This window comes from Brevundimonas sp. Root608 (assembly GCF_001427825.1).
GTDB lineage: Bacteria > Pseudomonadota > Alphaproteobacteria > Caulobacterales > Caulobacteraceae > Brevundimonas.
The window spans coordinates 1,096,500-1,152,406 of record NZ_LMGT01000001.1 but is presented as its reverse complement, the minus strand read 5'-3'; the positions used below and the strand labels follow the sequence as shown (position 1 = coordinate 1,152,406).

The following is a 55,907-nucleotide window of genomic DNA, read 5'->3' as shown; positions in this document are numbered from 1 at the left end:
GGACCGGCGCCGAGATGAGATAGGGCACCTGATGCTGCATCTGGTTGATGGTCCCGCGGACGCCATAGGACCAGCCCTTGGTTTCGCGCAGGTCGGCGTTGATGCGCGACAGGAAGTCCGTGCCCAGAATGGAGTTGGCGGTGTTCAGCGCCAGCAGGTCGTCCGTGCCCGACAGCGGGAGAACGACGCCGCCGTAGATCAGCGACTGCGGCGATTGCGGCCGGTCGATCAGGACGATGCGGCTGGTCCCGGCGGTCGCGGCCGGGCCGAAGGTCTTTGAGCCGCGCGGGACAGCGGGAGCGCTCCAGTTACCGAACGCCGCCTCCAGCTCAGGCGTGACCTGGTCCAGAGGCAGGTCCGACACAACGAAGATGGTGGCGTTGTCGGGCCGCACCCATGTCTGATGTTCCGAGACGATGTCGGCGCGGGCGAGCGCCGCGATGCTTATCTCGTCGCCGGTGCCGGTGAAAGGACGGCCGTACGGACTCTCCTCCCCGTAGAGCAACGGCGGCAGGGCGCGGATGGCCAAGGCGTTGGGATTGGTCCGCTCGCTGGCGATCGACGAGAGGCGCTGGTTACGCAGGCGCTCCACCTCGCCCGGGGCGAAGGCCGGGTTGCGGACCACATCCGCCAGCAGGGCCAGAGACGGGCGCAGATTGGTCGTCACGGCCGTCAGGTTGGCGGCCGAACGGTCCATCGAGGCGCCGACATTGATCGAGGCGCCGAGGCGTTCCTCTTCCTGGGCCAGTTGGGTCGAGCTGCGGGTCGTCGTCCCGTCATCCATCAGGTCCAGCATCAGGCTGTGGGCGCCCAGCCGGTCGGCGCGGTCCGCGGCATAGCCCGCGTCGAACTCGACGGCCACGCGCGTCACCGGCACGGTGGCGCTGCGGGCGTAGACGACCGGGACGCCATTGGACAACCGGGTGCGCTCGATGGCGGGGAAGGACAGGTCCGACACGGCTCCGATCACAGGCATCGGATCGCGGGCGATCCGTTCAATCGCCGCCGCCGCCACGGGCGCCGCGCCCGAGGGCGAGGCGGCGGCCTCGGCATAGGCCTCGCGCTCGCCCGGCTCGATGGTCAGGCTGTAGACCGGCCGTGACAGCCACTTCCGCAGTGCGGCCTGAACCTGGGCCGGGGTGACCGACGCATAGGCTTCGAGCTGATGCTTGTAGTGGTCGGGATCGCCCGCATAGAGCTGGCCCTCGGCGAGAACCGAGGCCTTGCCGTTGACCTGTTCGAGGCTCTGGATCTGACGCGAGGCATAGCTGGTGGCGACGCGGGCGACTTCCTCGTCCGTGGGGCCGTTGGCGATCAGGTCCGCCAGAATGGCGTCGAGCCGGGCGTTGACGGCCGCGGGGTCCTGTCCCGGCTTCACGTCCACCGAGATGTCGAAGATGCCGAGGCGGTGGAAGTCCGACACGGAGGCGCTGGCCGACACCGCCGACTGGTCCCCGCGCACCAGTTCATTGTCCAGCCGCGAACTCGCCAGGCCGCCCAGTACGGAGGCCCCGACAGACAGCGGGATGGTGTCCTCGTCCAGCAGGCCGGCCACGGCCCAGCTGCGGGTCAGGCGGACGTTGGCGACGCGGTCGCGCATCACGGCGCTGACCGGCGCGGCCAGGGTCGGGATGGCGGCCTCGGCCGGCGTGTTCACCGGGCCGCGGGGGATGGCGCCGAAATATTTCTCCACCAGGGTGCGAGCCGTCGGCTCGTCGATGTCGCCGGACAGGACCAGCACCGCGTTGTTGGGACCGTAATTCTCGCGGAACCAGCCGCGCACCGTTTCGAGGCTGGCGGCGTCCAGGTCTGCCATCGAACCGATGGTGGAGTGCCGGTACGGGTGACCCTCGGGGAAGAGCGCTTCCAGCTGGGCGTATTCGAACAGGCCATAGGGCTGGTTGTCGCCCTGGCGCTTTTCGTTCTGGACCACGCCGCGCTGCAGATCGAGCACCTCCTGGCCGACCTGGCCGAGCAGATAGCCCATGCGGTCGCTTTCCAGGAACAGCGTCTGCTCCAGCGCCGGCGTGGGGACGGTCTCGAAATAGTTGGTCCGGTCGAACCAGGTCGTGCCGTTCAGGCTGGTGGCGCCGGCGCCGCGCATCGCCTGCAGGTGGCTGTTCGGCGAATTCTCAGACCCGCCGAACATCAGATGTTCGAACAGGTGGGCGAAGCCGGTCGAACCGGCCGGCTCGTCCTTGGATCCGACATTGTACCAGATGGACACCGCGACGACGGGGGCCTTGCGGTCGGTGTGGACGATGACGGTCAGGCCGTTGTCCAGGGTGAAGCGCGACCAGGGGATGTTGACCCGGGACACCAGGTCCGCGACCGGCGCCGCCGGCAATTCAGGCGCCTGGGCGCCTTCGGCGGTCACGGGAGTCTGGGCGGCGGCGACCCCGGCGAGGGTCAGCGGCGGTGCGACGACCGCGAGAAGGGCCGCAAGGGAGACAAGACGAGCGCGCATGGACGACTTTCGATGATTGAGGCCGAGGACGGGAGCGGCATAGGGCATGGCCCTGCGGCCTTCGTCAAACGCGGATGATGGCTTCCACCCCCTCGTTTCACCGCCAGCCGGGACGCTTCGTCGCTGCGAGCGACCGGAGCCCTTTGATAAAGGCGGCGTGGATTTCAGAATCCTCGCCCGCAGCCACCGCATGGGTTTCCGCCTCGCCGATCAGGCCCTCCACCTCGTCTGTCATGCCGTCGCCAAGGCGAACGAGAGCCTCGGCCCGCGCACGGACAAGCAGCAGGGCGGCGTCCGGATAGCGGCCGGCGAGCCGCGCGGCCCACAGGGGCAGATCGTCGAACGATCCCCGGATCTCCTCGCGCCGGGCCAGGATCATAGCGGCCGCCTCGCGATGCGCGGGCCAGGTCATGAGGAACGCCAGCCCCTTCATCGGGTCGACGTGGGCGCCGGCGAGGGCGAAGGCCCGGTCCAGCGCGATGACGTCCTCGAAGTCCGGCAGCCCCGCCAGCAGGGTCCTCAGCGTGTCGTCCGAAAGGGTCCGCCCGAACAGCGTCCACCGGGCTTCCTCCGCCCGGGCGGTCTTTCCCTCCGCTTCCAGGACCGCGATCTCGGCCGCGTGCCAGCTTTCCGGCAGGGGCGCCGGCTCCACGGCCCTGGCCCGGCCCCATCGGCTGGCCGGCGGACTTTCCGTCCGCGACGCTTCGAGCGCCGCGCGCGCCTCTTCCGCGCGGCCGGCCTCGGCAAGACGTCTGGCGATCCCTGCGGCGACATCGGGCTTTCGTCGGTCATCATCCGGGATGGCCAGGACCCAGGCGTCGATGTCGCCCGCCCGATCCGCCAATTTGCGCACGACCAAGGCAAGCCGGCCCGTCGGGCGCGGCCGTCCGCGCGTCAGGTCGGCCAACAGCCTCTTGGCCACAGCCGGGCTCAGGGCGGCTGCGCCGCGCCCGACCCACGAAGCCCATTCCGACAGCCTTGCGGACAGGGCCTCCGTCAACACGGGCGCGGCGACATCCGGGCCGACCGCCGAAGCCAGCGACGCCAGATCCGCCGTCGCGCCGTCAAAGACGAGGGTGAGTTCGCCCTTGGGGTCCTTCACCCGTGCGGTCAGCGATGGATAGAGGTCAAACCAGGCCGCCAGACGGTCGAACGCCAGCTTCGCATCCATGGGGGCGAGCCGCCCGACGATCATCCGCCGCAGCATCTGGAGGTCCGCGATCAGTTCCGGCCGCTTGCGCCAGGACACGCGGGCCCGGCTGGCGGCCAGGGTGGTCAGCCGCTTGTCCAGTTCCAGCGCCAGGTCGGGCGCTCCGACCTCCGCGGCCAGCTCCATTCGCAGCCGCCGTTTCAGGTCCCCGTTCGCAACCTCGATCAGCAGGGCGGCGAGACGATCCCCACCGAGGGCGGCCAGATTGGCCTCGGACAGGGTCTTCCTTGCTGTGGAGGGGCGTCTGGCCATGCGTGCAGCCAAGAGGCCCGAAAGCGCGGCCGGTGCAAGCGCTGCCGTTGCGGCGAAATGCGCCAGGCGGCTAGCCTGCGTTTCGCTTTATGGCCCCGGGCGGATGCGTATCCGCGGGCGTCGTGACCGGCGGATCGGTCCGGGCGCCGGCCGGAGTTGAACCGAACACATGGAAGCCACGCTGCGCCAAGGCTTCGGCGATACGCAGGATCTCCAGCTCACGCTCGATCCTCGTCAAACTGGCGCCCGAGCCACGCATCCTGCCGCCTCCGCGCCTACGGTCCATCCGTATCGCGGCAGAGGCAAATCAAGGGTCGGTGAACAGGCGACCCGCTGACCGTCCGCAGTGGGCGGACCCCGCCACCCACCCCGGATCGCTTCAGGCCCGGCCCGCTCCAAATCCCAGCACCGTGCCGGTCGTCTGCGCAAGACGCCCATTCCCGGCCGCACCATTGCGGAGCAGTGAGACGACCCGCTCGAGCGCGCGCAGATCGAGACCATCGCTGCGACCGTCGCCACGCTGCTCCATCACCACCTCCAGCATGCTGGCCGCCTCGGCGAGTGAACCGGGTCTATGGGCGAGGATCACGCGCTCGGCGTTTTCCAGTGTAGCGAAATCATCGTCGCTGGCTGTCTGGCGCGTGGCTTCCCACAGCGCGATCGCCTGTCCAAAGGCGCGCTTGGTCGTCATGATAGTGCTCCTGGCCAGACCCCGGGTCCGGCTGGTGATGAAGGTTGGGCATAAGGAGCCGCGCGGGCCTCCCACACCCCGAACAGGGCGAGCAGCATCAGCTGCACCCAGATCACGATGCGAACCGTGACCGCGCCCCAGATTTGCAGGTCGCCGAATATTGTTGCTGTCCAAAGGCCGATCGACAGCAACTGCACTCCGGCTGCGGCGATCAGCCACCAGCGGTCCGTCCGCAACGCCAGCACGATGAGCGTCACAAACAGGGCCACACCCAGAATCGCCACCCCGTAACGAACTTCGCCGATATGCAGATGGTCCACGAACGTCGTTCCGACCATCGCCACGAGGAAGGCGGCTCCTGCAATCCGTTCGGCGAGCCGTCCGGCCACAAACAGGAGACCGATCGTCAAATAGCTCAGAAGCCAGATCGCATGTTGAGCCAGGCTGTACCCGTCACCCAGCATGTCAGCCGTTTGCGGCGATCGTCATGGGCGCCAGCGGATTCTTGTCCTCCCCCGGCCCCTCCATGCGCCACGACACGCCGAGTGTCTCGGCCATCTGGGCGAGCCCGCCGTGACTGCGGACCACCAGGCCTCGCGCCCCGTTCAGTTGCGCCAGACTTGCCACCACGTCGCTGATCTCGGCATGACCGACGTCGGCTCCCACCGCCGCGTCCCGCCGACCGTCGAGCATCGTCTGCAACAACTCGCTTGCGGCCACCATGGCTCTGTCGACGGCGTGCTCCGTCGTGTGGATTTGCCGGGCGATCCTCACCCCTACCTGTGCTCTCTTCACGTCCGCGCTCCGTGGCTGGTCTATGGTTCCGACAAGGTCCGGATCGCGCCGGGAGGCGCCTGTTCGGCGGCGGTGCGTGTAGTCGCCGCCATCACAGACACGATTCCGATCGACACGATCGCGGCTCCCATCGCGAACGCGAGGACCAGAGACAGCCGAACCAGGATGCGCCGGTCAGGACGCGGGAGGAACCAGCTGGACGGGCCCGGGCGATCACCTGGGACGCCGGATTGCTCGTCCGGCGCCGAACCAGGGAACGTCGGGGATGGACCGCTGGGAAGGGGACCGGGAGAAAACGGGGAGGAAAGCGGGTAGTCCCGGGAGACAATACGCACGGCTTCGTAGCGATCAGACGTCCCGAGCCGTTTGTAGGCGTTCGAAAGATGGTTGTTGACGGTGCTCGGCGAGATCGTCGCGCCCAGCCGCCGGGCGATCTCCTTGTTGGAAAGCCCCTCTCCAGCCAGTCGAACACACTGCAGCTGCCGCCGCGATAGCCGGTCGCCCATGCTCCACCCCTACAGACGGTCAGGACCTAAGCCGCTGACTCGAAAGAGAAGGGTTAAACCAAATTCACCGGATTGCACGCGCGAGGCGTATCAGACCTCAGTGGCGGACGCGGACATATGATCCGGGAGCCGCCTCTCCGGCCTTCAACTTGCCGGCCCCGACCTTGCGCGCCTTGACCTTTTCGTCGGCGGCGGCGGCGTCCAGCCAGCCCTGCCATTCAGGCCACCACGAACCTGTCTTCTGTTCGGCGCCCGCCAGCCAGGCGTCAGCCTCGTCCGGCGCCGCGTCATTGATCCAGTAGCCGTGCTTGTTCGCCGCCGGCGGATTGATCATTCCGGCGTTGTGGCCCGAACCGCCGAGCAGGAAGCGTGTCGGTCCGCCGAAGAAGTTCCGACCGGCGTAGGTGTTCTTCCAGGCCGCGACGTGATCGTCCTTCAGGGCCACGATCATGACCGGGGTTTCGATCGCGCCGAGATCCAGCGGGACGCCGTCGATGGACACCCCCCCCTTCTCCCTGAGCCGGTTCCCGCGCAGCACCTGGGCGCCGTATTCCTTCAGCATCCGGGCCGGGATGCGCGAGCCGTCGTCGAACCACCACAGCAGGTCCGAGGCCCGCGCCTCGTCGCCCAGCAGATAATGGTTCACCACCGACGACCAGATCAGATCGTTGGCCCGCACGGTCGAGAACAGCTTGGTCAGGTCGTGCGCCTCGACATAGCCGCGCTCGTCCAGATAACGGTTGAACGCCTTCAGATCCTTGTCCCCGGTGAACACAGACCATTCGCCCATGTCGCCGAAGTCGACGAGCGTGGCGATCAGCGTCGCCGAGGCCACGCGGTCGGCCGCGCCCGTCGCGGCCAGATAGGCGAGGGTCATCGCCGACAGCGTGCCGCCCAGGCAGTAGGAGACCAGATCGACGTCCGGCTCGGCCGTCGCCGCCTCAACGGCGTCCAGGGCGGCGATCACGCCGTCCTTCACATAGGCGTCCAGCCCGTTGTCGGCGTGGCTTTCGTCCGGGTTGGCCCAGGAGATGACGAAGACGGTGTGGCCCTGGTCGACCAGCCACTTCAGGTAGCTGGCCTTGGGGGTGAGGTCGAAGAGATAGTATTTGTTGACCAGCGGCGGGACGAACAGCAGCGGCCGGCGATAGACCTTGTCCGTCGTCGGTGCGTACTGGATCAGCTCCATGAGGGCGTTGCTGAACACCACCGCTCCCGGGGTGGCGGCGACATTGACGCCCAGTTCGAAATCGTTCGGCGCCCGGCGGCTGACCAGGCCCTGCCCCTTGCCGATGTCTTCCAGCAGGTTCGATACGCCGGTCATCAGGCTGAGACCGCCGCTCTCGACCATCCGACGGGCGACCTGCGGATTGGTCTGGGCGAAATTGGTCGGGGCCAGGGCGTTCATCATCTGGCGGCTGGCGAAATCGACCTGGGCGCGGGTCTCCTCATCGACCGGGGCCGTAGCGACAAATTCCTGTAGCTGGCGCGCGGCCAGCAGATAGGCCTGCTTCAGCCAGTCGTAGACCGGCTCCTCGCTCCAGGCCGGGTCGGAGAACCGGCGGTCGCCCCTGGCGGGAGCCGCGACCGGCGCGGTCTCCCGCCCCATCGCCCGCTCGCCCATGGTCCGCCACAGGGCGGTCCAGTCGTTCCAGTTCTTCGCCTGGGCTTCGAACAGCGTCGCCGGACGCATCATCACCGAGGTGTTGAAGTCGATCATCGCCCGGGCCAGCGTCGTCGGATCGTAAGGCAGGACCTGGGGCGTCGTCGCCTGCACCATCGTCGTGCGCACGGCGGCGACGGCATTCTGCATCAGAGTAGTCAGGGTTTCGGCCACGACCATCGGATCGGGCGCGGAGGGGATCGGCGGCGAGACTGGCATGGTGTGGCTTTCGCTTACAGCGAGACGAGGACGTCGACGGCGGCGCAGGCGCGCGGGGCGACAAACAGCAACGCAAGGGCGCGGTCGGGGTTCTCGGCGGCCCAGACCGGACACGGTTCCACCGCGGCCTCGATGAGGGCCGCGACCGGCGAGGGCGCGACGGGCATGTAGGCGGCGGAGTCGAAAGCCATGACGAAGGTCCCCTGAACGAAGTCGCGTTCGATAGCGGCGGTATCTCATGGCTTTTCTGTTCTGACGATGCCAGTACTTGCGCAACGGTTGTGCATTTTTGCACAAGGAGGCCCATGGCGGACTTCAACTGGAATGACTTGCGGGCCTTCCTGGCGGTGGCCCGCACCGGGCGACTGACCACCGCGGCGGTCCGCGTCGGCATGGATCATACGACGGTGGCGCGGCGCATCGCGGCGCTGGAGACGGGTCTGGGCGCCCAGCTGTTCGATCGCAGCCCCCACGGCTACGCCCTGACTCCGCATGGCGAGCGGTTGATGCCGACGGCCGAGAAGATCGAGAGCCTGACCCTGCGCGCCGCCCATGAGCTCGGCGAGGCGGACCAGGCGCTGAGCGGCACGGTCCGCATCGGCGCGCCGGAGGGGTTCGGAAGCTATGTCCTGGCTCCGTTGATGGCGCGGCTGGCCGATCGTCATCCCGGCCTTGATATCCAGCTGGTGGCGATCTCCGGCGTGCTCAGCCTGTCCAAGCGCGAAGCCGACATCGCCGTGACGCTCAGCGCGCCGCGTGAAGGCCGGTTGGTGTCGCGAAAGCTGACCGACTACGGCCTGAGCCTGTACGCCGCCCCCTCGTATCTGGACGCGCGTCCGCCGATCCTGACGCGGGCCGACATGGCCGGTCAGCGCTTCATCGGCTATATTGGCGACCTGCTCTACGCGCCCGAGCTGGACTACATGCAGGCCCCGGACGTGGACATTCACGTGGCCCTGCAGAGTTCAAACCTGATCGCCCAGTTGCAGGCCGCCCTGGCCGGCGCCGGCCTGTGCGTGCTGCCGGACTTCATCGCGGCGCGTGAAGCCGGACTGCGGCGGGTCCTGCCGGACGCCGTGCACCTGGACCGCAGCCTGTGGCTGGTGACTCATGCGGACCTGAAGCCGCTGGCCCGGATCCGGGCGGTTACGGCCATGATCCTCGAAGCTGTCAGGGCTGACCGGACCATGTTCACGGGGACCTGAAACCGGCGTTTACTGTTCAGAGCTTGCACCGCAACGACGAATGTAACATGGTTACTTGGCGAAACACACGAGGGGAAGCGGCTGTGTTCGAGTCACTGAAATGCGCCCGCAAGGGTCATATGTACGTTGACAGCAAAAGCCAGCCGGGCACTCAAGTGTGCGTCCGCTGCCGCCACCGTCGACCGTTCGAAGGGATTGTCGCCCCCGTCAAACCAGCCGACTCTGCACCACCGCCGCTTCAATAAAGCCGGCGAACAAGGGGTGCGGCGCGAATGGCCGACTCTTCAGTTCGGGGTGATACTGGACACCGATGAACCAGGGATGGTCCTCGCGCTCGACGGTCTCGGGCAGGACGCCGTCGGGAGACAGGCCGGAGAAGGTCAGGCCGCCCGTCTGTTCGATCGCCTCGCGATAGTTGATGTTGACCTCATAGCGGTGGCGGTGCCGCTCGCTGATGGTGGTCGAACCGTACATCTGCGCGATCTTCGAGCCGGGCCGCAGCGTCGAGTCATAGGCGCCCAGACGCATGGTGCCGCCCATGTCGCCGCCCTGCTGGCGCAGGACGCGCTGGTTGCCCTGGGTCCATTCGGTCATCAGGCCGACCACAGGCTCGGTCGTCGGGCCGAATTCGGTCGATGAGGCTTTCGGATAGCCCGCCAGGTTCCGGGCTGCCTCGATGACCGCCATCTGCATGCCGAAACAGATGCCGAAATAGGGAATCTTGCGTTCGCGGGCGAAGCGCGCCGCCTCGATCTTGCCTTCCGAACCACGCTCGCCGAAGCCGCCGGGCACCAGGATGGCGTGGGCCGCCTGCAGACGGGCGTCGCAGGCCTCGCGGTCGCCCTCGAAGGTCTCGGCCTCGACCCAGTCGATGTTGACCTTGACGTTGTTGGCGACCCCGCCGTGCTGCAAGGCCTCGATCAGGGATTTGTAGGCGTCCTTCAGCACCGTGTATTTGCCGACCACGGCCACGGTGACCTCGCCGTCGGGGTGCAGGCGCCGCCGGGCGATCTCTTCCCACATCGACAGGTCCGGGGCTGGCGCGTCCGTCATGCCGAAATGGGCGAGGACCTCGGCGTCCAGCCCTTCCCGGTGATAGTCCAGCGGAACGGCGTAGATATCGGCCGAATCCATCGCCTGGATGACGCTGCTTTCGCGCACGTTGCAGAACAGGCCGATCTTGCGCTTCTCCTCGGGCGGGATCGGGAATTCGCAGCGGCACAGCAGGATGTCGGGCTGGATGCCGATCGAACGCAGCTCCTTGACCGAATGCTGCGTCGGCTTGGTCTTCATCTCACCGGCGGTCTTGATGAAGGGCAGCAGCGTCAGGTGCACGAAGCACGACTGGCCACGCGGTAGGTCCTGGCCCAGCTGGCGGATGGCCTCGAAGAACGGCAGGCCCTCGATGTCGCCGACGGTGCCGCCGATCTCGACCAGCACGAAGTCCACGCCTTCCCCGTCGTCAGTCAGGGCGGGCGTCAGGCAGAATTGTTTGATCTGGTCGGTGACGTGCGGGATCACCTGGACCGTGGCGCCGAGATAGTCCCCGCGCCGCTCCTTCTCGAGGATCGTCGAATAGATCCGGCCCGTGGTGATGTTGTCCGACCTGGCCGCCGAGACGCCGGTGAAGCGCTCGTAGTGGCCCAGGTCCAGATCTGTCTCGGCCCCGTCGTCGGTGACGAAGACCTCGCCATGCTGATACGGGCTCATCGTGCCCGGATCGACGTTCAGATAGGGGTCGAGCTTACGAAGGCGAACCTTGTAGCCGCGCGCTTGCAGAAGCGCGCCGAGAGCGGCGGAGGCGAGGCCTTTTCCCAATGAGGAAACCACGCCGCCGGTGATGAACACGTAACGGGCCATGGGAGATCACTCTACCGCTGATTCGAGCGGCGTACTGCGGAGACTTTGAGGGCGGGAGCGGAAGGCGGGGATAAGGTCCCCGCTCATCCTTACTGCGCCGGGGCGGGCTGGGCGGGAGCCGGCGCCGGAGCGGTTCCAGACAGGCTGGATTCCAGATCCTGCAGCGAGGGCGCGGCCGGTTGGGCCGCGGTGGCCGGAGCCTGCGTCGGCGCGGTCTGCGGCGTCGTCGGGGCGACCAGCTCGCCGATCGCGTCCGCGTCGACGATCGAACGGTTCGAGCGCTCGACGTTGCCCAGGATGGTCAGCCCGATGGCGCACAGGAAGAACAGGATCGACAGGACCCAGGTCGTCTTGGTCAGCAGATTGCCCGCGCCGCGCGCCGTCATGAAGCCCGACGGGCCTCCGCCCATGCCCAGGGCGCCGCCTTCGGAGCGCTGAATCAGGATCACGCCGGCGAGCGCGACCGAAATGAGGATCATGGCGACGAGGAGAATGGTCTGGAGCATGGCAGCCGATATGTGTGGCGCGCACCCGCGCCGATCAAGCGGCGGCGTCTAACATTGATGCGGGACGGGAGCAAACGCGCTTTCCCCCCCGGTCGTGGTTGTCGGCCCAGGGGGGCCGAAACGGCCCGGGATCACGCGCCGCGGACGATGCCCAGGAAGTCCGCAGCCTTCAGCGACGCCCCGCCCACCAATGCGCCGCCGACTTCCGCGACGGCCAGAATCTCCATCGCGTTGTCCGGCTTGACCGAGCCGCCGTACAGGATCGGCGTCGCCGCGATCCCCAGCCCCAGCCGTTCGATCATGGCGGCCCGGACGGCGCGGTGCACCTCCTCGATCTGCTCCAGCGTCGGCGTCAGGCCCGTGCCGATCGCCCAGACCGGTTCATAGGCCACGGCGAAGTCGCGGCCCGTCAACGCCGGCGGCAGGGACGCCATGACCTGCGAACGCACCACCTCGACCGCCCGCCCCGCCTCGCGCTGTTCCAGCGTTTCGCCCACACAGATGATCGGCGCCAGTCCGGCGGACAGCGCCGCCTCGGCCTTGGCCGACACCAGAAGATCGGTCTCGCCATATCCCTGACGGCGCTCCGAGTGGCCCAGGATCACGAGACCCGCGCCGGCGTCTTTCAGCATCGCCGCGGAGACGTCGCCGGTGAAGGCGCCGTGGGTCTCGGCCCTGCAGTCCTGACCTCCGATCTCTATAGGGCCCCCGGCCGCAGCCCGCGCCATCCGCTCGATGAGGGTTGCCGGCGGACACAGGGCCACACGACAGGCTGCGGGCTCGCGCTCCAGTGCGGCGCGCAGGGCCTCGACCTCGGTCAGGCTCGCACCCAGACCGTTCATTTTCCAATTGCCGGCGACCAGCTTCACGGATTGTTTCATGTGCGCCTTCTATGCGGCGAGATCGTCCAAGCCAAGCCACGCGGCCCGACAAGAATGGCCATCGTCTTGCCGTGCGGGTCGCTCACCCCCTATAGGCCAAGCGACACTCGCTGCCGTTCCGCCAGGACAGACCATGCTCACCGCATTCCGCACCTTCGCCAAATCCAGATGGGCCATCGGCCTGCTTGTCGTTCTGGCGCTTGCGCTGCTCGTCACCGGGGGCACCCAGCTGGACGTGCTGGGCAACCTGGGACCGAAGCACGTGATCACGGCGGGCGACCGCAGTGTCGGCCAGGCCGAATTCCGCGGCGAGATGGACCGTATTCTCCAGCAGTCCCAGGAACAGGCCGGACGCGCCCTGACCTTCGAGGAGCTGATCGGCGAGGGCGGACTGACCCAGTACCTGCAGCAGCGGGCGCAGCAGCTCGGCTTCCTGAACTGGGCCTGGCAGACGGGCATCCGCCCCGGCAAGGAACTGGTCCTGCGCCAGATCCGCCAGGCGCCGGGCTTCTTCGATTCGGTCACCGGCAAGTTCGACGAGAACCAGTACCGGTCCAAATTGGCGGAAAACAACGCCACGCCCGAGATGTTCGAGGCGCAGCTGCGCGACCAGTACATCACCCAGCACTATGGCTCCGCCCTCGGCGCCGGCATGCGCCTGCCGCGCATCTATGGCGCGGTCCTGGCCAGCCAGGCGCTGGAGACCCGGGACGGCCGCTGGTTCACAGTCACCCAGGCCATGGCCGGCACGGCCCCGGCCCCGACGGACGCCCAGCTGACCGCCTTCATGAACCAGAACGCGGCCGAGCTGCGCCTGCCCGAATCGCGCACCGCCTCCGTCGTCCTGTTCGACGACCGCGCGGCGCCCGCCGCGATCAGCGAGGCCCGGATCGAGGAGCGGTTCAACTTCCGCCGCGACGCCCTGTCCCTGCCCGAGAAGCGCACCTTCGTGACCCTGACGGCGCCGAACCGCGCCGCCGCTGACCGCATCGCCGCCGCCCTGCGGGCCGGCCAGGCGCCGGCCGCCGTCGCCAGCGCCAACAATATCCAGCCGGCTGACTACGCCGACACGCCGCGCAGCGCCCTTGGCGACCCCGCCATCGCCGCCGCCGTCTTCGGCCTCGCCGCCAACGAGGTGTCCGCTCCGGTCCAGGCCAGCGTCGGCTTCGTCGTCGCCAAGGTCACCGCCATCACCCCGGGGCGCCCCGCCACCCTCGCCGACGTGCGCGAACAGGTCGTCCAGGAACTTCGCACCGAGGATGCCCGCGCCGCCGTCTATCGCCGCGTCGAGGCCTATGAGAAGGCCCGTCAGGCCGGCAAGACGCTGGACGCCGCGGTGGCCGAGATCGGCGCCCGGATCATCCAGGTTCCCGCCATCCGCCAGGACGGCAAGCTGCGCAACGGTCAGGACATCAACCCGCCGCTGCCGCCCCAACTGGTCCAGACCATGTGGACGCTGGGCAAGGGCGCCGAGAGCGAAGTCATCGACATGGGCCAGGGCCAGTATTTCGTCGTCCGCGTGGACGAGGTCACCCCCGCCGCCCTGCCGCCCCTGGACGCGATCCGCGCCCCGCTGGCCCAGCAATGGGTGCTGCGCGAAAACGTCCGTCTGCTGACGACCCGCGCCAACGCCCTCGCCGCCCGCGCGCGCCGCGGCGAGGATCTCGCCGCCCTGGCCGCCTCGGCCGGCGCGACCATCCGGACCGGAAACGGTCTGACCCGTCAGTCGGCCCAGGAGCACGGCCAGGGCGTCATTGCCGGCGTGTTCGGCAGCGCCCGCGGCGAGGTGTTCTCGCAGCAGAACACCAGCGACAGCTTCGTCATCGGCCGCACCGAGCGGATCACGCCGGCCTCGGCGGTTCTGGCCGCGCCCGTGGCCGAGCAGTTCCGCCAGCGCATGGCCGGCGACAATGTGAACGCTGTCGGCGAGCTGGCGCTCAAGGCGGCCTCGGCGCGCTCGAAGGCCCGTTACGACGAAGCCCTCGCCCGCATGGCCCTCGGCCTCCCCGCCGAGGCGCCCGCGGCGGCCGCGGGCGCTGCGGCGCCCCGGCGTCCGGCTCCTGCCCCGGGGCAATGAGCCGGAACGCCGACGCGGCCGACTTCGCCGGCTTCCAGCGCGGCTGGGCCGCCGGCCTTCCCCGCATCGTCGTCCGCCGGCTGGTCGACGACCTGGAAACCCCCGTCTCGGCCTTCCTGAAGGTCGGGCACGGCCGGACCCACGCCTTCCTGCTGGAGTCCGTCGAGGGCGGGGCCGTAAACGGCCGCTATTCTATCATCACGCGCGAACCCGACGCCGTCTGGCGCTGCCGGGACGGTCGGGCTGAACTGGCGCGCGGCCCCGCGATCGCCGAAGCCCGGTTCACGCCGGAGAGCGGCGACGCCCTGGCCTCGCTGCGGACGCTGATGGCCGCCTCGCGCTTCGACCTGCCCGGCGATCTGCCGCCCATGGCCGCCGGCCTGTTCGGCGTCTTCGGCTATGACATGGTGCGGCTGCTCGAGCCGCTGGGCGCGGCGAACCCGGATCCGCTGGATCTGCCGGACGCTGTCCTGACCCGTCCCACCCTGGTGGCCATCTTCGATTCCGTCAGGCACGAGATCGTGCTCGTTTCGGCGGCCTACCCTGACGGCGGCGGAACCGCTGAAGCCGCCTTCGCCGCCGCCATCGACCGGCTGGACGCGTTCGAGACCGAACTGCGCGCGCCCCTGCCCGCCCTCCCCCTCGCGGTCGAGGCCTCCGCGCCCGACTTCGCTTCACCGGTCGACGCCGCGGACTTCGGCGAACTGGTGGCGCGGGCCAAGGACTACATCGCCGCCGGCGACATCTTCCAGGTGGTCCTCAGCCACCGCTTCGCCGCGCCCTGGAGCGCCGATCCGTTCGCCTTTTACCGCTCCCTGCGACGCTCGAACCCGTCGCCCTATCTGTTCTTCCTCGACTTCGGCGACTTCCAGCTGGCGGGATCGAGCCCCGAGATCCTCGTCCGTCTGAAGGACGGCCGGGTCACCATCCGCCCCCTCGCCGGCACGCGCCCGCGCGGCGACACGCCCGAGGCCGACCGCGCCCTGGAGGCCGAGTTGCTGGCTGACCCCAAGGAGCGGGCCGAGCATCTGATGCTGCTGGACCTCGGCCGCAACGACGTCGGCCGCGTCGCCGCGCCCGGGACCGTCGAGGTCGTCGAGAGCTTCCGCATCGAACGCTACAGCTCGGTCATGCACATCGTCTCCGAGGTCCAGGGCGACGCGCGCGCCGACCTCGACGCCGTGGACGCCCTTCTGGCCGCCCTCCCCGCCGGCACCCTGTCGGGCGCGCCCAAGGTGCGGGCGATGGAGATCATCGACGAGCTGGAGACGACCAAGCGCGGCGTCGGCTACGGGGGCGGCGTGGGTTACATCTCCGCTGGCGGCGAGGCCGACATCTGCATCGTCCTGCGAACCGCCCTGTTCGCGGCCGGGAGGATCCATGTCCAGGCCGGCGCGGGCGTCGTGGCCGACAGCGATCCGGCCGCGGAATACGCCGAGACCCAGGCCAAGGCGCGGGCCCCCATGCGGGCGGCCGAAGACGCCTGGCGCTATCCGTTCGGCAACCGCTAGGGCCGGGCCGAGACTGCGGTTTCGTCGAACCGCACGCCCGGTCCGAGGACCAGCACCCCGGCCATCAACACCGCCGCCGTCGCCGCCAGCGCCGCCGCGCCCAGCGTCGCATAGGGGTTCGCCGGGGCCGGCGCCGGGGTCAGCAGGACGCGCGCCCTGGCGATGGTCTTGTCGGTCATGGCCGGTCTCCGTTCCACAATCCCAATTCGGGACGGTTCGGTTAACGAAGACTTACGGCGGGATGCGCTTGGCGCGTCGCTCCGCACCCCCTAGAAGCCAGACCATGATCCTGGTCGTCGACAACTACGACAGCTTTACCTGGAACCTCGTCCACTACCTCGCGGAGCTGGGCGCGGAGACGCGCGTGGTGCGCAACGACGACCTGACCGCAGCCGAGGCCTGGGCCCTGAAGCCCGAAGCCGTCCTGCTGTCGCCAGGTCCCTGCACGCCGAATGAAGCGGGCGTCTGCCTGTCCATTCTCGACACCGCGCCGCTGGCCATGCCCATCTTCGGGGTCTGCCTCGGCCATCAGGCCATGGGGCAGGCGTTCGGGGGCGAGGTGATCCGCGCCAAGTCCCTGATGCACGGCAAGACCTCGCCGATCGAACACGCGGGCCGGAGCGTGTTCAGGGGCCTGCCCTCGCCGTTCACCGCCACCCGCTATCACAGCCTCGCGGTGCGCCGCGAAACCCTGCCCGAGGTGCTTGAGGTCACCGCCTGGACAGCCGACGGCGAGATCATGGGGCTGGCGCACAAGACGCGGCCCATCCACGGGGTCCAGTTCCACCCCGAATCCATCGCCACCGAACATGGCCACGACCTGCTGGCCAATTTCCTCGACCTCGCCAACATCAAACGCCGGGCGATGGTCTAGATGGCCGACGGTTTCAAACCCCTGCTGGCCAAGCTTGTCGACGGCCGCATCCTGACCCCGGATGAGGCCCAAGCCTTCTTCGCCGCCTGCCTGCGCGGCGAGCCGACCCCGGCCCAGGTCGCCGCCGCCGTCACCGCCCTGCGGATCCGCGGCGAGACGGTGGAGGAGATCGCCGCCTTCGCCACGGCGATGCGCGACGCGGCTCTGAGACTGGACCATCCGTACGACGTCATCGACACCTGCGGCACCGGCGGCGACGGCCAGCACACCTTCAACATCTCCACGGCCGCCGCGCTGGTTCTGGCCGGCGCCGGTCTGAAGGTCGCCAAGCACGGCAACCGGGCCCTGAGCTCGAAGTCCGGCTCGTCCGACGTGCTCGCGGCCCTCGGCGTCAACCTGGCCGCCAGCCCGGCCCAGCAGCGCCGCTCGCTGGATGACGCCGGCATCGCCTTCCTGTTCGCCCCCGCCTACCACGGGGCCATGCGCCACGTCGGGCCGGTGCGTGCCGAGATCGGTTTCCGCACGGTTTTCAACCTTCTGGGACCACTTTCGAATCCCGCGTCTGCGAAGCGTCAGGTGATGGGCGTCTATGATCCCCGCCTGCTGGAGCCGCTCGCCGAGGTGCTGGGCCGGCTGGGCGCCGATCGGGCCTGGGTGGTGCATGGGCAGGGCCTGGACGAGCTCACCACCACGGGGCCTACCGGGGTCGCCGAATGGCGGGACGGCGCCGTCCGCCGCTTCACCGTCACGCCCGAGGACGCCGGCCTGCCCCGGGCCTCGATCGAGGATCTGCGCGGCGGCGACGCCGAGGAGAACGCCTTTGCCCTGCGCAATCTGCTGGCAGGCGAACGGGGCGCCTATCGCGACATCGTCCTGCTCAACGCCGCCGCCGCCCTGGTCGTCGCCGACCGCGCCGCCGATCTGAAGGAGGGCGCCGCCATCGCCGCCGCGGTCATCGACGACGGTCGAGCCGCAAAGGCCCTGAACGATCTGGTAGTCGCCACCAACGCCCCCGAACCGGAAGAGCCGGCGTGAGCGACGTCCTCGCCGGCATCGCCGCCTACAAGCGGGACGAGGTGGCCGCCCGCAAGGCCGCGACCTCGCAGGCCGCCGTCGAGGCGCTGGCGCGTCACGCCTCGCCCCCCCGCGGCTTTCGCGCCGCCCTCGAGCGCCACGTCGAGGGAACCGGCCGCCCCGCCCTGATCGCCGAGATCAAGAAGGCCAGCCCGTCCAAGGGCCTGATCCGCGCCGACTTCGACCCACCGGCGCTCGCCCGCGCCTACGAGCGCGGCGGCGCGACCTGTCTGTCGATCCTGACCGACGGCCCCAGCTTCCAGGGCGATGACGCCTTCCTGACCGCCGCTCGCGACGCCGTCGCCCTGCCCTGCCTGCGCAAGGACTTCCTCGTCGACCCCTGGCAGGTGGCCGAAAGCCGCGCCCTGGGCGCCGACTGCATCCTGATCATCCTCGACATGGTCGACGACGCCCTCGCCGCCGAGCTGCTGGCCGAGGCCGGACGGTTCGGCATGGACGCCCTGATCGAAACTCACGACGAGACCGAGATGGCCCGCGCCTGCAAGCTGGGCGGCGATCTGGTGGGGATCAACAATCGGTCCCTGCGCACCTTCGAGGTCGATCTGGCGGTCACCGAACGACTGGCCATGCTGAGCCCTGTCCACGCCCTGCTGGTCGCCGAGAGCGGCATCTTCACGCGGGACGATGTGACCCGGGTGTCGGACGCCCACGCCCAGGCGATTCTGGTCGGCGAAAGCCTGATGCGTCAGGCCGACGTCGAGGCGGCGACGCGGGCACTGCTGGTCTGAGGGGCCGAGAGTCCGCTCGAAAAGTGCGGACATTACGGACTCACCGGACTCTGGCCCGGCCAGGTCGGAATGATCAAACAACTGACATTCATAAGCTTTCACCCTGCTTCTCCGATCTGACCCCATCAACTCCATTCACGCACCGGACTTCAGGAGGCTCGCGGCGCTTCGACGACGGTCACAGTAAGCGATGCATGCGTCAGAAACGGTCGTAGGCGCCCACCCGCCGTTAAGTTGACATTAGGCAAGAACACTTACAGAACATCGGCAACGGTTCACGCCTTGTTCTGGACGATTCGACGCCATGCTCACGCGCAAACAGCACGAACTCCTGATGTTCATCCATGAGCGCATCAAGGAAACGGGTGTCTCGCCCTCCTTCGACGAAATGAAGGAGGCGCTGGATCTGGCGTCCAAATCGGGCATCCACCGGTTGATCACGGCGCTGGAGGAACGCGGCTTCATCCGCCGCCTGGCCCACCGGGCGCGGGCGCTGGAAGTGACCAAACTCCCGGAACAGGCCACCACCTCCCAGCCGCGCGGGCGTCAGCCCTTCCGTCCCGACGTCATCCAGGGCGGCGGACGCCCCATGGCCGCCGAGCCCGCCAACGACACCCGCGAACTGTCGCTGATGGGCAAGATCGCCGCCGGCACGCCCATCGCCGCCATCGAGCACGAGACCGCCCGCTACCCGGTGCCCGAGGCCATGCTGGGCGCGGGCGAGCACTACATGCTCGAGATCGAGGGCGACTCCATGATCGAGGCCGGCATCCTCAACGGCGATCTGGTGATCATCAAATCGACCGACACCGCCACCTCGGGCGAGATCGTCGTGGCCCTGGTCGAGGGCGAGGAAGCCACGCTCAAGCGTCTGCGCAAGAAGGGCGGCTCGATCGCGCTGGAGCCCGCCAACCGCAACTACGAGACCCGCATCTTCGGCCCGGATCAGGTCGAGGTTCAGGGCAAGCTGGTCGGACTCATCCGCCGCTATCACTGACGTCGGGATCGCCGAACCGGCTCCACGGTCGGTCGCCGCGCATGGCCGCCGCCCACACCGCGCGCCAGCGACCGGCCGACGGCGGCCCATCGCGCCACAGCTCCACCGCCCCGCCCCGGGCGTAGTCGACGCCGTCCAGCACCAGACGGCCGTCGCATGACGGCGGCAGGGCCGTCAGGGCGGCGCGCGCGCTGACCACGGGCGCCGCGCGGCACAGGGCGTCGATCTGTTCGGGGGACGGCGCCTTCTTTCCCCACCACAGAGCCAGGGGCCCGGCTGCCGGAGCCTCTGGCGCGCAGGCGAACCGGGTGCAGGTCCAGCCTTCCGACGGACGCTCCTGCGGCAGGAGCCCGCGCCGCCGCGACCAGACGTCGACCGCGAACTGCCGCACGCCCGGCCGCATGACCATCGTCTGTCCTGCCTGAACCCAGGCGGCGTTGGTCCCGCCGTCGCCGATCCAGACATCCGGCGTCGGCGCGCGCGGCCACAGCATGACCGCCGCCGCGAACGGCAGGCCCAGCCACCGCAACGGCCCGCGCCACAGGCAGCAGAACAGCACGCCGAGGAAGGAGATCGGCAGGACGAGGTCCGGCGCGCTCGCCACGGTCCGGACCGCGCCGGGCAGGCCCGCCGTCCAGGCGCCGATGGCCAGCATCAGGCCGATCCCCTGCCCCGCCAGCCACAGGAAGGGCCCGCCCAGGCCCAGGGGCTCCAGCAAGGCGCCCAGCGCCAGCATCGGCATGATCAGAAAGTCCGACACCGGCGCCGTCGCCAGATTGGACGCGAGGCCGTACATGGCCGTGCGATTGAAATGCTGCATGGCGAACGGTCCGGTCGCGGCGCCCGCGACCAGACTGGCCAGCACCGCCGCCGCCAGCCATGCGCCCGCCCGCTGGACGATCAGGATCGGGAGGGGCGCGGAGATTTCCTTCGGCCGGCGCGGCCAGGCCTCGACCAGGGCGACCAGGGCCGCCGTCGCCGCGAACGACATCTGGAAGCCGGGCGTCACGATCGCCTCGGGCTGCAGCAGCAGGACCACGAAGGCCGCGACCGCCAGGGCGTGCATGGTGATCGCCTGCCGGTCCAGCAGGATGGCGAGGAAGGCGATAGAGGCGGTGATCGCCGCCCGCTCGGCGGGCGGCGGGGCGCCGGACACCACCAGATAGGTCCCCACGGCCAGCAGCCCTCCGATCGCCGCGACCTTCTTGCCCGGGACGCGCAGCGCCAGCCACGGCCAGGCGGCGACCAGCAGCCGCACCAGAAAGAAGGCGAAGCCGCCGACCACCGCCATATGCAGGCCCGAGATCGACAGGATGTGGGCCAGCCCGGAATCGCGCATCACATCGACGTCGTCCGGGTTCAGCCACGCCTCCTGCCCGGTGGTCATGGCCGCGGCGATTCCGCCCGTCCGGTCGCCCAGGCGCGCGACAATGCGGCGGGCCAGCGCGAACCGCATGCCGTTGACCGCCATCGCCGCCCGCACCCGCCACGGCGGGGGCGTCAGATACGCCGGCCGTGTCTCCCCGAGCGAGAAGGCCACCCCGCCCAGGCTCTGGAAGAAGGCGTTGCGTCCGAAATCATAGGCGCCCGGACTGGCCGGGGCCGGCGGCGGGTTGAGGATCGCGAACAGCCGCACCGCCTGACCCGGGGCCGGCGTCTCGCCCCGGACCGTGGCGCGCAGGCGGACCGGCGTCTGCTCCGGCGTCAGGCCCCGGATCCGCACCGGTGCGATCACAACGCGCGGCCCCGCCGATCCCGGACTGTCGACATCGACCACCCAACCCTCGACCACCGTAGGCTCGGCCATGGCCGGAGCGATGGGCGCGGCGACCGCGTCGGTCCGCAGCTTGGCCACGGCGAAGCCGAGGGCGAAACAGGCGAGCATCAGCAGCGGCAGGGTCCAGACGCGCCCAAGAGCCAGACGCCGCGCGCCCAGCCAGAGTGCGGCGGCGATCAGGGCGGCGAGCAGCAACGGCCAGGCCGGCGGTTCGCTCTTCAACGCGAAATAGACCGCGCAGCCGCCGCCGAACGCCACCGGCGCCCACATCCGCCACCGCAGGGTCTGTGCGCGGAACTGATCCGACAGTAAGGTCCGGCCGCGCGCGGCGAGGCTGGGCTTTGCCGGCGTCGGCGCTATAACGCCCGCCATGACCTCCCCGTCCGCTCCCACGCCAGCCGTCGTCACCCGCTTCGCCCCTTCGCCGACCGGTTCCCTGCACATAGGAGGCGCCCGAACGGCGCTTTTCAACTATTTGTACGCCAAGGGACGCAACGGGAAGTTCCTGGTCCGAGTCGAGGACACCGACCGGGAACGGTCGACCGACGAAGCCGTCAAGGCCATTTTCGACGGCCTGAGCTGGCTGGAGCTGTTCGCCGACGAGGAGCCGGTCTTCCAGTTCAGCCGCGCCGACCGCCATCGCGAGGTGGTCAACGACCTGCTGGAGCGGGGCGCCGCCTATCGAGACTTCACCTCTGCCGAAGAGACCGGTCGCCTGCGGGACCTCGCCAAGGCCGAACGGCGCACGTTCGAATCGCCGTGGCGGGACCGCGAACCTTCCGTCGACGATCTGACGCAGCCTCACGTCGTCCGCTTCCGCCGCCCCCTGCCCGGCCAGGTGACGGTCGAGGATCAGGTGCAAGGTACGGTCAGCTGGGCCAATGACGATCTCGACGATCTGGTCCTGCTGCGCTCCGACGGCGCGCCGACGTACAATCTCGCCGTGGTGGTGGACGACCACGACATGGGCGTGACCCACGTCATCCGCGGCGACGACCATCTCAACAACGCCGCGCGCCAGAGCCTGATCTATGACGCGCTCGACTGGGCCCGCCCGAGCTTCGCCCACATCCCCCTGATCCACGGCCCCGACGGGGCCAAGCTGTCAAAGCGCCACGGGGCCCAGGCCGTGCATGAATACGCCGAAATGGGCTATCTGCCGGAGGCCATGCGCAACTACCTGGCCCGGCTGGGCTGGGCCCATGGCGACGACGAGCTGTTCAACGACGCCCAGGCGCTGGAATGGTTCGACCTGACCGGCGTCGGCAAGGCGCCGGCCCGGCTGGACTTCGACAAGCTGGCCCACGTCAACGCCCACTGGATTCGGCTGGCCGACGACGACCGGCTCGCCAAGATGACGCTCGACGTGCATCTGGCCCGCGGCCACGCCCTGGGCCCGGACGACGAGGCGCGCCTGCTCGCGGCGATGCCGTTCGTGAAAGACCGGGCCAGGACGGTGCTGGAACTGGCCGACCAGACCGCCTTCGTCCTGCGTCCGCGCCCTCTGAAGATCTACGAAAAAGGCCTGCCGATGCTGGCGGGCGAATCGGGCGAACGCATCGCCCGCCTGCGCGATCGGCTGAAACTGTTCGCCAGCTGGGACGTGTTCGCGCTCGAGGCCGAGCTCAAGGTCTTCGCCGAGGAGGAGGCCGTCGGCTTCGGCAAGATCGGCCCCGCCGTGCGCGCGGCCTTGACGGGCGACGGCGTCTCGCCCGACATCGCCAAAACCCTCGCCGCCCTGGGACGCGAAGAAAGCCTCGGGCGCTTGGATGATGCGCTGCAACAGACTATCTGACAATTCATCAGACCGTGGATTGCGCCTCTCCGCGCCGGTCTCCGCCAAACCCCCAGGGGCTTCAATGACTGAACAAGCCAAACCCGCCGGCTCGGCGACCCTCACCTTCCGCGACAAGAGCGTCGAACTGCCGGTCCTGTCAGGATCCACCGGGCCGGACGTGATCGACATCCGCAAGCTGTATGGCGCGACCGAGGCCTTCACCTACGATCCCGGCTTCACCTCGACCGCCTCGTGCGAAAGCGCCCTGACCTTCATTGACGGCGATATCGGCACCCTGCTGCACCGCGGCTATCCGATCGACCAGCTGGCGTCGCAGTCCAACTTCGTCGAGGTCTGCCACCTGCTGCTGCACGGCGAGTTGCCGACCGCCGCCCAGTATGAGGCGTTCGAGCGCAGCGTCACCATGCACACCATGCTGCATTCGCAGTTCGACCGCTTCTTCGAGGGCTTCCGCCGCGACGCCCATCCCATGGCGATCATGGTCGGCACCGTCGGGGCCCTGTCGGCCTTCTATCACGACAGCCTGGACATCCACGATCCGGTCCAGCGCAACATCTCGGCCATCCGCCTGATCGCCAAGATGCCGACGATCGCGGCCCGGGCGTACAAATATCATATCGGCCAGCCCTTCATCTCGCCGCGCAACGACCTGACCTACGCCGAGAATTTCCTGCGCATGTGCTTCGCCGTCCCGGCCGAGGACTATGTCGTCAATCCGGTGCTGGCCCGGGCCATGGACCGGATCTTCATCCTGCACGCCGACCACGAGCAGAACGCCTCGACCTCGACCGTCCGCCTGGCCGGCTCGTCGGGCGCCAACCCCTTCGCCTGTATCGCCGCTGGCATCGCCTGTCTGTGGGGTCCGTCGCACGGGGGCGCCAATGAAGAGGCGCTGAACATGCTCAAGGAGATCGGCACCCCGGACAGGATCCCGGAGTTCATCGAGGGCGTGAAGGCCAAGAAATACAAGCTGATGGGCTTCGGCCACCGCGTGTACAAGAACTATGACCCGCGCGCCAAGGTGATGAAGGAGAGCGCCGACGAGGTGCTGGCCGCCGTCGGCGACCCCAACGACCCCCTGTTCCAGGTCGCCAAGGAGCTGGAGCGCATCGCCCTGAACGACGAATATTTCATCGAGAGAAAGTTGTTCCCCAACGTCGACTTCTATTCGGGCATCACCCTGTCGGCGATGGGTTTCCCGACGTCGATGTTCACCGTGCTGTTCTCGCTGGCCCGCACCGTCGGCTGGATCGCCCAGTGGCAGGAAATGATGGCCGACCCCGGCCAGAAGATCGGCCGCCCGCGCCAGCTCTACACCGGCCCGACCGAACGCGATTACGTGCCGATCAGCAGTCGCGGCTGATACGACCCGCACGACAAGACGCCGGGGGCCTTCGCTCCGGCGTTTTTCGTTGGATGTCAGGCCATTGCCTTGCCGACGTTGATGGGGGACGCTGGGCGACACCCGGGGTCTTTCTGAACACATGGCGCACGGCCGCTTTCGCTTCGAACGCTTCCAGCTCGACACCGGCGACAGGCTGCTGACGCGGGACCACGTGCCGGTGGAACTGAACGCCCGCTATCTCGACGCCCTGGCGATGCTGGTGCGCGAGGACGGCCGGCTGGTTTCCAAGGATCGCTTCCTCGACGAGGTCTGGCGCGGCGTGCCCGTCACCGACGAAGCCCTGACCCAATGCGTCCGGACCATCCGCAGGCAGCTGGGCGATGACGCGGCCAATCCGCGATTCATCGAGACCGTGCCCAAGCACGGCTACCGCTTCATCGCGCCGGTCACGCGGATCGATCCGGAACCCGGCGGCGAAGCGGATCTTGCTCCTCCATCGCGCCGGGAGGCTCCCGGCCTCTCGCCCTGGTCGAACGTCGTCCGGTTCGCCGGACCTGGAATGATCGGAGGCGGAGCCGCGGGGGTCCTTGGCGGCCTGTTCTACGGCTTGATCGTCGCCGCCCAGCCCCTGCAGTCCGGCATGGGGGCGGTCTCGATAATTCTTGTGCTGGTCTGCCTGACGGCCGTGGTCGGCCTTCTGGGCGGCGGCGGCGTAGGCCTCGGAATCGCAGGCGGGGCGATGTCCACCGGCCGACCCTGGCTGGGGAGCACGCTCGGCGGCGCCGTCGGCGGGATGATGACCGGCGCCGTGGTCAAGCTGATCGGCATCGACGCCTTCAGTCTGCTGTTCGGCCAAAGCCCGGGCGAGATCACCGGGGCCACCGAGGGCGCCCTGCTCGGCGGCGCGATCGGTTTCGGCGTCTGGCTGGGCCTCCGGATCGGGGGGCCTTCGTCGCCCTCCCACGCCGTCGCCGTCGCAGGTCTGGCGGGCGGAGCGGCCGGGGCGGTGATCCCCATGCTCGGCGGCCGGCTCATGGGCGGCAGCCTTCAGCAACTCGCCAACGGCTTTCCTGATTCACGCCTCGGGATTGAACGGATAGGCGCCCTGTTCGGCGAAAGCAGTTTCGGTCCGGTCAGCCAGATCATCACCGGCGGTCTGGAAGGCGCCCTGTTCGGGGCCTGCGTGGCGGCCGCCATACGGCTGGCCCGGCGTCGCCAGGGCGGCTAGGCCGCCCTGCTCGCGATGACGCGCAGCACGGCGTCGGCGGCGATCTCGGACGGATCGCGGCCTTCCCGTCCCATCAGGTCCAGCGCCGCCGTCTGCCCGGCCGCCTGCGCCCGGCGCGCCTCCGGATCCGCCAGCAGCCGTCCGACCGCCGCCGCCAGCTTTTCCGGCGTGGCGTCGTTCTGGATCAGTTCGGGCGCGATCTCGGCGCCGGCGGCATGGTTGAACAGGGTCGCGTACTTGCCGGTGAAGAACGGCTTCATGATCGCATAGCTGAGCGGCTGAAACCGGTAGCTGATCACCATGGGCGCGCCGGCCAGGGCCAGTTCGGTCGACACCGTGCCGCTGGTGGCGAGGGCGACCGTGGCGGCGCGCATGGCGGCGTATTTCTCGCTCTCGGGCACCAGATGCGCCCGGAAGGGCCAGCCCGCCACCCGTCCCGCGACATCGTCGGCGACGGTGCCCGCGGCGACCACGGCCACCTCCAGCGCGGGGTCGGCCGCCTTCAGTCTGGCCACGGCCGCCTCAAAGACGGGCGTCATCAACCGGATCTCCGAAGGCCGGCTGCCGGGCAGCACCAGCAACAGGCCGGCGTCGGCGGCGATGCCGCGCGACGCCCGGAAGGCCGCCGGATCCGCGCCGCTGAAGTCCACATGCAGGGCCTGTGAGCCCACCACAGTCGTCGGCAGCCCCTCGCGCTCGAACCACGGCGCGTCGAAGGCGTAGAGCGCCAGGAGGTGATCGACGGAGGCCGCCAGGGTCTTCGCCCGCGCCGGTCGTGAGGCCCAGACCTGGGGCCCGACATATTTGATCAGCGGCACGCCTCGCAGCGCCCTCCTCAGCGCGCGGGCGACGCGGATGGTGAAGCCCCAGCTGTCGATCAGGACCACGGCGTCAGGCTTTTCAGCGACGGCGAGGGCGACGGTGTCGGTCACGCGTCGCCTGACGAGGCCATAGGCCTTGAGCCCCTCAAGCCAGCCGAGAATGGACAGTTCGGCGATGTCGAAGGGGCTTCGCACACCCTGCTCCGCCATCCGGGGGCCGCCGACACCGACAAAGACCACGTCCGGCCCCAGCCGCGCCTTCAGCGCCTCGGCCAGGCCGGCGCCCAGGGCGTCGCCCGAGGCCTCAGCCGCAACCAGCATGATCTTCAGCGGCCGGCTCATCGGCCCGGCTCTCCCCATACGAACAGACCGAGCCGGTCGGCGGCCTCGACGATGGCGGGGTGATCGATCAGGATCAGCTTGCCGGCGATGCCGCCGACGCCCGCCAGGCCCGCCGCGGCGGCCATTTCGACGGTGCGCGCGCCCATCACCGGCATGTCGACGCGCAGGTCCTGGATCGGTTTGGGCGCCTTGCCCAGCGCGCCCTTGCGGCCGGCGACCGAGCCCCGCAAATCCGCCGGCAGGGCGGCGACCCGGGCCAGCATGGCGTCCGTGCCCTCCTGCGCCTCGACCGCCAGAACCAGGCCGTCGCAGACGACGGCGCCCTGACCGATATCAAGTTCGCCTGCCTTTTCCGCTATATGAAGCGCTTTCCTGAGATCGGAAAGCTGTCCGGGCGACGGCTCGATCGCGCCCAGGGCGCCGGTGGGCAAGGTTTCTCCGCCCAGAATGTCGTCGGCGCCTTCGATGGCGTAACCCTCGTTCTCGAACACCGACAGAATCTTGCGCAGCAGGGCGTCGTCGCCCTTGCTGGCCGCCGCCACGATGCCCGGCAGCAGGGTCGCGCCCTTGAAGTCGGGTTTCAGGCTCTTGAAATCCGGCCGGTTGACCGTTCCGGCGAAGGTCACCGCCGCGCAGCCCGCCTTCTTCAGCGCCGACAACACCTTGCCGATCTCGGCCATGCCGGCCTCTATGCCGGGATAGCGCGCCAGATGCGGATCGGCGAAACCCGTCAGCCGCACCACGAACACTGGCCGGCCCTCGGCCTCGCACCGCGCCGCCACCGATATGGGCAGGGCGCCGCCGCCGGCGATCAGACCCAGCTTGCCGCCGGGACCGCTCATTCGCCCGGCAGGCACAGGGGCCGTTTGCCGGCCGCGCGGATGAAGGCCGTGATCTCCATGATCTCGGGCAGGTCGGCATAGGCGCCTTCGACCGCATCCAGCCGCCCGGCGAAGGTCCCGCCGCCCTCGAACAGGTCGCGATAGGCGGCCAGCAGGCGGCGGATCGCCGTCTTGTCGTACCCCTTCCGCTTCAGACCGATCAGGTTCAGCCCGTGCAGGCGGGCGTGGTTGCCCCAGGCCGAACCATACGGAATGACGTCTCTCGTCACCGCCGCAAGTCCGCCGATGATGGCCCCTTGCCCGACCCGCCCGAACTGGTGGACCGCCGCCAGACCGCCCAGGAAGACCCGGTCGCCGATCTCCGTATGGCCGCCCAGGGTGGCGTGGTTGGCGAAGGTGACATGGTCCCCGACAATGGCGTCATGGCCGACGTGGGACCCGGTCATGAACAGGCAACCCTTGCCGATGCGGGTCAGCCCGCCGCCGACGGGCGTGCCGCGGTTGAAAGTGCTGTGTTCCCGGATCAGGCAGTCCGCCCCGATCTCGAGCCGAACCGGTTCGCCCTTGTAGCCGCCGTGCTGCGGGTCTCCGCCGATCACGGAGAACGGATGGATGATCGTTCGAGCGCCGACGGTCGTGTCTTGCTGCACCACAGCATGGCTGACCAGCCGCACGTCGGTCTCCAGCACCACGCCCGGGCCGACGATGCACCAGGGGCCGACCTCGACGCCATCGGCGATCCGCGCGCCGGCGTCGACGACCGCCGTGGCGTGGATGCGGCTCACGCGTTCACCGGCTTGTCGACGGTGACCATCATGGCGGCGAAGTCGGCCTCGGACGCCAGCTTGCCGTCGATGAAGGTCTCGCCGCGGAATTTGAAGATGTCGCCGCGGATCTTGGTCACCACCACCTTCATCCTCAGCTGGTCGCCGGGCCGGGCCGGCTTGCGGAAGCGGACCCCGTCGATCGACATGAACATGATCACCTTGCCCTCGACCGTCACGTCCATCGACTTGGACATCAGCAGGGCCCCCGTCTGGGCCATGGCCTCTACGATCATCACCCCGGGCATGACCGGGTCGATGGGGAAATGGCCCGGGAAATAGGGCTCGTTGTGGGTGACGTTCTTGATGCCGGTGATCGAGGTGTTCGGCACGAAGTCCTCGGCCTTGTCGATCAGCAGGAAGGGGTACCGGTGAGGCAGGCGCCGCATCACCTCGGCGTAGTCGATCTTGCCTTCGTCGCTCATCCTGCGGCCTTCCTCGCCGACGACGCTTACGAACGCGCCTTTCCGGACGCCTGTTTGGCGAGCCAGATCGTTTCGCGCAAGAACTGACGCAGAGGTTTGGCCGGATAGCCCGACCAGGTCTCGCCGGCGGGAATGTCGGCCAGCACCCCGGCGCCGGCCGCGACGCGGGCGCCTTCGCCGATCCGTATATGGTCGCCGATCCCCGCCTTGCCCCCGAAGATGACGTTGTCGCCCACGATCACCGAACCCGAGATGCCGGTGTTGGCCGCCATCAGGCAGTTGCGGCCGATGATGCAGTTGTGGGCGATCATGACCAGATTATCGATCTTGGTGTTCTCGCCGATGACCGTATCGTCATAGGCCCCGCGGTCGATGCAGGAGTTGGCGCCGACGGTGACCCCGTCCTGCAGGATAACGCGTCCCAGCTGCGGAATATCGACCGGGCCCGCCCGCGATCCCGTCGCGCCGAATCCCTGTTCGCCAATCCGCGCGCCGGAATAGATTTTCACCCGGTCCCCGATCAGGGCAAATCCGACCGTGACGTTCGAGCCGATCTGGCAGTCGCGCCCGATCTGCACGCCGGGCCCGACGACGGTGTTGGCGCCGATACGCGTTCCACTTCCGATACGAACGCCCGCGCCCAGGACCACGCCCGGTTCGAGGACGACGGACCCGTCCTCGACGGCCTCATCGCGCTTGACCGCCACGTCCAGCGGAATCGGCCGGTGAAGCAGGACCGAGGCCCGCGCCCAGGCGGCCGGGGCCTCGCCGGAGACGATCACCGCCGCGCCCGCCGGCGCGAACTCGACCGCGCCGGGGGGCACGATCACGCAGCCGGCGCGGGTTTCGGCCAGAGCTGCCTGGAATTTTCGGTCGCCGAGGAAGGCGACGTCGGTCAGCCCCGCAGACGCCAGGGGCGCGACGGCGGAGACCTGACGGTCTCCGCCTCTGTGCACTTCGCCCCCGATCCGCCCGGCCAGCTCGGCGACGCTGAGCGCCGGCAGGCTGTCGAAAAAGCGCGGATCGGGCATGGAAAAGCTTACTGCTGCGGCGCTTGCACCGGCACCGGGGTGCGGTTGAAGCTCAGCGACGGCAGGGCGGTGTTCAGGCGCTGGATGACCACGTCAGTGATGTCCATCGCCGGGTTGGCGATATAGACGGCCGAGCGGTCCAGCAGCAGGCCGCAGCCACGCTCCTGGTAGACGGCGACCAGGATCGGATCGGCGGCCTGGGCGATGGCGCGGATCTGAAGCTGCTGGGTGTACTGCAGCTCCTGCTGGCGGGTCTGCTCCAGCTGCTGGGCCTCCTGGGCGCGTTGCTGCAGCGCCTGACGGCGCGTGCCCTGCGGATCGGCGGCGGCGCCGCCCTGCTGCAGCTGCTGGGCCTCGGTCTGGATCGTGGCGGCGTAGGGCTGGAGCTCGCCCTGCACTTCCGTGACCAGACGCTGCATGCCGGCCTGGACCGACTGGCCGGCGGTGGACTGGGCCAGCAAGCGGTCGTTGTGGAAGATGCAGACGCCGGCAATCGCCGGGCCGGGGTTGGCCGGAGCCTGGGCCTGGGCGGCGGCCGAACCGGCGGCCAGCGAAGCGAGCGCGAAAGCGCCGAGAGCGAACAATTTCATCTTGGACCTTTGAGCGGAACCGTGTCCCGCAATTAGAACTGGGTGGATGTCGAGAAGCGGAACGTTTCTGTCTTGTCGTATTCTTCCTTGCCGAGGATGTGGCTCAGGTCGAAGCGGATCGGGCCCATGGGCGAGCGCCAGTGGATGCTGACGCCGGCGGAGGCGCGCAGCTCAAGGTCATCAACGATGCCGGGATCCGGATTGCCCAGCGAATTCACCGTATAGCGGTCGTCCAGGACTCCCAATGTGCCCACATCGGTGAACAGCGAGGTGCGGATGCCGTATTGCTCGGGCAGGAAGTTCGGGACCGTCAGCTCGAGCGTGCCGATCGCGTAGAAATTGCCGCCCAGGGCGTCAGTGGTGTTGAGGTCGCGGGGACCCAGGCCGGCGGTCTCGAAGCCGCGGAAGCTGTTGCCGCCCTTGAAGAAGCGGTCGTTGATGCGGATCGGATCGCCGCCCCAGCCCGCGATATAGCCGGTCGATGCGGTAGCGGTGACCACCCATTCGGGGGTGATGCCCCAATAGGCCGAAACGTCGCCCTCGGTCTTGATGTAGTTCACGTCCCCGCCGATGCCGGCGAAGTCCTGGCGGAAGGACCCGGTCCAGCCGCGCGTCGGCCGGACGGGGTCGTTCCGGCGGTCGACGATCAGGGTGTAGCCCGCCGACGAGTTGAGGAACGAACCGACCTGGTCGCAGAGCGCCGTCGAACCGGACCCGCCGGGCGTGCAGTAGCCCTGCGGGACGATGATCTCGTCGCTCTTGAGGAAGTAGCGGGTGCTCAGCAGCGTGTAGCCGTTCAACGGATACGACAGACGCACGCCTCCGCCCGTCGAGCGGTAGTCATACGACGAATATTCGCTGAGGTCGTAGCGCGAATGGAAGGCGTCGAAACCGGCGCGAAGGTCGCGGCCGAGGAATTTCGGCTCGGTGAAGCGGAAGTCGATCTGCTGGCGCAACGAGCCCCATTCCAGGCGGGCCACGACGTTCTGGCCGCGACCGCGGAAGTTCCGCTCGGTGATGCCGAGGTTGACCACGAAGGAGTCGACTGAGCTGAAGCCCGCGCCGACCGAAAGTTCGCCCGTCGGCTGTTCCGTGACGGTGACGTTGATGACCGAGCGGTCCGGCGCCGAACCGCGCGCCTCCTCGACCGTGACGTCCTTGAAGAAGCCCAGGGCCCGCAGATTGTTGCGCGAGCGCTCCTGAAGCGTGCGGTTGAAGGCGTCGCCCTCGGTCAGCATCATCTCGCGGCGGATGACGTTGTCCAGGGTGCGGGTGTTGCCGATCACGTTGATCCGGTCGACGTAGACCCGCTGGCCTTCCTTGACGTTGAAGGTGACATCGACCGTGTCCGTCTCCGGATTGGCCTTGTAGGTGGGCTCGATCTCGACGAAGGCGTAGCCCGCGGATCCGGCGGCGAAGGTCAGGGCGTCGACCGCCGTTTCGATCTTGTCGCTCTCGTAGAGGTCGCCGGTCCGGATCGGCAGCAGCATCTTGAGGAAGTCCGGATTCAGCCGGTCGTTCTCGGTGACCACGTCGACCGTGCCGAAATTATACCGGTCGCCCTCGTCCACCGTCAGGGTGATGCCGAAGGCGCCGTCGTCGGGCGCCAGTTCCGAAATCGCCGACAGGACGCGGAAATCGTAGTAACCGCGGTTGGTGTAGAATTTTCGCAGCTGCTCCCGGTCGTAGTCGAGGCGGTTGGGGTCGTAATTGTCATTGGTGGTGAACAGGCGGTACCAGGCCGACTGCTGGGTCACCATCACGCCGCGCAGGTCATTGTCCGAGAAGGCGGTGTTGCCAAGGAAGGTGATCGCGCGAACGCCGGTTTCCGGGCCCTCGTCGATCTCGAACACCACGTCGACCCGGTTCTGGTCCAGCTGGACCAGCTTGGGCGTCACCGTCGCCGAAATCCGGCCTGAGAGGCGGTAGAGCTCGACGATCTTGCCGACATCCTCCTGGACGCGGGCGCGGGTGTAGATGCCGCGCGGCTTCAGGGTGACCTCCTCGGTGAGCTTGTCCTCGCTGAGCGCGCTGTTTCCCTCGAACACCACCTGGTTGATGATGGGGTTCTCGACGATCTGGACGATCAGGTCGCCGTTCGAGACGCCCAGCTGGACATCGGCGAACAGCTGGGTCCGGGTCAGGGTGCGGACGGCGACGTCCAGCACCGAGGCGTCGACCGTGTCGCCGGGCTGGATCGGCAGGTAGGACAGGACCGTCGTCTGGTCGATGCGCTGGTTGCCGCGCACCAGGATCCGGTTGATCACAAGCCGCTCTTCCTGGACCGGCGCGGCCTGGGGCGCCGACGCGGCTTCGATCGGCGCGCCGGGCTGGATAGCCGGGGCCGTCTGGGCCAGGGCCGGCCCGGCCAGACCGGCCGCGACCGCAAGGGCCAGCAAGCTCGGGCTCAGGCGCCGGGCGAAGTGAAGGGCGGACGCGTCTTGTCGGATCATGCGGGGGACCATCGGGGGCTGGCGTCGGCTCGTCATGCGAGCCCGCCGAGGAATTTGAACAGGCTCAGCTTTTGCAAGTCGTTCCAGGTGGCGAACAACATCAATCCCGCCAGCAAAGCAAGGCCGACGCGATAGCCAGCCTCCTGAACGCGGGCGGGGACTGGCCGGCGGGCCACAGCTTCATAGCCGTAGAACAGCAGGTGGCCCCCATCCAGAACCGGAATCGGCAGCAGATTAACAATGCCAATTCCGATCGAAACTATGGCGGCGAACTGAAGAAACGTCAGCGCCAGGTTCGCCGCGATATAGCCGGGGTCGGGATTCGCAGCCACAGCCTGACGGGTGACGCCGCCGGCGGCCCGGGCGATTCCGATGGGCCCGCTCAGCAGATCGCCCGATTCCTTGCCCGTGAAGATGCGGCCGATGTAGGTGCCGGTCGTCCCGACCGTCGTCCCGATCATCTCCGCGCCCTTCCCGGCCGCTTCCAGCGGGTTCAGGCGGCGAAACCGGTAGTCCTCTCGCAGGGGCTGAAGCGCCAGGCCGATGCGCGCGACGCGCACCCGCCCCGACAGTTCGTCGTTCTCGAGCTGTCGCTGCGGCGTCGCCACCAGCTCCAGCCGCCGGCCGGCGCGATCCACGCTGAACCGCAGGGGGTCGCCGGCGCTCATGATCACCGTCTGCGTGACCTCGGCCTGTTCCTCGACCGGACGGCCGTTGATGGCCGTGATCCGGTCCCCGGGCAGGAAGCCCGCGGCGGCGGCCGGACTGCCCGGCGCAACCACGGCCACGCGGGGCGCGACGATCTGTTCGCCGATGACGCTGAACAGGATGGTGAAAAGCACGGTGGCCAGCAGGAAGTTGGCGGCCGGGCCCGCGGCGACGATCAGGGCACGCTGCCAGATCGGCTTGAAATGGAAATAGTCGCGTTCGGCCCCCGCTCCGTTCTCGGCGACGACGCGCTGGCGCAGTTCCGCCAGGCCGGCCTGGTCGGGCACGCTCGAGGCGTCCAGATCGCCGGCGAATTTCACGTATCCGCCCAGCGGCAGCCAGGCCAGCCGCCATTCGGTTCCGCGCCGGTCGGTCCGGGCGGCGATGGTCCTGCCGAAGCCGATGGAGAAACGGTCGATCTTCACGCCGAAGGCGCGCGCGACGAGGAAATGGCCCAGCTCGTGGATGGTGACGATGAACGTCAGCACCAGCAGGAAGGGTACGATGTAGAGCAATGCCTGACCAAGAAAGCCCGTCATGCCGATAAGGGTCCCCTCCGCCGTCAGGCTGCCGCCGCGATGCCCTGGATGATCGATTCCGCCGTCCGCCGCGCCTGCGCATCAACCTCGAGGGCCGCGTCGCACGCATCGTCGGAACAGGAAACCGCCCGCTGGGCCGTCACGCGCGACAAGGTGTCGGCGACGACTGCGGCAATATTGAGAAAGCCCAGCCGACGGTCAAGAAACGCCAGGGCCGCGACCTCGTTGGCGGCGTTGAACACGGTCGGGGCCGCCCCTCCCGCCTGCAGCGCCTGCCGGGCCAGCCTGAGGGCCGGGAACCGCTCCTCGTCGGGCGCCTGGAAGGTCAGCCGGCCCAGCGCGGCCAGGTCCAGTCGCGGCGCCGGCCAGGCGACGCGGTCCGGCCAGGCCAGGGCGTAGGCGATCGGCGTCTTCATGTCCGGCGGCCCCATCTGCGCCAGGGTCGAGCCGTCCACGTATTCGACCATGCTGTGGATGATGGACTCGGGATGCACCACCACCTCGATCCGCTCGGCCGGCATGTCGAACAGATAGGCCGCCTCGATCGCCTCCAGCCCCTTGTTGGCCATCGTCGCGCTGTCGACCGAGATCTTGGCCCCCATGCTCCAGTTGGGATGGGCGACGGCCTGTTCCGGCGTGATGGCGCCCAGGGTTTCGCGCGGCATGGTGCGGAACGGTCCGCCGGACGCCGTCAGCACCAGCTTCGCCACCCGCTCCGGCGCCTCATGCGGGAAGACCTGGTGGATGGCCGAATGCTCCGAATCCACCGGGATCAGCCGCCCGCCGGACTGCCGCACCCGCTGGATCAGCGCCGGGCCGCAGCAGACCAGGCTTTCCTTGTTCGCCAGCGCCAGAGTCGCCCCTGTCGCGGCCGCCGCCCAGGCCGAACGCAGGCCGGCGGCGCCGACGATGGCCGCCATGATCCAGTCCGCCGGCCGGGTCGCAACCTCGATGACGGCTTCGTCGCCGGCCGCGGCTTCGACGCCCGTTCCGGCCAGGGCGTCGCGCAGCTCCTGCAGCCGGGACGGGTCCGCCGTCACCGCGATGCCGGGCTTCCAGCGACGGGCCTGTTCCGCCAGCCGGGCGATATTGGCTCCCCCCGTCAGGGCGACGACCTCGAAGGCGCCCGTACCGGCCGCCTGGATCTGGTGCATCAGGTCCAGGGTCGAACAGCCGACCGATCCGGTCGAGCCCAGAACCGTGACGCGCCGCCGGATCACGCGCCCCCTCCGAACACGCCGGCCAGCAGCCGCCCGCAGGCCACCACCACGACCGCGAACATCAGGCCGTCGACCCGGTCCAGCAGGCCGCCGTGGCCCGGGATCAGCTTGCCCGCGTCCTTGACGCCATAGCGTCGCTTCAGGGCCGATTCCCACAGGTCGCCGGCCATGGTCGCCAGCGCCGCCGCCAGTCCCAGCACCGCGCCCCAGGCCGGATTGACGCCCATGTCGAGATACATGGCCAGCAGCGCGCCCGCGGCCGTCCCTGCGACCAGACCGCCGATGAAGCCGGACCAGGTCTTGTTGGGCGAGAAGCGCGGCCACAGCTTGGGCCCGCCGACCAGGCTGCCGACCAGATAGGCCATGATGTCCGAGGCCCAGGCGATGGCGAAGGCGGAGACCGTCCAGGCCAGCCCCGACTGACTGTCGACATCCCTCAGCCATATCAGCAGCACCGCAGGCCAGCCGAGGTAGAGCACCCCATAGGCCGCATCCAGAGCCTCCTGCCCGCGGTTGCGCGCGAACAGGCCCGCAGCCACGGACCCGAAGACCAGCATCACCAGGGCGAGAGACAGTTGCTCGGCGTGGGCCGCCACGACGCCGGCGACCAGACCGAAGGCCACCGCCCCGGCCATGACCCGCCACGCCTTCGCGGCGCTCATCGTCGCCCATTCGACCGCCAGCAGGGCGCAGGCCAGCAGCATCAGGCCCAGGAACCACAGGCCGCCGGCCCAGATGGCCAGAACGGCGGCAGGGGCCAACACGACGGCCGATGCGGCCCTCAGGCCAATGTCGCCCGCCTTGACCGCCATCAGCCGGCCGCGAGGGCGGGCGCCGGGCTCGACGTCGCGCGTCCGCCGAAACGCCGGTCCCGGTTACGGTATTGTTCGACCACGTCCGCCAGGGCGTCGGGGCCGTAGTCGGGCCAGAGCACGTTCTGATAGACCAGCTCGGCGTAGGCGGCTTCCCACAGCAGGAAGTTCGACAGCCGCTGCTCGCCCGAGGTGCGCACGATCACATCGACCGGCGGCGCGCCGGCGGTCGAAAGACCCTGACCCAGCGCGTCCTCATCCAGCGGTCCCCTGGCCTTGCCGGCCATCACCAGATCGATATGGCGCTGGGCCGCATCGACGATGTCGGCCCGGCCGCCGTAGTTGAAGGCGACCTGCAGGATGAATTTGTCGTTGTGGGCCGTGGTCGCCTCGGCCCGGTCGATGATGGCGGCGATATCGGCGGGCAGGCCGGTGCGCCGCCCCAGCACCCGCACCTTCACGCCTTCGCGCTCCAGCCGCTTCAGGTCGCTGGCGACGTAGGACCGGACCAGTCCCATCAGGTCGGAGACCTCCTCCGCGGGTCGGCGCCAGTTCTCGGTCGAGAAGCCGAACACCGTCAGGCAGGTGATGCCGAGCGCCGGCGCGGCCTGAACGGTGCGCTTCAGCGCCTGCACGCCTTCGCGATGCCCCATGGCGCGCGGCAGGCCACGCGCTTCGGCCCAGCGGCCGTTGCCGTCCATGATCAGGGCGACGTGGCGCGGCCCGTCAGTCGGCGCGGCGGGATGAGGAAGGTTGGCGGGCATCGGCGCTTATCCTACGGCAATTCGCGCCGTCAAACCTGCATGATCTCAACTTCCTTGGCCCTCAAGGCCTCGTCGATGCGTTTGATCGCCGCGTCCGTGTCCTTCTGGACCTCGGTCTCCATCTTCTTCTGCTCGTCCTGGCTGATCTCGCCGGCCTTTTCGGCCTTCTTCAGGTCCTCGTTGGCGTCGCGGCGCACGTTGCGGACGGCGATCTTCTGCTGCTCGGTGTATTTGCCGGCCAGCTTGGCCAGGTCCTTGCGGCGTTCCTCGGTCAGCGGCGGCACCGGAATGCGCAGCGTCTGGCCGTCGACGATCGGGTTCAGGCCCAGGCCGGCGGCGCGGATGGCCTTCTCGACCGGCCCCACCATCGACTTGTCCCAGACGTTGACCGAGATCATGCGCGGCTCGGGCACGCTGATGGCGGCGACCGAATTCAACGGGGCGTTGGAGCCGTAGGCCTGCACCTGCACGGGATCCAGCAGGCCGACGTTGGCCCGGCCGGTCCGCAGGCCGTTGAACTCTTCCTTCAGGGCGGCGACGGACTTGTCCATCCGCTCGCGATAGGTTTTCAGGTCAGGCTTGGCCATGGTCGTTTCTCTCGCGTTTTCTTGGCTTTGAAGGCTCAGGCGGCCTTTTTGGAAGAGATGACCGTAAAGGTCCCCTCCCCCGTCAACGTCCGGCGCAGCGAATTGTCTTCCCGGATAGAGAAGACCACGATCGGAATGCCGGAGTCACGCATCAGGGCGATGGCCGAGGCGTCCATGACCTTCAGGTCCTTGGCCAGGACATCGTGATAGGTCAGGGTCTCGTACCGCGTCGCGGCCGGGTCCTTCTTGGGGTCGGCCGTGTAGACTCCGTCCACGCTGGTGCCCTTCAGCAGGGCGTCGCAGCCCATCTCGGCGGCGCGCAGGGCGGCGCCCGAGTCGGTCGTGAAGAAGGGCGCGCCGACGCCGGCGGCGAAGATCACCACCCTGCCCTTTTCGAGATGGCGCAGGGCGCGACGGCGCACATAGGGCTCGGCCACGGCGTTCATCGTCAGGGCGCTCTGCACCCGGGTCTGGACGCCGATCTTCTCCAGCGCCGCCTGCATGGCCAGGGCGTTCATGACGGTCGCCAGCATGCCCATATAGTCGGCGGTGGCGCGCTCCATGTCGCCCGCGGCCTTGCTCAGTCCGCGGAAGATGTTGCCGCCGCCGATGACGAGGCAGATCTCGACGCCCTCGCGGGCCACGTCGGCCACGGCCTGGGCCACGGTCGCCACGGTTTTCTGGTCGATGCCATAGGCCTGATCGCCCATCAGCACCTCGCCCGAGACCTTCAGCAGGACGCGCTTGTAGAGAAACTCGGGCGGGGCGTCGGGCATGGGGCGGTCCTGGGCGGCGGATTCGGCTCCTTATAGGAAGCGAACCCGCCGGTTCAAAGGCCTGACTGCCCCGATTACATCCGCAGAATGATCGTCTCGACGATCGGCCGCCGGTCCCAGATCTGCTGGCTGGCCTTCTTCAGCGCCCGCGAGACGGCCTGTTCGATGACCATCTCGTCCTCGAGCGCCGCGCCCTTCAGCTTCATCACCGCCTGTTCGGCGCGTTCGGCCAGATCGTCGAGGGCATCGCCCAGCGGCGATTCGGCGTCGCCCGGCAGGCCGATGGCCCGCACATCGATGTCGCTGACGATCTTGCCGCGCTTGTCCATGGCGAAGCTGACGATCAGCACGCCGTTGGTCGAGGCGTGACGCCGCTCGTGCAGGGCCTCGCCCTGTTCGGTGACCAGGCGGCCGCCGTCGACATACAGCCGGCCGCTCGGGACCTCGTCGATGATGGCCGCGGGCCCGGGGGCCAGGCGAACCATGTCGCCGTTGCGAGGGGTGACCGTCTCCGGCACGCCCATGTCCTTCGCAAGGTTCGCATGCTCGGCCAGATGGCGGCGCATGCCGTGGGTCGGGACCGCGATCTTCGGCCGCGCCCATTGGTACATCTGTTTCAGCTCCTCCCGGCAGGGGTGGCCGGAGACGTGGATGCCCGGGTGGTCCTTCTCGGTGTAGAGCCGCACGCCGCGATCCGCGAGCTTGTCCTGCAGACGACCGACCGACAGCTCGTTGCCGGGGATGACCCGCGACGAAAAGATGCAGTGATCGCCCTTGCTCAGCTTGATGTAGGGGTGCGTGCCCTCGGCGACGCGGGACAGGGCGGCGCGGACCTCGCCCTGACTGCCGGTGCAGAGATACAGAATATCGTCCGCTGGCCAGACACGGGCTTCCTGCTCGGAGAGGAAGGGCTTGATGTCGTTCAGCATCCCGACATGCTTCGCCGCGGCGGTGATGCGGTGCATCGACCGACCCGCCAGCGACACGCGGCGGCCGGCCTTCTCGGCGGCGCGGATCACGCTGTCCATGCGGGCGACGTTCGACGCGAAGCAGCCGACCGCGATGCGTCCCCTCAGCCCGCTGATCAGCTCGGACAGTTTTTCCCGGACCATGCCCTCGGATCCCGCCGTCCCGTCCACGAAGACGTTGGTGGAATCGCACACCATGGCCAGCACGCCCTCGTCGCCGAGCCGGGTGATGGCGCCGGCGTCGGTGACCTCGCCGATGACGGGGTCCTCGTCGATCTTCCAGTCGCCGGTGTGCAGCACCGTGCCCAGCGGCGTCTTGATGGCCAGGCCGTTCGGCTCGGCGATCGAGTGGGTCATGGTGACGAAGGTGACGTCGAACTTGCCGAGGTTGACCGTCCCGCCCAGCGGCACCTCGATCAGCTGGACCTGGTCCAGGATCCCGGCCTCGCGCAGTTTCTCGCGGATCAGGTAGGCGGTGAAAGGCGTGGCGTACAGCGGCGCCTTCATCCGGCTCCACAGCCAGCCCAAGGCGCCGATATGGTCCTCATGGGCGTGGGTCAGGACGATGCCGCGGATCGTCTCGCCTTCCAGGAAGGCGGGATCGGGCACGATCACGTCGACGCCGGGCGTCGAAAGGTCGCCGAAGGTCACGCCCACGTCGACCACGATCCACTCGCGGTTCGCCTCGGGGCCGTAGCCGTACAGGTTCAGGTTCATACCGATTTCGCCCGACCCGCCCAGGGGCAGGAAGACGAACTCGTCGTTGGTTTGCTTTTTCATACGTCCTTAGAGTGGGTATTCCGCCGCCAGATTTCGAGAAGGCCGCGGATGGTCAGGTCCGGATCGAACCGGTCGATGGATGTGGTGGCCCCTTCGAACAGCGAAGCGACGCCGCCGGTGCCGATGACGGTCATGGGTTTCCCCCACTCCGCCTTGATGCGTGCGACCAGGCCCTCGATCAGGGCGACATAGCCCCAGAAGACGCCCGATTGCATGTTGGAGACCGTGTCCTTGCCGATCACGCGATCGGGCTTCTGGATGGCGATGCGGGGCAACATTGCGGCGGCCTCGTGCAGGGCCTGCAGCGACAGGTTGATGCCGGGCGCGATCACCCCGCCCTCGAAGGCCCCGTCGGCGGCGATCACGTCGAAGGTGGTGGCCGTGCCGCTGTCGATGACGATCAGGTCGCCCGGGTACATCAGATGGGCCCCGATGGCGTTGACCAGCCGGTCGGCCCCCGCCTCGCTCGGCTTGGTGATCCGCGCCGTCATGCCGAGCTCGACATTGTCGCCGATGACCAGCGGCTCGACCGACAGGTAGCGCCGCGACAGGTTTCGCAGATTGAAGATCGACTGCGGCACCACGCTGGAGATGATGCAGCCGTCCAGCTGGCCGATCGACAGGCCGCGCATGGCCAGCAGCTGGCTCAGCCAGACCGCGTATTCGTCGGCCGTGCGGTTGGCGTGCGTCGCGGTGCGCCACTGGGCGACCCACTCGTTCCCGTCATGCACCGCGAACAGCGTATTGGTGTTGCCCTGTTCGATCGCCAGCAGCATTACGCGGCCTCCCCGAAAAAGACGTCGCCCGCCGAGATCAGCCGCAGCGACCCGTCCGCCAGTCTCAGTTTCAGCGCCCCGTCCGGCGCCACGCCCTCGGCCCGGCCCTCGACCGTCTCGCGCCCCAGCCGCGCCACGGCGGGCCCGTCCAGCCCCGGTGTCCTCGCCTGCCAGGCGTCGAGGATAGGCTGGAAGCCCAGCGTCTCCCACCGCTCCATCCACACCGCGAACGCCTCGGCCAGCGTCGCGGCGGCCGCCTCGACCGTCGGCGGCGTCAGCACGTCGCCGCGTAGATGTTGGACCAGGGCCGTCGCCGGCCGCTCGGTCCCGTCAGGCGCATGCGCCAGATTGACGCCGATCCCGACCGCCAGCCAGAGGCCCCCGCTCTCGTGCGCCCCGGATTCGACCAGAACACCCGAGGCCTTCTCGCCGGCCAGCATCACGTCATTGGGCCATTTGATCGTCACCAGCGACGGCGGCGCATACGCGTCCAGCAGGTCGGCGATGGCCAGGGCGGCGACGAAGGTCACCTGCGCCGCCTCGGCCGGGGTCTTGCGCGTCACATGCAGCAGGGTGGCGAACAGATTGCCGCCCTCGCTGGCCCATTCGCGCCCGCGCCGTCCGCGCCCGGCCGTCTGGCGGCGGGCGACGATCCACAGCGGCCCGGTCTCGCCGGCCTCGGCCCGGCGGCGGGCGTCCGCATTGGTGGAGTCGGTCTCTTCCAGCAGCAGGATCGGGGCGGCGGGCATGGCGCCCTATCCGGCTCCGAATCCGACGGCGGCGGCGCGGCTCAGCGGCTCGATCCACGTCAGACCGACGATCACCAGCGGGAAGGCGAAGGCCGCCGCGGCCCAGGCGATGGTCCTGGCCTCGATCGGCGCCTTGTCCGTCGGCTCGACGCCTTCCGGCGCCTTGTCGAACCACATCAGCTTGATGATCCGCAGATAGTAGAAGCCGGCCACCACCGAGGCCACCAGACCGGCGGCGCCGACCATCCAGTAGCCGGCGTCGGCGGCGGCGCCGAAGACGTAGAACTTGCCCCAGAAGCCCGAGAACGGCGGCATCCCCAGCACCGACAGCGACAGCACCGTCAGGGCGAGGGTCGTCACCGGCCTGTCCTTGCGCAGACCGGCGAGGTCGGCGATCCGCCGGATCGGCCGCCCGCCGCGCGACAGCGACAGCAGGATGGCGAAGAAGCCGAACTGGTCGATCACATACAGGGTCATGAACACCAGCATGGCCTGGACGCCCAGAGTGGTGCCGGCGGCGATGCCCAGCAGGGCGTAGCCGATGTTGGCGATCGAGGAATAGGCCAACAGGCGCTGGAAGTCCTTCTGCGCCAGACCGCCGAAAGCGCCGACGGCGAAGCTGATCAGCGAGATCAGGATCAGCACCTGGGCCCACTGGTCGTGCGACCCGGCGAAGGCCCCTTCCAGGGTCCGAGCGATCAGCACCATGGCCGCCACCTTGGGAGCCGTGGCGAACAGGGCCACGACCGGCGTCGGCGCGCCCTCGTAGACGTCGGGCGTCCACATGTGGAACGGCGCCGCCGAAACCTTGAAAGCCAGGCCGCAGATCAGGAACACCAGGCCGAAGATCAGGCCCGTCGATTGATTGGTCGCGGCATAGGCGGCGATCTCGTCGAACCGCATCGAGCCGGTGAAGCCGTAGATCAGGCTGGCACCGTACAGCAGCAGCCCCGATGACAGGGCGCCCAGCACGAAATACTTCAGCCCCGCCTCGGACGCCTTCAGATCGTCGCGATGGAAGGCGGCCAGCACATAGAGGGCCAGCGAATGCAACTCGATGCCGATGTAGAGCGAGATCAGATCGCCCGACGACGCCATCATCCCCATGCCGGCCGAGGCCAGCACGATCAGGATCGGATATTCGAACCGCGCGATCTTCGCACGGTGCATCCAGCCGCCGCCCAGCACGATGGCCACGGCGCTCGACAGGAAGATCAGGGCCTTGCCGTAGACCGCCAGCGGGTCGGCCACATAGGCGCCGTTGAAGGCCTGGCCCAGCGGACCCGTCACGGTCACGGCGGTGGCGGCCGCCAGCAGGGCGACCGACAGGATGGAGATCAGGCGCGCGCTCTTCTCGCCCAGGAAGGCGCCGAGCATCAGCAGCACGAGGCCGCCGACGGCGAGCGTGCTCTCGGGGGCCGACAGGCGCAGGGCGAAATCAAGATCAGGCATCATCGTCTCACCCGCCGATCGCAAGTTGAAAGGCGGAAGTCAGGGCCTCGACCGAGGCGGCGGTGTAATCCAGCACCAGCCCGGGCTGCACGCCCAGCCACAGGGTGCCGATGATCAGCGGGACGAAGATCAGCAGCTCGCGCCTGTCGACGTCGGTGATCGCCTTCATCGCCGGGTTGGTGATCTCGCCGAACATGACGTTGCGATACAGGGTCAGGGCGTAGACCGCCGAGAAGATCACACCCGTGGCCGCGAACAGCGCCGTCCAGGTCGAGACGCCGTAGACGCCCGTCATGGTCAGGATCTCGCCGATGAAGCCCGAGGTGCCCGGCAGGCCGACATTGGCCATGGTGAACAGCAGGAAGATGGCCGCGAACCAGGGCATCCGCGCGGTCAGGCCGCCGTACAGGGCGATCTCGCGGGTGTGCATCCGGTCATAGACCACGCCGACGCAGAGGAAGAGCGCGCCCGAGATCAGGCCGTGGCTGAGCATCTGGAACACCGCGCCCTGCACGCCCAGGGCGTTGCCGGCGAAGATGCCCATGGTCACGAAGCCCATGTGCGCCACCGACGAATAGGCGATCAGCTTCTTCATGTCCGTCTGCCGGAAGGCGACCAGCGAGGTGTAGACGATGGCCACGGCCGACAGCACGAACACCAGCGGCGCGAACATCTTCGACGCGGCGGGGAACATGGGCAGGTTGAACAGGATGAAGCCGTAGCCGCCGAGCTTGAGCAGGATGCCGGCGAGGATGACCGAGCCGGCCGTCGGCGCCTGCACGTGGGCGTCGGGAAGCCAGGTGTGGACCGGCCACATCGGCATCTTGACGGCGAAGCTCGCGAAGAAGGCGAGCCACAGCAAAGGCTGCACGGTCGGGCTGAAGGCGTAGTCCTTGAGCGCGGGGATGCTGGTGGTGCCGGTTTCGGCGGCCATCCACAGCATGGCCAGCAGCATCAGGACCGAGCCCAGCAGGGTGTAGAGGAAGAATTTGTACGAGGCGTAGATCCGGTTCGCTCCGCCCCACACGCCGATGATGATGAACATCGGCACCAGGGTGCCTTCGAAGAAAATGTAGAACAAAAACAGGTCGAGCGAGGTGAACACCCCGATGACCAGCGTCTCCAGCACCAGGAAGGCGATCATGTAGTCGACGACGCGATCCTTGATCGTGGTCCAGCTGGCGACGATGCAGATCGGCATCAGGAAGGCCGTCAGCAGCACGAACAGGATCGAGATCCCGTCCACGCCCATGTGGTACTGGGCCGCCGCGAACCAGTCGTAACGCTCGACGAATTGGTAGGTCGCCAGCTCCGGCTTGAACTGCATCACCAGAACGGCGGAGACCGCCAGAACCGCAACAGTGGTGATCAGCGCAATCCAGCGCGCGGCGCCATCGGCCGAGCCCTTGTTGAACAGGCGCGCCAGCAGGATCAGTCCCGCGCCGACCAGCGGCAGGAAGGTGACGACGCTGAGGATGAAGGGGATCTGGGGCAAGATCAGGCTCCCCACGCATAGATGGCGAAGGCGAGGAAACCGGCCACGCCGAGCAGCATCACGAACGCATAGTGATAGACATAGCCGGACTGGATTTTCGCCAGCCGGGCCGCGGATTTCAGCGACGCCCAGGCCGCGCCGTTCGGGCCCAGCCCGTCGATGATCTTCACATCGCCGACCTTCCAGAACAGGTCGCCGACCGCCTTGGCGCCCTTCACGAACACGGCGTCATACAGCTCGTCGAAATACCATTTGTTGTAGAGGAAGGCGTGGATGACCCCGCCGCGGTCGGCCATGCGCCGCGCCATGCCTTCCTTCAGGACATACAGCCAGAAGGCGGCGAAGGTGCCGATCAGCGTCAGGATCAGCGGCGACCACTTCACCCATGTCGGGACCGAATGGCTCTCGTGCAGGACGTGATTCTCGGCGCCGGTGAAGATGGCGCCGCGCCAGAAGGCGTGCTCGCCGTCGCCGATGAAGTACGGGGCGAAGACCAGACCCGCCGCGACGGCGCCGACCGACAGCAGGAGCAGCGGAACCAGCATGACCCATGGGCTCTCGTGCGGATGCAGCGGGCCGTGGTGGCCGTGGTCCTCATGCGCGTCGTCGCCGATGGGCTCGGAATGGGTTTCCAGCTGGGCGTGCGAGGCGTGGTCGTCATGCGCGTGCGCGTGATCGTCGTGATGCGCGTCCTTCCACACCGGCTTGTTGTGGAAGGTCATGAACACCAGCCGCCACGAATAGTAGGCGGTCAGGCCGGCGGCCAGGATGCCGACCATGAAGGCGAACAGCCCCATGGCGCTGTGGCCGTTGGCGAACGAGGCGAAGGCGCTCTCGATGATCGAATCCTTGGAGTAGAAGCCCGCGAAGCCGCCGACGCCGGGAATGCCCAGGCCGGTGATGGCGATCGTGCCGATGGTCATCACCGCATAGGTGACCGGCAGCAGCTTCCACAGCCCGCCCATCTTCCGCATGTCCTGCTCGTGGTGCATCCCGTGGATGACCGAGCCGGCGCCGAGGAACAGCAGGGCCTTGAAGAAGGCGTGGGTGAACAGGTGGAACATGGCCGCCTGATAGGCGCCGACGCCCGCCGCGAAGAACATGTAGCCCAGCTGCGAACAGGTCGAATAGGCGATGACCCGCTTGATGTCGTTCTGGGCCAGACCCACGGTGGCCGCGAACAGGGCCGTGATCGCGCCAACCAGGGCGACGATGGCCGAGGCGACCGGGGCGTATTCGAAGATCGGGCTCAGCAGGCAGACCATGTAGACGCCGGCGGTGACCATGGTCGCCGCGTGGATCAGGGCCGACACGGGCGTCGGGCCTTCCATGGCGTCCGGAAGCCAGGTGTGCAGGAAGAACTGGGCCGACTTGCCCATGGCGCCGACGAACAGCAGGAAGGCCGCCAGATCGATCGCCGACCAGGTGTGGCCGAGGAATTCCCAGCCCGTGCCCGCCTTCGAGGCGATCATCGGGAACAGCTCGGCGAACTGGATGGTGCCGAACATCCAGAACACCGTGAAGATGCCCAGAGCGAAGCCGAAGTCGCCGACCCGGTTGACCACGAAGGCCTTGATGGCGGCGGCGCTGGCCGTGGACTTCTTGTACCAGAAGCCGATCAGCAGATAGGAGGCCAGCCCCACCCCTTCCCAGCCGAAGAACAGCTGCATGAAGTCGGCGGCGGTGACCAGCGCCAGCATGGCGAAGGTGAACAGCGAGAGGTAGGCGAAGAACCGCGGCTTGTCCGGGTCCTCGGCCATATAGCCCCAGCTATACAGGTGCACGAGCGACGACACCGTCGTCACCACCACCAGCATGACCGCCGACAGGGCGTCGATGCGGATCGACCAGACCGACTGGAAGTCGCCGACGTTGATGAAGGGGAACAGTTCGACCGTGAAGGCCTGCAGCCCGCCCCATATCCACTGGCTCAACACGATCCAGGCGACCGCGCACGAGAAGAACAGCAGACCCGTGGTGATGGATTTGGAAATCAGGTCGCCGAGCCGGCGGCCCGACAGGCCGACGATGGCCGCGCCGAGCAGCGGGGCGAAAACGCCGAGAGTGACGAGGGTCTCGAGATTCACGATCAGCCCTTCATCACGGATGCATCATCAACCGCGATGTCGCCGCGGTTGCGGAAGAAGGTCACCAGAATGGCCAGACCCACGGCGGCCTCGGCGGCCGCGACGGTCAGGACGAACATGGCCATGATCTGCCCCTGCACGTCGTTGAGGTAGGCCGAGAAGGCGACGAAATTGATATTCACGGCCAGCAGGATCAGCTCGATCGACATCAGGATGATGATGACGTTCTTGCGGTTCACGAAGATTCCGAAGACCCCGATGGTGAACAGGATGGCGGCCACCGCCAGATAGTGCTGCAGGGTGATTTCCATCAGAGCAGATCCTCGGACGAGATGCCGGCGCCGGTCTCGACAGATTTGACTTCCATCGCCGTCTTCGCGTCGCGGCCGACCTGGCGGGCGACGTTCTGGCGCTTGATGTTGGGCTTGTGGCGCAGGGTCAGGACGATGGCGCCAATCATGGCGATCAGCAGCACGATCCCCGCCGCCTGGAAGATGTAGACATAGTCCGTGTACAGAACGCGGCCGATGGCCTCGACATTGGACATCTCGGCCGTCGCCGCCACCGGCCCGATGGCGTCCGACGCCGCGCCGCCGCTGACCACGGTCAGGGAGATGATGATCATCTCGGCCAGCAGTATACCCGCCACGATCATCGCCAGCGGCAGATAGCGGGCATAGCCCTCGCGCAGCTTCACGAAGTCGACGTCCAGCATCATGACGACGAACAGGAACAGCACCGCCACCGCGCCGACGTAGACGACGACCAGCAGCATGGCCAGGAACTCGGCCCCCAGCAGCACGAACAGGCCCGCCGACGAGAAGAAGGCGAGGATCAGCCACAGCACGCTGTGCACGGGGTTCTTCGCCGTCACGACCATCAGGCCGCCCAGCACGGCCACGGCCGACAGAAGATAGAAGGCCAGGCCTTGCAAGAGCATCGCGCGATCGGCTCCTCACGCTTTGCCGGCGAGCGAGGCGGCGGCCAGCGGATGGTTCAGACAAAAACCCGAAACCCGGCGCGCGAATCTCGCCCGGAAAGCCTCGGAAAGCGCGCGACTTCTAACCGCCGCCGGGGGCTTTGCAAAGACCGAATACGACGACGGCGACCGCATCTTCCCGTCTTGCCGGAGCCGGTCGGCGGGCCCAGTTTGGCGGGAAACCGGGGCGACCGTCATGAGCGAAGAGCGCGACTATCTTCTGGGCACCCACGACGCGGAGGTCGAACGCCTCGGCCTGCAGCACCGCGTGTGGCGGCCGCGCGTGCTGGACGCATGGCGCCGGGCCGGAATCACGGTGGGTTCGAGGGTCATCGACGCGGGCGCGGGACCGGGCTGGGCCAGCCTGGACCTGGCCGAGATCGTCGGTCCGACCGGCCGCGTTCACGCCCTGGAGCGGTCGGCCCGGTTCGTCGACGTGCTGGATGGCGCGGCCGGGGCCCGGGGGCTGCTGAATATCGCCGCCGAGACGGTGGACCTGGTCACCGACCCCCTGCCCGTGGTCGGCGCCGACGCCTTCTGGATCCGCTGGGTGCTGGCCTTCGTCAGCGACCCCGCCGCGGTGCTGAAAAAGCTGCACGCCGCCCTTCGTCCGGGCGGGGTCGCGGTGATCCACGAATATCTCGACTACGGGACCTTCTCGATCCTGCCCGACAGTCCCGCGATCGAGGACTTCAAGCGGCTGGTCGTCGAAGACTGGCGCGCCTCGGGCGGCGAGCCCGACATCGGCCGCGCCCTGCCCGCCATGCTGCCCGCCGCCGGCTTCCGCATCCGGTCGATGCAGCCGATCGTCGAGACCGCGCGAAAGAACGATCTGGTCTGGCAATGGCCGGCCACCTGGGCCCGCAACTACCCTCTGTTCCTGCTCGAGTCCGGCAAGGTCGACCGGGCCTGGTACGACCGCGTGATCGCCGCCGTCGACGCCGCCGAAACCGATCCGGACGCAGTCATGATCACGCCGATGGTGGTGGAGATCATCGCGGAGAAGATTTGATCCTTCTCCCCTCCGGGGGAGAAGGGAATAGTCACCGGTACGGCGCGTCGAGTTCCAGGTTCTTCGCGATCAGCCGTTCCCAGCGGTCGCCGTTGGCGAGCAGCCGGTCCTTGTCGTACAGCAGCTCCTCGCGGGTCTCGGTCGTGAACTCCGAGTTCGGACCCTCGACGATGGCGTCTACCGGGCAAGCTTCCTGACACAGGCCGCAGTAGATGCATTTGACCATGTCGATGTCGTAGCGGGTCGTGCGGCGGCTGCCGTCGGCGCGCGGCTCGGACTCGATGGTGATGGCCTGGGCGGGGCAGATGGCCTCGCACAGCTTGCAGGCGATGCAGCGTTCCTCGCCGTTGGCGTAGCGGCGCAGGGCGTGCTCGCCCCGGAACCGCGGCGACTGCGGATTGCGCTCGAACGGATAGTTCACCGTGGCCTTGGGACGGGCCATGTATTTGAACGACAGGCCGATCGCGCCGATGGCGTCGATCAGAAGCGCGCCCTTCGCGGCCTGGACGAGACGGTTCAACATTACTGTCTGGCTCCGGAGACGCCGCGGCAAAGCTCTTCCTTGCGCGGATCGTCTTCCCTGGTGATGCGGCACAGGCGTTCGCGCTCGGCATGCTGGCGCTGGATGCCCTCCTGCCGGCGCTCCCACTGATAGACCGACACGGGGTCGGCTTCATAGGTCGGGATGGTGCAGGCGCCCGTAGACGCCAGCAGCACGAGGGTCAGGATCCGGCTCATGCGCCCACCGCGAACACGCGCCAGGCGGCGACCACGACGACGCAGACCAGCGAGGTCGGCAGGAAGATTTTCCAGCCCAGACGCATCAGCTGGTCGTAGCGGTAACGGGGCACGAAGGCCTTCACCAGGGCGATCATGAAGAAGGCCACGACGATCTTGCCCAGGAAGGTGACCAGATAGATGGCCTGCTCCAGCCAGCCCGGCAGGCTGTCCAGCCAGTCCTGCGGCACGCCCGGGTTCCAGCCGCCGAAGAACAGCAGGCTGATCATGGCGCACATGAAGACGATGTTGGCGTATTCGCCGATCATGAACAGCAGATAGGGCGTCGAGGAATACTCGACCTGATAGCCGGCCACCAGTTCCGACTCCGCCTCGGGCAGGTCGAACGGCGGGCGGTTGGTCTCGGCCAGGGCCGAGACGAAGAAGATCACCGCCATCGGGATCATGACCACGATGGTCGGCCAGGTCCCGGCCCCGCCGCCGAAGGCGAACCAGTTCCAGAACATGCCCTGCTGCTGCTCGACGATCGAGGTCAGGTTCATCGTCCCGGCCAGCAGGATGACGTTGATGATCACCAGGCCGATGGAGACCTCATACGACACCATCTGGGCGGCGCTGCGCAGGGATCCCAGGAACGGGTACTTCGAGTTCGAAGCCCAGCCGCCCATGATGATGCCGTACACGCCCAGCGAGCTGATCGCGAAGATGTAGAGGATGCCGACGTTCAGGTCCGAGATCACCCAGCCCGGGGCGAAGGGGATGGCCGCCCAGGCGATGAAGGCCAGGATGAAGGTCAGCAGCGGCGCCAGCAGGAAGACCACCTTGTCGGCGCCGGCCGGGACGATGATTTCCTTGAGCACGAATTTGAAGAAGTCGGCGAACGACTGAAGCAGGCCGAACGGGCCCACGACGTTCGGGCCTTTGCGCATCTGCACGCCGGCCCAGATCTTCCGGTCCGCCAGCAGCAGGAAGGCCAGCGAGATCAGGATGCCGACGGTGACGAGCAGGATTCCGCCGATGGTGGCGAGGGTCCAGCCGAGCGGGGTGGTCCAGAAATCCATCAGGCCTTACTCCGCCGCCATGGCGACCGGGGCGATCCGCAGGGCGGACAGCTCGGCCATGGTCACGCTGGCGCGCGTGATCGGGTTGTTCAGATAGGGGTCGCGAACCGCCGACGTGAAAGCCACGTCGCCCAGATCGCCCTTCTTGCCCAGCGAACCGGTGTCGAAGCTCGCGGCCGGAGCCAGGTAGTCGATGCGGCCGAAGGTCGGATGATCCGCCATCAGCTTCGTGCGCAGGGCGTCGAGGGTGTCGTACGGCAGGGTCTGGCCCACGCGCGCCGACAGCGCCCGCAGGATGGCCCAGTCTTCCTTGGCCTGGCCCTTGGGGAAGACGACGCGTTCGGCCATCTGCACCCGGCCCTCGGTGTTGACGTACAGGCCCGACTTCTCGGTATAGGCCGCGCCCGGCAGGATCACGTCCGCCCCATGCGCGCCCCGGTCGCCGTGGCTGCCCAGATAGACGCGGAAGGCGTCAGACCCCGTCGGATCCACCTCGTCGGCGCCCAGCAGGACCAGCACGTCCAGCGCCCCCGGCTTGAGCATTTCGGCGGCCGTCTTGCCGCCGTTGGCCGGCACGAAGCCCATGTCCAGACCGGCCACCCGCGAGGCGGCCGTGTGCAGGACGTTGAAGCCGTTCCAGCCGTCGACGACCGCGCCGACCTTCTTCGCCAGCGCGCCCACGGCATTCAGAACCGCCGGTCCATTCGGGCCCGTCAGGGCGCTGCCGCCGACGATGATCGCCGGCCGTTCAGCCTTGGTCAGGGCGTCGACCGCCGCCTTGGGAAGTTTCGACAGAGTCTTCGAACCCGCGCCGAGCCAGCTGTATTCATAGGTCAAATCGGCCTGTTCGCCGATCAGGCCGATCTCGGCCTTGCCGGCCAGCCAGGTCTTGCGCAGGCGGGTGTTCAGAAGGGGCGCCTCGGTGCGCGGATTGGCGCCGATCACCAGCACGGCGTCGGCGGCCTCGATCCCGGCCAGACCCGCGTTGAACAGCCAGCTCTCACGCGGGCCATAACCCAGAACCGATCCATCCTGACGACAGTCGGTGTTGGCCGAGCCGAGGGCGCGGAACAGGTCCAGCGCCGCCTTCATCGACTCCGCGTCCTGCAGGTCGCCGGCGATGACGCCGATGCGGTCGGCCGCAGCCGCCTTCAGCTTCTCCGCCACGACGTTCAGCGCCTCGTCCCAGGACGCGGCGCGCAGCTTGCCGTTCTCACGGACGTAAGGCTGGTCCAGCCGCTGGCGCTGCAGGCCGTCGACGGCGTAGCGGCTGACGTCGGACAACCACTCCTCGTTGATGCCCTCATTGACCCGCGGCAGGACGCGCATCACCTCGGCGCCCTTGGAGTCGGCGCGGATGTTCGAGCCCAGGGCGTCCATGACGTCGATGGTCTCGGTCTTCTTCAGCTCCCACGGGCGGTAGTGGTACTGCCACGGCCGATGGGTCAGGGCGCCGACGGGGCACAGGTCGTTGACGTTGCCCGACAGCTCGCTGTCGATGTTCTTCTCGAGATAGGTGGTGATCTCGGCGCTCTCGCCGCGGGAGATCATGCCGATGTCGGGCACGCCGGCGACCTCGGTGATGAAGCGCACGCAGCGGGTGCACTGGATGCACCGCGTCATGAAGGTCTTGATCGTCGGACCCATGTTCTTTTCTTCGACCGCGCGCTTGTTCTCCGCATAGCGGGAGCCGTCGCGGCCGTAGCCCATGGCCTGGTCCTGCAGGTCGCACTCGCCGCCCTGGTCGCAGATCGGGCAGTCCAGCGGGTGGTTGATGAGCAGAAACTCCATCACCCCTTCGCGCGCCTTCTTGACCATCGGCGTGTCGGTGAAGATCTCCTGGCCCTCGGCCGCCGGCAGGGCGCAGGACGCCTGCGGCTTGGGCGGTCCGGGCTTCACCTCCACCAGGCACATGCGGCAGTTGCCGGCGATCGACAGCCGCTCGTGATAGCAGAAGCGCGGGATCTCGTGCCCGGCGCGCTCGGCGACCTGGAGCACGGTCATCCCGGGCTCGAACTCGGTCTCTACGCCGTTGACTTTCGCGATGGGCATTCGCCGCGACCTCTGCGTTTCTCTAAGCGAACCGGATCAGAACCAGGACTTGTTCCCCGCGACATAGTCGCGGTGGAACTCGCCGTCGGATTTGACCAGGTAGATGATGAATTCGATGAAGGCGATGACGCCGATGATCATCGGCGGGATGGCGAACAGCAGCCAGCCGATGGTGCCGCACAGCGCCATGATGATGCCGGCGGTGTTCTTGCCGAGATAGAATTTGTGAATCCCCAGCCAGCCCAGGAACAGGGCCAGCAAGGCAGCGACAATGCGGTTCCTGTCGCCCGACAGGTTCAGCGACGCGCCGCTGGTGATGTAGATGTTGGTCGCCACGCCGTCGGCGATCTCGAAATCCACCTGCGACCCCGGAAACGCCTCGCGCGCGCCGCCCATCAGGCCGCCCCGCGTGAAGGTGTAGCGCACCCCGTCGTCGCCGCTGATCAGGCCGGACCCGGTGTAGTCGTCGTAACTCAGGACCTTGCCGCGCATCAGATTCCCCCCTGATCGTCTGCCACCGTCCCGCCGGCCGGCAGGGTCTGGTTGATCGTCACCGTCTCGCCGTCCAGCACGAAGCGCGTCACGGGGTCGCCGGGCTGGTTCATCCAGCGGTTCTGCTCCGGATTCGCCGCGCCGACCTGTTTCCAGACGACCCTGTCGCCATCGACGCGGCACTGGGCCTGGCGGCGTCCGCCGTCGACCGGCGCGCGCCACGAGGCGTTGACGACCCCGCCCTCGAGCCCGTCGATCCGGATGTCCGCGATGGACTGACCATGGATTTCAGCCAGTCCCGCCTGGCAGACGCGGCGCAACTGGTCGTCCGTCAGCACGGCGGGCGCGGAAGCCTCGGCGACGGACGCGGGGTTCGCGGCCGGGACTGTCTCCGCCGCCGTCGGCGAAGCTTTCTCAGCCGCCGGACCACATGCGGCAAGCGAGAGCGCCGCAACCACCCCCACCGCGGTCATCCTCGGGCTTGACCCGAGGATGACGGACAATGTGCGGAACAGGCGCATCCCTATTCCGCCGCGATCGCGTGGCCGGCGAAATTCGCGCGGCGGCTGCGGTAGGAGGAGATGCGGTCCTCGATCTCGTGACGGAAATGCCGGATCAGACCCTGCACCGGCCAGGCGGCGGCGTCGCCGAGGGCGCAGATGGTGTGGCCCTCGATCTGGGTCGAGACCTCCAGCAGCAGGTCGATCTCGGACGGATCGGCCTCGCCGACGGCCATTCGCTCCAGCACCCGCCACATCCAGCCCGTGCCCTCGCGGCACGGCGTGCACTGGCCGCAGCTCTCATGCTTGTAGAAATAGCTGATGCGGGCGATGGCGCGGACCAGATCGGTCGACTGGTCCATGACGATCACCGCCGCGGTGCCGAGGCCCGAGCGCATATCGCGCAGGCTGTCGAAATCCATCAGCGCGGTTTCCGACATCTCGCGGGTGATCAGCGGCACCGACGAGCCGCCCGGAATGACAGCCTTCAGATTGTCCCAGCCGCCGCGCACGCCGCCGCAGTGCTCTTCCAGCAGCTGCTTCAGCGGGATCGACATCGCCTCTTCGACATTGCACGGCCGGTTCACATGGCCGCTGATGGTCATCAGCTTGGTGCCGGTGTTGTTCGGCCGGCCGAAGCCCGCGAACCACTCGGCCCCGCGGCGCAGGATGGTGCCGACCACAGCGATCGACTCGACGTTGTTCACCGTGGTCGGGCAGCCGTACAGGCCCGCACCGGCCGGGAACGGCGGCTTCAGGCGGGGCTGGCCCTTCTTGCCCTCCAGGCTCTCCAGCAGGGCCGTCTCCTCGCCGCAGATATAGGCCCCCGCGCCGTGGTGGATGTAGACGTCGAAATCCCAGCCATGGACGTTGTTCTTGCCGATCAGCTTCGCCTCATAGGCCTGCTTGACCGCCGCCTCCATGCGCTCGCGTTCCAGCACATATTCGCCGCGCAGATAGATGTAGCAGGCGTGCGCCTGCATCGCGAAGCTGGCGATCAGGCAGCCCTCGATCAGCAACTGCGGATCGTGGCGCATGATCTCCCGGTCCTTGGCGGTCCCGGGTTCGGATTCATCGGCGTTGACGACCAGATAGTGCGGCCGGTCCTTCACCTCCTTGGGCATGAAGGACCACTTCAGACCGGTCGAGAAGCCGGCGCCGCCGCGTCCGCGCAGGCCCGAATTCTTGACGTTGGTGATGATCCAGTCCCGACCGAGGTCGAGCATGTCCTTGGTCGCGTTCCACGCGCCGCGCTGCTTCGCCCCCTCCAGGCCCCAGTCCTGGAGCCCGTACAGGTTGGTGAAGATGCGATCCTTGTCTTCGAGGATTCCGACCATGATTCAGTCCATCTCCGCCATGCGGCGGCGGTGATAACGGGTGCGCATGAAGATGGCGCCGAGCATCAGGGCCCAGCCGAAGGCCAAGGCTCCATAGCCGAACCACTGCAGCATCGGGCCGGCTGCGCCGGCATAGCCCGTCCCCCAGACGGCGATGGCGCCGAGGATGACGAGCGCGAACCCGGCCAGCCGCTGGTTGCGGCCGACCGCGCGCAGTTCGGCGCGGTATTCCGCGATCTTCGCGTCGTCCGTCAGATCGGGGCGGCTCATGCGACCACCGGATCGCTGTTGGGCAGCTTCCTGATCGGCTTGGCGGCGGAACCGTCGTACAGCTTGGGATCGGTCAGGGTCAGTGCCCCGCCTTCCGGCTCCGAACTGGCGCGGCCGACCCGGCTTCCGGGCTTCGGCTTCTTGCCCGCCGCGAAGTCGTCGATGATCTGGCCCATGGTCTCGGCGGTCAGGTCCTCGAAATAGTAGTCGTTGATCTGGGCCATCGGCGCATTGGCGCAGGCGCCGAGACATTCGACCTCCTGCCAGGTGAAGCGGCCGTCGGCGCTCAGCGTGTCCCTGGGCCCGATCCTGTCCTTGCAGACCTTCATCAGGTCCCCTGCCCCGCGCAGCATGCACGGGGTGGTGCCGCAGACCTGGATCAGGGCCGCCGAACCGACCGGCTCGAGCATGAACATGGTGTAGAAGGTCGCGACCTCGAGCACCCGGATGTACGGCATGCCCAGGAGCTCTCCGATCGCGCGGATGGCCGGTTCGGAGACCCAGCCCTCCTGCTTCTGGACCAGCCACAGAATCGGGATCACCGCCGACTGACGGCGATTCTCCGGATATTTGGCGATCCACCAGTCGGCCTTTGTCTTCGTCGCCTTCGAAAAGGCGAACGAAGCCGGCTGTTCCTTGGCGAGACGACGAACGGACATGGGGCGGGAAGACTCGCGTGAAGGGGGCTGGTGCGGCGCGGCCTTCTCTAGCCCCTCAGGAACGACGCCCGCAAGTCGTCC

General features: G+C 68.2%; 54 protein-coding genes (1 of these 54 only partly in view). 11 read left to right on the top strand and 43 right to left on the bottom strand.

Translation table 11 applies throughout. The features are described 5' to 3' along the window. The 8 genes from ASD59_RS05515 to ASD59_RS14365 all read right to left on the bottom strand — a co-directional run. Positions 1 to 2,467, bottom strand: the 5' portion of a protein-coding gene (locus ASD59_RS05515; RefSeq protein ID WP_055829411.1) for a M16 family metallopeptidase. 377 nt of this gene lie to the left of the window's left edge; the window shows 2,467 of its 2,844 coding nt (coding positions 1–2,467); its start codon is at positions 2,465 to 2,467; its stop codon lies beyond the left edge, outside the window. Positions 2,468 to 2,564: 97 nt separating this feature from the next. Next, a complete protein-coding gene (locus tag ASD59_RS05510) occupies positions 2,565 to 3,929 on the bottom strand; it encodes a DUF6880 family protein (protein WP_200943521.1) in 1,365 nt (454 codons plus the stop codon). A gap of 379 nt (positions 3,930 to 4,308) precedes the next feature. Next, positions 4,309 to 4,620 carry a hypothetical protein gene (locus ASD59_RS05505; RefSeq protein WP_055829408.1) on the bottom strand — a complete coding sequence of 104 codons (312 nt, stop codon included), beginning with the start codon at positions 4,618 to 4,620 and terminating at the stop codon, positions 4,309 to 4,311. Continuing rightward, on the bottom strand, positions 4,617 to 5,084 hold the full coding sequence (locus ASD59_RS05500) for a hypothetical protein (protein ID WP_055829407.1): 468 nt from the start codon (positions 5,082 to 5,084) through the stop codon (positions 4,617 to 4,619). Before ASD59_RS05500 ends, ASD59_RS05505 begins: the two co-directional genes overlap by 4 nt. Before the next feature lies 1 nt (position 5,085). Further along, positions 5,086 to 5,415 carry a hypothetical protein gene (locus ASD59_RS05495; protein WP_056614955.1) on the bottom strand — a complete coding sequence of 110 codons (330 nt, stop codon included), beginning with the start codon at positions 5,413 to 5,415 and terminating at the stop codon, positions 5,086 to 5,088. 20 nt (positions 5,416 to 5,435) lie between these two features. Then, a complete protein-coding gene (locus ASD59_RS13835) occupies positions 5,436 to 5,921 on the bottom strand; it encodes a helix-turn-helix domain-containing protein (protein ID WP_082560056.1) in 486 nt (161 codons plus the stop codon). Between the two features lie 97 nt (positions 5,922 to 6,018). Further along, on the bottom strand, positions 6,019 to 7,803 hold the full coding sequence (locus ASD59_RS05490) for a PHA/PHB synthase family protein (RefSeq protein ID WP_056614958.1): 1,785 nt from the start codon (positions 7,801 to 7,803) through the stop codon (positions 6,019 to 6,021). A 14-nt stretch (positions 7,804 to 7,817) separates the two neighbouring features. Further along, positions 7,818 to 7,994, bottom strand: a complete 177-nt coding sequence (locus tag ASD59_RS14365) for a hypothetical protein (RefSeq protein WP_162246620.1) — start codon at positions 7,992 to 7,994, stop codon at positions 7,818 to 7,820. A 114-nt stretch (positions 7,995 to 8,108) separates the two neighbouring features. Between ASD59_RS14365 and ASD59_RS05485 the strand changes: the two genes are divergently transcribed. After that, positions 8,109 to 9,008: a LysR family transcriptional regulator gene (locus ASD59_RS05485; RefSeq protein ID WP_055829399.1), complete on the top strand. Its 900-nt coding sequence runs from the start codon at positions 8,109 to 8,111 to the stop codon at positions 9,006 to 9,008. 207 nt (positions 9,009 to 9,215) lie between these two features. Here the strand turns inward: ASD59_RS05485 and ASD59_RS05480 are convergent, their stop codons facing one another. The 3 genes from ASD59_RS05480 to tpiA all read right to left on the bottom strand — a co-directional run bounded on the left by ASD59_RS05480 (position 9,216) and on the right by tpiA (position 12,255). Further along, complete coding sequence (locus tag ASD59_RS05480; RefSeq protein WP_055829397.1) at positions 9,216 to 10,868, bottom strand: CTP synthase; 1,653 nt, start codon at positions 10,866 to 10,868, stop codon at positions 9,216 to 9,218. Positions 10,869 to 10,957: 89 nt separating this feature from the next. Continuing rightward, positions 10,958 to 11,374: a preprotein translocase subunit SecG gene (gene secG, locus ASD59_RS05475; RefSeq protein ID WP_082560054.1), complete on the bottom strand. Its 417-nt coding sequence runs from the start codon at positions 11,372 to 11,374 to the stop codon at positions 10,958 to 10,960. 131 nt (positions 11,375 to 11,505) lie between these two features. Next, the gene (tpiA, locus tag ASD59_RS05470; protein ID WP_055829391.1) at positions 11,506 to 12,255 is read right to left on the bottom strand and encodes a triose-phosphate isomerase; all 750 of its coding nucleotides are present in this window, start codon (positions 12,253 to 12,255) and stop codon (positions 11,506 to 11,508) included. Positions 12,256 to 12,388: 133 nt separating this feature from the next. Between tpiA and ASD59_RS05465 the strand changes: the two genes are divergently transcribed. Then, positions 12,389 to 14,332, top strand: a complete 1,944-nt coding sequence (locus ASD59_RS05465; protein ID WP_055829389.1) for a peptidylprolyl isomerase — start codon at positions 12,389 to 12,391, stop codon at positions 14,330 to 14,332. Beyond that, complete coding sequence (gene trpE / locus ASD59_RS05460; RefSeq protein ID WP_055829387.1) at positions 14,329 to 15,843, top strand: anthranilate synthase component I; 1,515 nt, start codon at positions 14,329 to 14,331, stop codon at positions 15,841 to 15,843. Before ASD59_RS05465 ends, trpE begins: the two co-directional genes overlap by 4 nt. On the opposite strand, the gene ASD59_RS05455 is transcribed toward trpE, so the two are convergent. Next, positions 15,840 to 16,022 carry a hypothetical protein gene (locus ASD59_RS05455; protein ID WP_055829383.1) on the bottom strand — a complete coding sequence of 61 codons (183 nt, stop codon included), beginning with the start codon at positions 16,020 to 16,022 and terminating at the stop codon, positions 15,840 to 15,842. The two genes, trpE and ASD59_RS05455, sit on opposite strands and share 4 nt — an antisense overlap. Before the next feature lie 104 nt (positions 16,023 to 16,126). Here ASD59_RS05455 and ASD59_RS05450 point away from each other — a divergent pair, with 104 nt between their 5' ends. The 4 genes from ASD59_RS05450 to lexA all read left to right on the top strand — a co-directional run bounded on the left by ASD59_RS05450 (position 16,127) and on the right by lexA (position 19,537). Further along, positions 16,127 to 16,717 carry an anthranilate synthase component II gene (locus ASD59_RS05450; protein ID WP_055829381.1) on the top strand — a complete coding sequence of 197 codons (591 nt, stop codon included), beginning with the start codon at positions 16,127 to 16,129 and terminating at the stop codon, positions 16,715 to 16,717. Further along, entirely contained in the window at positions 16,718 to 17,752 is a 1,035-nt protein-coding gene (gene trpD / locus ASD59_RS05445; RefSeq protein ID WP_055829378.1) for an anthranilate phosphoribosyltransferase, read from the top strand. Beyond that, positions 17,749 to 18,540: an indole-3-glycerol phosphate synthase TrpC gene (gene trpC, locus ASD59_RS05440; RefSeq protein WP_055829375.1), complete on the top strand. Its 792-nt coding sequence runs from the start codon at positions 17,749 to 17,751 to the stop codon at positions 18,538 to 18,540. Before trpD ends, trpC begins: the two co-directional genes overlap by 4 nt. 304 nt (positions 18,541 to 18,844) lie before the next feature. Beyond that, complete coding sequence (lexA, locus tag ASD59_RS05435; protein ID WP_055829373.1) at positions 18,845 to 19,537, top strand: transcriptional repressor LexA; 693 nt, start codon at positions 18,845 to 18,847, stop codon at positions 19,535 to 19,537. Here the strand turns inward: lexA and ASD59_RS05430 are convergent. Continuing rightward, positions 19,518 to 21,686, bottom strand: a complete 2,169-nt coding sequence (locus tag ASD59_RS05430) for a ComEC/Rec2 family competence protein (RefSeq protein WP_055829760.1) — start codon at positions 21,684 to 21,686, stop codon at positions 19,518 to 19,520. The two genes, lexA and ASD59_RS05430, sit on opposite strands and share 20 nt — an antisense overlap. Between ASD59_RS05430 and gltX the strand changes: the two genes are divergently transcribed. The 3 genes from gltX (at position 21,685) to ASD59_RS05415 (ending at position 25,685) form a co-directional block, all read left to right on the top strand. Further along, a complete protein-coding gene (gene gltX / locus ASD59_RS05425) occupies positions 21,685 to 23,109 on the top strand; it encodes a glutamate--tRNA ligase (RefSeq protein ID WP_055829370.1) in 1,425 nt (474 codons plus the stop codon). The genes ASD59_RS05430 and gltX overlap by 2 nt on opposite strands. Positions 23,110 to 23,173: 64 nt before the next feature. Next, the gene (gltA, locus tag ASD59_RS05420) at positions 23,174 to 24,475 is read left to right on the top strand and encodes a citrate synthase (protein WP_055829368.1); all 1,302 of its coding nucleotides are present in this window, start codon (positions 23,174 to 23,176) and stop codon (positions 24,473 to 24,475) included. A 121-nt stretch (positions 24,476 to 24,596) separates the two neighbouring features. Beyond that, positions 24,597 to 25,685: a winged helix-turn-helix domain-containing protein gene (locus ASD59_RS05415; protein ID WP_055829365.1), complete on the top strand. Its 1,089-nt coding sequence runs from the start codon at positions 24,597 to 24,599 to the stop codon at positions 25,683 to 25,685. Here the strand turns inward: ASD59_RS05415 and lpxB are convergent. From lpxB to ASD59_RS05310, 21 genes are all read right to left on the bottom strand, one after another. Then, positions 25,682 to 26,848 carry a lipid-A-disaccharide synthase gene (lpxB, locus tag ASD59_RS05410; RefSeq protein ID WP_055829362.1) on the bottom strand — a complete coding sequence of 389 codons (1,167 nt, stop codon included), beginning with the start codon at positions 26,846 to 26,848 and terminating at the stop codon, positions 25,682 to 25,684. The two genes, ASD59_RS05415 and lpxB, sit on opposite strands and share 4 nt — an antisense overlap. Beyond that, the gene (gene lpxI, locus ASD59_RS05405) at positions 26,845 to 27,690 is read right to left on the bottom strand and encodes a UDP-2,3-diacylglucosamine diphosphatase (RefSeq protein WP_055829359.1); all 846 of its coding nucleotides are present in this window, start codon (positions 27,688 to 27,690) and stop codon (positions 26,845 to 26,847) included. Before lpxI ends, lpxB begins: the two co-directional genes overlap by 4 nt. Next, positions 27,687 to 28,475: an acyl-ACP--UDP-N-acetylglucosamine O-acyltransferase gene (gene lpxA, locus ASD59_RS05400; RefSeq protein ID WP_055829356.1), complete on the bottom strand. Its 789-nt coding sequence runs from the start codon at positions 28,473 to 28,475 to the stop codon at positions 27,687 to 27,689. Before lpxA ends, lpxI begins: the two co-directional genes overlap by 4 nt. After that, positions 28,472 to 28,939 (bottom strand): 3-hydroxyacyl-ACP dehydratase FabZ, encoded by a 468-nt coding sequence (gene fabZ, locus ASD59_RS05395; protein WP_055829354.1) that lies wholly within the window; start codon positions 28,937 to 28,939, stop codon positions 28,472 to 28,474. The genes lpxA and fabZ overlap by 4 nt, the downstream gene beginning before the upstream one ends. A 26-nt stretch (positions 28,940 to 28,965) precedes the next feature. Then, positions 28,966 to 29,970: a UDP-3-O-(3-hydroxymyristoyl)glucosamine N-acyltransferase gene (gene lpxD, locus ASD59_RS05390; RefSeq protein WP_055829350.1), complete on the bottom strand. Its 1,005-nt coding sequence runs from the start codon at positions 29,968 to 29,970 to the stop codon at positions 28,966 to 28,968. A gap of 8 nt (positions 29,971 to 29,978) precedes the next feature. After that, positions 29,979 to 30,560: an OmpH family outer membrane protein gene (locus tag ASD59_RS05385; protein WP_055829347.1), complete on the bottom strand. Its 582-nt coding sequence runs from the start codon at positions 30,558 to 30,560 to the stop codon at positions 29,979 to 29,981. A 32-nt stretch (positions 30,561 to 30,592) separates the two neighbouring features. Further along, on the bottom strand, positions 30,593 to 33,013 hold the full coding sequence (gene bamA / locus ASD59_RS05380; RefSeq protein WP_055829759.1) for an outer membrane protein assembly factor BamA: 2,421 nt from the start codon (positions 33,011 to 33,013) through the stop codon (positions 30,593 to 30,595). Between the two features lie 32 nt (positions 33,014 to 33,045). Continuing rightward, positions 33,046 to 34,260 carry a M50 family metallopeptidase gene (locus tag ASD59_RS05375; RefSeq protein ID WP_055829344.1) on the bottom strand — a complete coding sequence of 405 codons (1,215 nt, stop codon included), beginning with the start codon at positions 34,258 to 34,260 and terminating at the stop codon, positions 33,046 to 33,048. Positions 34,261 to 34,283: 23 nt separating this feature from the next. Continuing rightward, a complete protein-coding gene (dxr, locus tag ASD59_RS05370) occupies positions 34,284 to 35,480 on the bottom strand; it encodes a 1-deoxy-D-xylulose-5-phosphate reductoisomerase (protein WP_055829343.1) in 1,197 nt (398 codons plus the stop codon). After that, the gene (locus ASD59_RS05365; RefSeq protein WP_055829338.1) at positions 35,477 to 36,292 is read right to left on the bottom strand and encodes a phosphatidate cytidylyltransferase; all 816 of its coding nucleotides are present in this window, start codon (positions 36,290 to 36,292) and stop codon (positions 35,477 to 35,479) included. The genes dxr and ASD59_RS05365 overlap by 4 nt, the downstream gene beginning before the upstream one ends. After that, a complete protein-coding gene (gene uppS / locus ASD59_RS05360; protein ID WP_055829335.1) occupies positions 36,292 to 37,056 on the bottom strand; it encodes a polyprenyl diphosphate synthase in 765 nt (254 codons plus the stop codon). Before uppS ends, ASD59_RS05365 begins: the two co-directional genes overlap by 1 nt. 29 nt (positions 37,057 to 37,085) lie before the next feature. Next, positions 37,086 to 37,643: a ribosome recycling factor gene (gene frr, locus ASD59_RS05355; protein ID WP_055829332.1), complete on the bottom strand. Its 558-nt coding sequence runs from the start codon at positions 37,641 to 37,643 to the stop codon at positions 37,086 to 37,088. Positions 37,644 to 37,678: 35 nt separating this feature from the next. Continuing rightward, the gene (pyrH, locus tag ASD59_RS05350; RefSeq protein WP_055829327.1) at positions 37,679 to 38,419 is read right to left on the bottom strand and encodes a UMP kinase; all 741 of its coding nucleotides are present in this window, start codon (positions 38,417 to 38,419) and stop codon (positions 37,679 to 37,681) included. A 74-nt stretch (positions 38,420 to 38,493) separates the two neighbouring features. Next, the gene (locus tag ASD59_RS05345; protein ID WP_055829324.1) at positions 38,494 to 40,167 is read right to left on the bottom strand and encodes a ribonuclease J; all 1,674 of its coding nucleotides are present in this window, start codon (positions 40,165 to 40,167) and stop codon (positions 38,494 to 38,496) included. After that, a complete protein-coding gene (locus ASD59_RS05340) occupies positions 40,164 to 40,943 on the bottom strand; it encodes a type III pantothenate kinase (protein ID WP_055829320.1) in 780 nt (259 codons plus the stop codon). The genes ASD59_RS05345 and ASD59_RS05340 overlap by 4 nt, the downstream gene beginning before the upstream one ends. After that, entirely contained in the window at positions 40,943 to 41,692 is a 750-nt protein-coding gene (locus tag ASD59_RS05335) for a biotin--[acetyl-CoA-carboxylase] ligase (RefSeq protein WP_055829317.1), read from the bottom strand. Before ASD59_RS05335 ends, ASD59_RS05340 begins: the two co-directional genes overlap by 1 nt. A gap of 6 nt (positions 41,693 to 41,698) precedes the next feature. Next, positions 41,699 to 43,144, bottom strand: a complete 1,446-nt coding sequence (gene nuoN, locus ASD59_RS05330; RefSeq protein WP_082560053.1) for an NADH-quinone oxidoreductase subunit NuoN — start codon at positions 43,142 to 43,144, stop codon at positions 41,699 to 41,701. A 7-nt stretch (positions 43,145 to 43,151) separates the two neighbouring features. Next, entirely contained in the window at positions 43,152 to 44,630 is a 1,479-nt protein-coding gene (locus ASD59_RS05325; RefSeq protein WP_055829757.1) for an NADH-quinone oxidoreductase subunit M, read from the bottom strand. An 11-nt stretch (positions 44,631 to 44,641) separates the two neighbouring features. After that, positions 44,642 to 46,726 (bottom strand): NADH-quinone oxidoreductase subunit L, encoded by a 2,085-nt coding sequence (nuoL, locus tag ASD59_RS05320; protein WP_055829310.1) that lies wholly within the window; start codon positions 46,724 to 46,726, stop codon positions 44,642 to 44,644. Positions 46,727 to 46,728: 2 nt separating this feature from the next. Further along, on the bottom strand, positions 46,729 to 47,037 hold the full coding sequence (nuoK, locus tag ASD59_RS05315; RefSeq protein ID WP_055829307.1) for an NADH-quinone oxidoreductase subunit NuoK: 309 nt from the start codon (positions 47,035 to 47,037) through the stop codon (positions 46,729 to 46,731). Further along, the gene (locus ASD59_RS05310) at positions 47,037 to 47,666 is read right to left on the bottom strand and encodes an NADH-quinone oxidoreductase subunit J (protein ID WP_055829305.1); all 630 of its coding nucleotides are present in this window, start codon (positions 47,664 to 47,666) and stop codon (positions 47,037 to 47,039) included. The genes nuoK and ASD59_RS05310 overlap by 1 nt, the downstream gene beginning before the upstream one ends. A gap of 235 nt (positions 47,667 to 47,901) precedes the next feature. Here ASD59_RS05310 and ASD59_RS05305 point away from each other — a divergent pair, with 235 nt between their 5' ends. After that, positions 47,902 to 48,717 (top strand): methyltransferase domain-containing protein, encoded by an 816-nt coding sequence (locus ASD59_RS05305; protein ID WP_055829302.1) that lies wholly within the window; start codon positions 47,902 to 47,904, stop codon positions 48,715 to 48,717. Between the two features lie 31 nt (positions 48,718 to 48,748). Here the strand turns inward: ASD59_RS05305 and nuoI are convergent, their stop codons facing one another. From nuoI to nuoE, 9 genes are all read right to left on the bottom strand, one after another. Further along, entirely contained in the window at positions 48,749 to 49,240 is a 492-nt protein-coding gene (gene nuoI / locus ASD59_RS05300; protein ID WP_055829299.1) for an NADH-quinone oxidoreductase subunit NuoI, read from the bottom strand. Further along, entirely contained in the window at positions 49,240 to 49,455 is a 216-nt protein-coding gene (locus ASD59_RS05295) for a hypothetical protein (RefSeq protein ID WP_156376936.1), read from the bottom strand. Before ASD59_RS05295 ends, nuoI begins: the two co-directional genes overlap by 1 nt. Continuing rightward, a complete protein-coding gene (gene nuoH / locus ASD59_RS05290) occupies positions 49,452 to 50,519 on the bottom strand; it encodes an NADH-quinone oxidoreductase subunit NuoH (RefSeq protein ID WP_442854276.1) in 1,068 nt (355 codons plus the stop codon). The genes ASD59_RS05295 and nuoH overlap by 4 nt, the downstream gene beginning before the upstream one ends. Before the next feature lie 3 nt (positions 50,520 to 50,522). Further along, a complete protein-coding gene (gene nuoG, locus ASD59_RS05285; protein WP_055829292.1) occupies positions 50,523 to 52,568 on the bottom strand; it encodes an NADH-quinone oxidoreductase subunit NuoG in 2,046 nt (681 codons plus the stop codon). 36 nt (positions 52,569 to 52,604) lie between these two features. Continuing rightward, complete coding sequence (locus ASD59_RS05280; protein WP_055829289.1) at positions 52,605 to 53,060, bottom strand: TM2 domain-containing protein; 456 nt, start codon at positions 53,058 to 53,060, stop codon at positions 52,605 to 52,607. Continuing rightward, positions 53,060 to 53,398: a hypothetical protein gene (locus ASD59_RS05275; protein ID WP_055829286.1), complete on the bottom strand. Its 339-nt coding sequence runs from the start codon at positions 53,396 to 53,398 to the stop codon at positions 53,060 to 53,062. The genes ASD59_RS05280 and ASD59_RS05275 overlap by 1 nt, the downstream gene beginning before the upstream one ends. A 185-nt stretch (positions 53,399 to 53,583) precedes the next feature. Next, positions 53,584 to 54,897 (bottom strand): NADH-quinone oxidoreductase subunit NuoF, encoded by a 1,314-nt coding sequence (gene nuoF, locus ASD59_RS05270; RefSeq protein WP_055829283.1) that lies wholly within the window; start codon positions 54,895 to 54,897, stop codon positions 53,584 to 53,586. A gap of 3 nt (positions 54,898 to 54,900) precedes the next feature. Beyond that, positions 54,901 to 55,167: a hypothetical protein gene (locus ASD59_RS05265; RefSeq protein WP_055829281.1), complete on the bottom strand. Its 267-nt coding sequence runs from the start codon at positions 55,165 to 55,167 to the stop codon at positions 54,901 to 54,903. After that, positions 55,164 to 55,826: an NADH-quinone oxidoreductase subunit NuoE gene (gene nuoE / locus ASD59_RS05260; protein WP_055829278.1), complete on the bottom strand. Its 663-nt coding sequence runs from the start codon at positions 55,824 to 55,826 to the stop codon at positions 55,164 to 55,166. The genes ASD59_RS05265 and nuoE overlap by 4 nt, the downstream gene beginning before the upstream one ends. Positions 55,827 to 55,907 lie beyond the last annotated feature (81 nt).

What these genes read in the sequence shown, in the direction of transcription:
- ASD59_RS05510 (WP_200943521.1), bottom strand. Translation starts at nt 3,929, where the DNA reads ATGGCCAGACGCCCCTCCACAGCAAGGAAGACCCTGTCCGAGGCCAAT.
- ASD59_RS05505 (WP_055829408.1), bottom strand. Translation starts at nt 4,620, where the DNA reads ATGACGACCAAGCGCGCCTTTGGACAGGCGATCGCGCTGTGGGAAGCC.
- ASD59_RS05500 (WP_055829407.1), bottom strand. Translation starts at nt 5,084, where the DNA reads ATGCTGGGTGACGGGTACAGCCTGGCTCAACATGCGATCTGGCTTCTG.
- ASD59_RS13835 (WP_082560056.1), bottom strand. Translation starts at nt 5,921, where the DNA reads ATGGGCGACCGGCTATCGCGGCGGCAGCTGCAGTGTGTTCGACTGGCT.
- ASD59_RS05490 (WP_056614958.1), bottom strand. Translation starts at nt 7,803, where the DNA reads ATGCCAGTCTCGCCGCCGATCCCCTCCGCGCCCGATCCGATGGTCGTG.
- ASD59_RS14365 (WP_162246620.1), bottom strand. Translation starts at nt 7,994, where the DNA reads ATGGCTTTCGACTCCGCCGCCTACATGCCCGTCGCGCCCTCGCCGGTC.
- ASD59_RS05485 (WP_055829399.1), top strand. Translation starts at nt 8,109, where the DNA reads ATGGCGGACTTCAACTGGAATGACTTGCGGGCCTTCCTGGCGGTGGCC.
- ASD59_RS05480 (WP_055829397.1), bottom strand. Translation starts at nt 10,868, where the DNA reads ATGGCCCGTTACGTGTTCATCACCGGCGGCGTGGTTTCCTCATTGGGA.
- secG (WP_082560054.1), bottom strand. Translation starts at nt 11,374, where the DNA reads ATGCTCCAGACCATTCTCCTCGTCGCCATGATCCTCATTTCGGTCGCG.
- tpiA (WP_055829391.1), bottom strand. Translation starts at nt 12,255, where the DNA reads ATGAAACAATCCGTGAAGCTGGTCGCCGGCAATTGGAAAATGAACGGT.
- ASD59_RS05465 (WP_055829389.1), top strand. Translation starts at nt 12,389, where the DNA reads ATGCTCACCGCATTCCGCACCTTCGCCAAATCCAGATGGGCCATCGGC.
- trpE (WP_055829387.1), top strand. Translation starts at nt 14,329, where the DNA reads ATGAGCCGGAACGCCGACGCGGCCGACTTCGCCGGCTTCCAGCGCGGC.
- ASD59_RS05455 (WP_055829383.1), bottom strand. Translation starts at nt 16,022, where the DNA reads ATGACCGACAAGACCATCGCCAGGGCGCGCGTCCTGCTGACCCCGGCG.
- ASD59_RS05450 (WP_055829381.1), top strand. Translation starts at nt 16,127, where the DNA reads ATGATCCTGGTCGTCGACAACTACGACAGCTTTACCTGGAACCTCGTC.
- trpD (WP_055829378.1), top strand. Translation starts at nt 16,718, where the DNA reads ATGGCCGACGGTTTCAAACCCCTGCTGGCCAAGCTTGTCGACGGCCGC.
- lexA (WP_055829373.1), top strand. Translation starts at nt 18,845, where the DNA reads ATGCTCACGCGCAAACAGCACGAACTCCTGATGTTCATCCATGAGCGC.
- gltX (WP_055829370.1), top strand. Translation starts at nt 21,685, where the DNA reads ATGACCTCCCCGTCCGCTCCCACGCCAGCCGTCGTCACCCGCTTCGCC.
- ASD59_RS05430 (WP_055829760.1), bottom strand. Translation starts at nt 21,686, where the DNA reads ATGGCGGGCGTTATAGCGCCGACGCCGGCAAAGCCCAGCCTCGCCGCG.
- gltA (WP_055829368.1), top strand. Translation starts at nt 23,174, where the DNA reads ATGACTGAACAAGCCAAACCCGCCGGCTCGGCGACCCTCACCTTCCGC.
- ASD59_RS05415 (WP_055829365.1), top strand. Translation starts at nt 24,597, where the DNA reads ATGGCGCACGGCCGCTTTCGCTTCGAACGCTTCCAGCTCGACACCGGC.
- lpxB (WP_055829362.1), bottom strand. Translation starts at nt 26,848, where the DNA reads ATGAGCCGGCCGCTGAAGATCATGCTGGTTGCGGCTGAGGCCTCGGGC.
- lpxI (WP_055829359.1), bottom strand. Translation starts at nt 27,690, where the DNA reads ATGAGCGGTCCCGGCGGCAAGCTGGGTCTGATCGCCGGCGGCGGCGCC.
- fabZ (WP_055829354.1), bottom strand. Translation starts at nt 28,939, where the DNA reads ATGAGCGACGAAGGCAAGATCGACTACGCCGAGGTGATGCGGCGCCTG.
- lpxD (WP_055829350.1), bottom strand. Translation starts at nt 29,970, where the DNA reads ATGCCCGATCCGCGCTTTTTCGACAGCCTGCCGGCGCTCAGCGTCGCC.
- ASD59_RS05385 (WP_055829347.1), bottom strand. Translation starts at nt 30,560, where the DNA reads ATGAAATTGTTCGCTCTCGGCGCTTTCGCGCTCGCTTCGCTGGCCGCC.
- bamA (WP_055829759.1), bottom strand. Translation starts at nt 33,013, where the DNA reads ATGATCCGACAAGACGCGTCCGCCCTTCACTTCGCCCGGCGCCTGAGC.
- ASD59_RS05375 (WP_055829344.1), bottom strand. Translation starts at nt 34,260, where the DNA reads ATGACGGGCTTTCTTGGTCAGGCATTGCTCTACATCGTACCCTTCCTG.
- ASD59_RS05365 (WP_055829338.1), bottom strand. Translation starts at nt 36,292, where the DNA reads ATGGCGGTCAAGGCGGGCGACATTGGCCTGAGGGCCGCATCGGCCGTC.
- uppS (WP_055829335.1), bottom strand. Translation starts at nt 37,056, where the DNA reads ATGCCCGCCAACCTTCCTCATCCCGCCGCGCCGACTGACGGGCCGCGC.
- frr (WP_055829332.1), bottom strand. Translation starts at nt 37,643, where the DNA reads ATGGCCAAGCCTGACCTGAAAACCTATCGCGAGCGGATGGACAAGTCC.
- pyrH (WP_055829327.1), bottom strand. Translation starts at nt 38,419, where the DNA reads ATGCCCGACGCCCCGCCCGAGTTTCTCTACAAGCGCGTCCTGCTGAAG.
- ASD59_RS05345 (WP_055829324.1), bottom strand. Translation starts at nt 40,167, where the DNA reads ATGAAAAAGCAAACCAACGACGAGTTCGTCTTCCTGCCCCTGGGCGGG.
- ASD59_RS05340 (WP_055829320.1), bottom strand. Translation starts at nt 40,943, where the DNA reads ATGCTGCTGGCGATCGAACAGGGCAACACCAATACGCTGTTCGCGGTG.
- ASD59_RS05335 (WP_055829317.1), bottom strand. Translation starts at nt 41,692, where the DNA reads ATGCCCGCCGCCCCGATCCTGCTGCTGGAAGAGACCGACTCCACCAAT.
- nuoN (WP_082560053.1), bottom strand. Translation starts at nt 43,144, where the DNA reads ATGCCTGATCTTGATTTCGCCCTGCGCCTGTCGGCCCCCGAGAGCACG.
- nuoK (WP_055829307.1), bottom strand. Translation starts at nt 47,037, where the DNA reads ATGGAAATCACCCTGCAGCACTATCTGGCGGTGGCCGCCATCCTGTTC.
- ASD59_RS05310 (WP_055829305.1), bottom strand. Translation starts at nt 47,666, where the DNA reads ATGCTCTTGCAAGGCCTGGCCTTCTATCTTCTGTCGGCCGTGGCCGTG.
- ASD59_RS05305 (WP_055829302.1), top strand. Translation starts at nt 47,902, where the DNA reads ATGAGCGAAGAGCGCGACTATCTTCTGGGCACCCACGACGCGGAGGTC.
- nuoI (WP_055829299.1), bottom strand. Translation starts at nt 49,240, where the DNA reads ATGTTGAACCGTCTCGTCCAGGCCGCGAAGGGCGCGCTTCTGATCGAC.
- ASD59_RS05295 (WP_156376936.1), bottom strand. Translation starts at nt 49,455, where the DNA reads ATGAGCCGGATCCTGACCCTCGTGCTGCTGGCGTCTACGGGCGCCTGC.
- nuoG (WP_055829292.1), bottom strand. Translation starts at nt 52,568, where the DNA reads ATGCCCATCGCGAAAGTCAACGGCGTAGAGACCGAGTTCGAGCCCGGG.
- ASD59_RS05280 (WP_055829289.1), bottom strand. Translation starts at nt 53,060, where the DNA reads ATGCGCGGCAAGGTCCTGAGTTACGACGACTACACCGGGTCCGGCCTG.
- nuoF (WP_055829283.1), bottom strand. Translation starts at nt 54,897, where the DNA reads ATGGTCGGAATCCTCGAAGACAAGGATCGCATCTTCACCAACCTGTAC.
- ASD59_RS05265 (WP_055829281.1), bottom strand. Translation starts at nt 55,167, where the DNA reads ATGAGCCGCCCCGATCTGACGGACGACGCGAAGATCGCGGAATACCGC.
- nuoE (WP_055829278.1), bottom strand. Translation starts at nt 55,826, where the DNA reads ATGTCCGTTCGTCGTCTCGCCAAGGAACAGCCGGCTTCGTTCGCCTTT.